General features: G+C 72.8%; 48 protein-coding genes and 3 pseudogenes (1 of these 51 cut by a window edge). 25 read left to right on the top strand and 26 right to left on the bottom strand.

Annotation, left to right across the window (positions count from 1 at the left end):
• A protein-coding gene (locus ABD832_RS39740; protein WP_344907284.1) for an ROK family transcriptional regulator crosses the window boundary here: on the top strand, nt 1-1,173 show its 3' portion. It extends 45 nt beyond the left edge of the window; 1,173 of the gene's 1,218 nt are visible here — the last part of the coding sequence; its start codon lies beyond the left edge, outside the window; the stop codon is at nt 1,171-1,173.
• Between the two features lie 135 nt (nt 1,174-1,308).
• Here ABD832_RS39740 and ABD832_RS39735 read toward each other — a convergent pair whose 3' ends face one another.
• A complete protein-coding gene (locus ABD832_RS39735) occupies nt 1,309-2,808 on the bottom strand; it encodes a cellulase family glycosylhydrolase (protein ID WP_344907281.1) in 1,500 nt (499 codons plus the stop codon).
• Between the two features lie 952 nt (nt 2,809-3,760).
• On the opposite strand from ABD832_RS39735, the gene ABD832_RS39730 reads away from it, so the two are divergent.
• Nucleotides 3,761-3,940 carry a glycosyl hydrolase 2 galactose-binding domain-containing protein gene (locus tag ABD832_RS39730; RefSeq protein WP_344907277.1) on the top strand — a complete coding sequence of 60 codons (180 nt, stop codon included), beginning with the start codon at nt 3,761-3,763 and terminating at the stop codon, nt 3,938-3,940.
• Nucleotides 3,941-4,071: 131 nt separating this feature from the next.
• Here the strand turns inward: ABD832_RS39730 and ABD832_RS39725 are convergent, their stop codons facing one another.
• A complete protein-coding gene (locus tag ABD832_RS39725) occupies nt 4,072-4,899 on the bottom strand; it encodes an NAD(P)H-binding protein (RefSeq protein WP_344907275.1) in 828 nt (275 codons plus the stop codon).
• 227 nt (nt 4,900-5,126) lie between these two features.
• Here ABD832_RS39725 and selA point away from each other — a divergent pair, with 227 nt between their 5' ends.
• The 6 genes and pseudogenes from selA to ABD832_RS39700 all read left to right on the top strand — a co-directional run bounded on the left by selA (nt 5,127) and on the right by ABD832_RS39700 (nt 10,067).
• Complete coding sequence (gene selA / locus ABD832_RS39720; RefSeq protein ID WP_344907273.1) at nt 5,127-6,416, top strand: L-seryl-tRNA(Sec) selenium transferase; 1,290 nt, start codon at nt 5,127-5,129, stop codon at nt 6,414-6,416.
• Nucleotides 6,416-6,844 (top strand): annotated as a pseudogene (locus ABD832_RS42565) (GTP-binding protein); the annotation flags it as partial. The gene selA and the pseudogene ABD832_RS42565, both read left to right, overlap by 1 nt.
• Before the next feature lie 406 nt (nt 6,845-7,250).
• Nucleotides 7,251-7,484, top strand: a pseudogene (locus ABD832_RS42560) (hypothetical protein); the annotation flags it as partial.
• A gap of 36 nt (nt 7,485-7,520) precedes the next feature.
• Nucleotides 7,521-8,264: a SelB domain-containing protein gene (locus ABD832_RS42555; protein WP_486389085.1), complete on the top strand. Its 744-nt coding sequence runs from the start codon at nt 7,521-7,523 to the stop codon at nt 8,262-8,264.
• 190 nt (nt 8,265-8,454) lie between these two features.
• Nucleotides 8,455-9,678 (top strand): formaldehyde dehydrogenase, glutathione-independent, encoded by a 1,224-nt coding sequence (gene fdhA / locus ABD832_RS39705; RefSeq protein ID WP_344907267.1) that lies wholly within the window; start codon nt 8,455-8,457, stop codon nt 9,676-9,678.
• Between the two features lie 119 nt (nt 9,679-9,797).
• A complete protein-coding gene (locus ABD832_RS39700; protein ID WP_344907264.1) occupies nt 9,798-10,067 on the top strand; it encodes a hypothetical protein in 270 nt (89 codons plus the stop codon).
• Nucleotides 10,068-10,173: 106 nt separating this feature from the next.
• On the opposite strand, the gene ABD832_RS39695 is transcribed toward ABD832_RS39700, so the two are convergent.
• From ABD832_RS39695 to ABD832_RS39685, 3 genes are all read right to left on the bottom strand, one after another.
• Nucleotides 10,174-10,680, bottom strand: coding sequence for a hypothetical protein (locus ABD832_RS39695; RefSeq protein ID WP_344907261.1), 507 nt, complete (start codon nt 10,678-10,680; stop codon nt 10,174-10,176).
• 52 nt (nt 10,681-10,732) lie between these two features.
• Nucleotides 10,733-12,937, bottom strand: a complete 2,205-nt coding sequence (locus ABD832_RS39690) for a cytochrome P450/oxidoreductase (RefSeq protein ID WP_344907258.1) — start codon at nt 12,935-12,937, stop codon at nt 10,733-10,735.
• Nucleotides 12,938-13,092: 155 nt separating this feature from the next.
• Nucleotides 13,093-14,175, bottom strand: a complete 1,083-nt coding sequence (locus tag ABD832_RS39685; protein WP_344907255.1) for an NAD(P)-dependent alcohol dehydrogenase — start codon at nt 14,173-14,175, stop codon at nt 13,093-13,095.
• A 74-nt stretch (nt 14,176-14,249) separates the two neighbouring features.
• On the opposite strand from ABD832_RS39685, the gene ABD832_RS39680 reads away from it, so the two are divergent.
• The 10 genes from ABD832_RS39680 to ABD832_RS39635 all read left to right on the top strand — a co-directional run bounded on the left by ABD832_RS39680 (nt 14,250) and on the right by ABD832_RS39635 (nt 25,209).
• A complete protein-coding gene (locus tag ABD832_RS39680) occupies nt 14,250-15,722 on the top strand; it encodes an aldehyde dehydrogenase family protein (protein ID WP_344907252.1) in 1,473 nt (490 codons plus the stop codon).
• 408 nt (nt 15,723-16,130) lie between these two features.
• Nucleotides 16,131-17,159, top strand: a complete 1,029-nt coding sequence (locus ABD832_RS39675; protein ID WP_344907250.1) for a zinc-binding dehydrogenase — start codon at nt 16,131-16,133, stop codon at nt 17,157-17,159.
• Nucleotides 17,156-18,724, top strand: coding sequence for an amidohydrolase family protein (locus ABD832_RS39670; RefSeq protein WP_344907247.1), 1,569 nt, complete (start codon nt 17,156-17,158; stop codon nt 18,722-18,724). Before ABD832_RS39675 ends, ABD832_RS39670 begins: the two co-directional genes overlap by 4 nt.
• On the top strand, nt 18,721-19,389 hold the full coding sequence (locus ABD832_RS39665) for a flavin reductase family protein (RefSeq protein WP_344907244.1): 669 nt from the start codon (nt 18,721-18,723) through the stop codon (nt 19,387-19,389). The genes ABD832_RS39670 and ABD832_RS39665 overlap by 4 nt, the downstream gene beginning before the upstream one ends.
• Nucleotides 19,390-19,507: 118 nt before the next feature.
• A complete protein-coding gene (locus ABD832_RS39660; protein ID WP_344907241.1) occupies nt 19,508-20,614 on the top strand; it encodes a BMP family ABC transporter substrate-binding protein in 1,107 nt (368 codons plus the stop codon).
• A 1-nt stretch (nt 20,615) separates the two neighbouring features.
• A complete protein-coding gene (locus ABD832_RS39655; RefSeq protein ID WP_344907237.1) occupies nt 20,616-22,202 on the top strand; it encodes an ABC transporter ATP-binding protein in 1,587 nt (528 codons plus the stop codon).
• Nucleotides 22,199-23,377, top strand: a complete 1,179-nt coding sequence (locus ABD832_RS39650) for an ABC transporter permease (protein WP_344907234.1) — start codon at nt 22,199-22,201, stop codon at nt 23,375-23,377. Before ABD832_RS39655 ends, ABD832_RS39650 begins: the two co-directional genes overlap by 4 nt.
• Nucleotides 23,374-24,288, top strand: coding sequence for an ABC transporter permease (locus ABD832_RS39645; RefSeq protein ID WP_344907232.1), 915 nt, complete (start codon nt 23,374-23,376; stop codon nt 24,286-24,288). The genes ABD832_RS39650 and ABD832_RS39645 overlap by 4 nt, the downstream gene beginning before the upstream one ends.
• Before the next feature lie 58 nt (nt 24,289-24,346).
• A complete protein-coding gene (locus tag ABD832_RS39640) occupies nt 24,347-24,799 on the top strand; it encodes a VOC family protein (RefSeq protein ID WP_344907229.1) in 453 nt (150 codons plus the stop codon).
• The gene (locus tag ABD832_RS39635; protein ID WP_344907226.1) at nt 24,781-25,209 is read left to right on the top strand and encodes an ester cyclase; all 429 of its coding nucleotides are present in this window, start codon (nt 24,781-24,783) and stop codon (nt 25,207-25,209) included. The genes ABD832_RS39640 and ABD832_RS39635 overlap by 19 nt, the downstream gene beginning before the upstream one ends.
• A gap of 177 nt (nt 25,210-25,386) precedes the next feature.
• Here the strand turns inward: ABD832_RS39635 and ABD832_RS39630 are convergent, their stop codons facing one another.
• The 3 genes from ABD832_RS39630 to ABD832_RS42475 form a co-directional block, all read right to left on the bottom strand.
• On the bottom strand, nt 25,387-26,463 hold the full coding sequence (locus ABD832_RS39630) for a TauD/TfdA family dioxygenase (RefSeq protein ID WP_344907223.1): 1,077 nt from the start codon (nt 26,461-26,463) through the stop codon (nt 25,387-25,389).
• A 129-nt stretch (nt 26,464-26,592) separates the two neighbouring features.
• Nucleotides 26,593-26,721: a hypothetical protein gene (locus tag ABD832_RS39625; protein ID WP_344907219.1), complete on the bottom strand. Its 129-nt coding sequence runs from the start codon at nt 26,719-26,721 to the stop codon at nt 26,593-26,595.
• An 84-nt stretch (nt 26,722-26,805) separates the two neighbouring features.
• A complete protein-coding gene (locus ABD832_RS42475; protein ID WP_413224405.1) occupies nt 26,806-27,309 on the bottom strand; it encodes an ArsR/SmtB family transcription factor in 504 nt (167 codons plus the stop codon).
• Between the two features lie 131 nt (nt 27,310-27,440).
• Here ABD832_RS42475 and ABD832_RS39615 point away from each other — a divergent pair, with 131 nt between their 5' ends.
• Nucleotides 27,441-28,418 (top strand): aldo/keto reductase, encoded by a 978-nt coding sequence (locus tag ABD832_RS39615; RefSeq protein ID WP_344907215.1) that lies wholly within the window; start codon nt 27,441-27,443, stop codon nt 28,416-28,418.
• Nucleotides 28,419-28,505: 87 nt separating this feature from the next.
• On the opposite strand, the gene ABD832_RS39610 is transcribed toward ABD832_RS39615, so the two are convergent.
• The 3 genes from ABD832_RS39610 to ABD832_RS39600 all read right to left on the bottom strand — a co-directional run bounded on the left by ABD832_RS39610 (nt 28,506) and on the right by ABD832_RS39600 (nt 32,161).
• Complete coding sequence (locus ABD832_RS39610; RefSeq protein WP_344907211.1) at nt 28,506-29,477, bottom strand: alpha/beta hydrolase; 972 nt, start codon at nt 29,475-29,477, stop codon at nt 28,506-28,508.
• An 84-nt stretch (nt 29,478-29,561) separates the two neighbouring features.
• Nucleotides 29,562-30,080, bottom strand: a complete 519-nt coding sequence (locus ABD832_RS39605; protein WP_344907207.1) for a YybH family protein — start codon at nt 30,078-30,080, stop codon at nt 29,562-29,564.
• Nucleotides 30,081-30,286: 206 nt separating this feature from the next.
• Nucleotides 30,287-32,161 (bottom strand): pentapeptide repeat-containing protein, encoded by a 1,875-nt coding sequence (locus tag ABD832_RS39600; RefSeq protein ID WP_344907204.1) that lies wholly within the window; start codon nt 32,159-32,161, stop codon nt 30,287-30,289.
• Between the two features lie 480 nt (nt 32,162-32,641).
• Here ABD832_RS39600 and ABD832_RS39595 point away from each other — a divergent pair, with 480 nt between their 5' ends.
• A complete protein-coding gene (locus ABD832_RS39595) occupies nt 32,642-33,595 on the top strand; it encodes a sulfite exporter TauE/SafE family protein (protein ID WP_344907201.1) in 954 nt (317 codons plus the stop codon).
• Between the two features lie 162 nt (nt 33,596-33,757).
• Here ABD832_RS39595 and ABD832_RS39590 read toward each other — a convergent pair whose 3' ends face one another.
• The 5 genes from ABD832_RS39590 to ABD832_RS39570 all read right to left on the bottom strand — a co-directional run bounded on the left by ABD832_RS39590 (nt 33,758) and on the right by ABD832_RS39570 (nt 40,410).
• Nucleotides 33,758-34,711: an anti-sigma factor RsbA family regulatory protein gene (locus ABD832_RS39590; RefSeq protein ID WP_344907198.1), complete on the bottom strand. Its 954-nt coding sequence runs from the start codon at nt 34,709-34,711 to the stop codon at nt 33,758-33,760.
• Nucleotides 34,708-35,601, bottom strand: coding sequence for an MEDS domain-containing protein (locus ABD832_RS39585; RefSeq protein WP_344907195.1), 894 nt, complete (start codon nt 35,599-35,601; stop codon nt 34,708-34,710). The genes ABD832_RS39590 and ABD832_RS39585 overlap by 4 nt, the downstream gene beginning before the upstream one ends.
• Before the next feature lie 105 nt (nt 35,602-35,706).
• On the bottom strand, nt 35,707-36,297 hold the full coding sequence (locus ABD832_RS39580) for a DUF305 domain-containing protein (RefSeq protein ID WP_344907192.1): 591 nt from the start codon (nt 36,295-36,297) through the stop codon (nt 35,707-35,709).
• Between the two features lie 235 nt (nt 36,298-36,532).
• On the bottom strand, nt 36,533-38,554 hold the full coding sequence (locus tag ABD832_RS39575; protein ID WP_344907189.1) for an ABC transporter ATP-binding protein: 2,022 nt from the start codon (nt 38,552-38,554) through the stop codon (nt 36,533-36,535).
• The gene (locus tag ABD832_RS39570; protein ID WP_344907186.1) at nt 38,551-40,410 is read right to left on the bottom strand and encodes an ABC transporter ATP-binding protein; all 1,860 of its coding nucleotides are present in this window, start codon (nt 40,408-40,410) and stop codon (nt 38,551-38,553) included. The genes ABD832_RS39575 and ABD832_RS39570 overlap by 4 nt, the downstream gene beginning before the upstream one ends.
• A 462-nt stretch (nt 40,411-40,872) precedes the next feature.
• Here ABD832_RS39570 and ABD832_RS39565 point away from each other — a divergent pair, with 462 nt between their 5' ends.
• Complete coding sequence (locus ABD832_RS39565; RefSeq protein WP_344907182.1) at nt 40,873-42,234, top strand: MFS transporter; 1,362 nt, start codon at nt 40,873-40,875, stop codon at nt 42,232-42,234.
• A 124-nt stretch (nt 42,235-42,358) separates the two neighbouring features.
• On the opposite strand, the gene ABD832_RS39560 is transcribed toward ABD832_RS39565, so the two are convergent.
• From ABD832_RS39560 to ABD832_RS39540, 5 genes are all read right to left on the bottom strand, one after another.
• A complete protein-coding gene (locus ABD832_RS39560; RefSeq protein WP_344907179.1) occupies nt 42,359-42,661 on the bottom strand; it encodes a hypothetical protein in 303 nt (100 codons plus the stop codon).
• A gap of 123 nt (nt 42,662-42,784) precedes the next feature.
• Nucleotides 42,785-44,155, bottom strand: a complete 1,371-nt coding sequence (locus tag ABD832_RS39555; protein WP_344907177.1) for a hypothetical protein — start codon at nt 44,153-44,155, stop codon at nt 42,785-42,787.
• A gap of 108 nt (nt 44,156-44,263) precedes the next feature.
• Complete coding sequence (locus ABD832_RS39550) at nt 44,264-44,920, bottom strand: response regulator (protein ID WP_344907174.1); 657 nt, start codon at nt 44,918-44,920, stop codon at nt 44,264-44,266.
• Nucleotides 44,917-45,987 (bottom strand): sensor histidine kinase, encoded by a 1,071-nt coding sequence (locus ABD832_RS39545; protein ID WP_344907172.1) that lies wholly within the window; start codon nt 45,985-45,987, stop codon nt 44,917-44,919. Before ABD832_RS39545 ends, ABD832_RS39550 begins: the two co-directional genes overlap by 4 nt.
• Nucleotides 45,984-47,459 carry a serine hydrolase domain-containing protein gene (locus ABD832_RS39540; RefSeq protein ID WP_344907169.1) on the bottom strand — a complete coding sequence of 492 codons (1,476 nt, stop codon included), beginning with the start codon at nt 47,457-47,459 and terminating at the stop codon, nt 45,984-45,986. The genes ABD832_RS39545 and ABD832_RS39540 overlap by 4 nt, the downstream gene beginning before the upstream one ends.
• A gap of 295 nt (nt 47,460-47,754) precedes the next feature.
• Here ABD832_RS39540 and ABD832_RS39535 point away from each other — a divergent pair, with 295 nt between their 5' ends.
• Both ABD832_RS39535 and ABD832_RS39530 read left to right on the top strand, forming a co-directional pair.
• Nucleotides 47,755-48,135 (top strand): hypothetical protein, encoded by a 381-nt coding sequence (locus ABD832_RS39535; protein WP_344907165.1) that lies wholly within the window; start codon nt 47,755-47,757, stop codon nt 48,133-48,135.
• Entirely contained in the window at nt 48,132-48,962 is an 831-nt protein-coding gene (locus ABD832_RS39530) for a hypothetical protein (protein WP_344907162.1), read from the top strand. The genes ABD832_RS39535 and ABD832_RS39530 overlap by 4 nt, the downstream gene beginning before the upstream one ends.
• 67 nt (nt 48,963-49,029) lie before the next feature.
• Here ABD832_RS39530 and ABD832_RS39525 read toward each other — a convergent pair whose 3' ends face one another.
• From ABD832_RS39525 to ABD832_RS39505, 5 genes and pseudogenes are all read right to left on the bottom strand, one after another.
• Complete coding sequence (locus tag ABD832_RS39525; RefSeq protein WP_344907159.1) at nt 49,030-49,989, bottom strand: endonuclease/exonuclease/phosphatase family protein; 960 nt, start codon at nt 49,987-49,989, stop codon at nt 49,030-49,032.
• Entirely contained in the window at nt 49,986-50,597 is a 612-nt protein-coding gene (locus ABD832_RS39520; protein WP_344907326.1) for an LLM class oxidoreductase, read from the bottom strand. Before ABD832_RS39520 ends, ABD832_RS39525 begins: the two co-directional genes overlap by 4 nt.
• A gap of 94 nt (nt 50,598-50,691) precedes the next feature.
• A pseudogene (locus ABD832_RS39515) lies at nt 50,692-51,150 on the bottom strand (MsnO8 family LLM class oxidoreductase); the annotation flags it as partial.
• Nucleotides 51,151-51,269: 119 nt separating this feature from the next.
• On the bottom strand, nt 51,270-51,914 hold the full coding sequence (locus ABD832_RS39510; RefSeq protein WP_344907156.1) for a class I SAM-dependent methyltransferase: 645 nt from the start codon (nt 51,912-51,914) through the stop codon (nt 51,270-51,272).
• A gap of 104 nt (nt 51,915-52,018) precedes the next feature.
• Nucleotides 52,019-53,485 (bottom strand): amino acid permease, encoded by a 1,467-nt coding sequence (locus ABD832_RS39505; protein WP_344907153.1) that lies wholly within the window; start codon nt 53,483-53,485, stop codon nt 52,019-52,021.
• A gap of 268 nt (nt 53,486-53,753) precedes the next feature.
• On the opposite strand from ABD832_RS39505, the gene ABD832_RS39500 reads away from it, so the two are divergent.
• The gene (locus ABD832_RS39500; RefSeq protein WP_344907150.1) at nt 53,754-54,362 is read left to right on the top strand and encodes a hypothetical protein; all 609 of its coding nucleotides are present in this window, start codon (nt 53,754-53,756) and stop codon (nt 54,360-54,362) included.
• A 391-nt stretch (nt 54,363-54,753) separates the two neighbouring features.
• Nucleotides 54,754-56,695: glutamate--cysteine ligase (locus tag ABD832_RS39495; protein ID WP_344907147.1), on the top strand; the 1,942-nt coding region annotated here is incomplete at its 3' end.

Genomic DNA, 56,695 nt, shown 5'->3' with positions numbered 1-56,695 from the left:
ATCGTGCTCAACAGCATCCGCAAGGCGCGCACCATCAGCCGGGTCGAGCTCGCCGCCAGTACCGGGGTCACGGCGGCGACCATCACCCAGGTCGTCCGTGAGCTCATGGACCTGGGGCTGGTCCTCGAGGTCGGGCGCGGCGCGTCGACCGGTGGTAAGCCTCCGACGCTGCTGCAGCTCAATCCACATGCGCGCTACGCCGTGGGCATCCTGTTCGAACGCAACATCTGCGTCATCGTCATCGTCGATCTGACGGGCCGGCAGGTGGCGAGAACCTCGTTTCCCGGTACGGCGTTACTACCTCCCGAGCAGGCCCTCTCACTGGTGGCCTCGCGAGTGGACGCCCTGCTCGACACCGCCGGAGTCGACCGGGGCAAGGTGCTCGGAGTGGGGCTGGCGACCTACGGACCTCAAGAGCCGGGAACGGGCGTGCTGCTCACTCACCAGCCGACCGCGGAATGGTTCGGATACCCGGTCGTGCCGCGCCTGTCGGAGATCCTGGGCCAGCCGGTGCTGCTCGACAACGACGCGGCGGCCGCGGCGATCGGAGAGCACTGGCTGGGCGCGCTGGAGCAGGACACCTTCGGATGCCTCTACATGGCCAGCGGACTCGGCGGGGGCGTGGTCGTCGACGGCGAGGTGTACCGCGGCATCTCCTCCAACGGTGTCGAGATCGGCCACATCACCATCGACATCAACGGAGCCCCCTGCGCCTGCGGCAACTACGGCTGCCTCGGGAACTACGCGGAGCCCGCCGCCGTGATCGGCCAGGCGCTGGAGGAGTCGAACCTCGGCCGGCAACTGGGGCTCAGTCCTGCCGCCACCGACGTCCTGACCGGATTCGCGCAGATCGCGACCGCCGCCATCGCCGGAGACCCGACGGCACGGAACCTCATCGAGCGCTCCGCCCGTCACCTCGGCACCGCCGCCGTCACCATGATGAGCCTGTTCGACCTTGATCTGATCGTGCTCGCCGGCCCCAGTTTCGCCACGGCCGGGCCGATCTACCAGTCGGTGATCGAAGAAGAGGTACAACGGCGCACCTTCGCCCGGCGGGCGCACCCGGTGCGGGTGGTCACCTCGGTCAGCGGATCGGACGCGGCCGCGATCGGCGGTGCCGTACTCGTCCTGCAAAGCGAGCTGGCCTCCCTGCGGCTGGACGTAAGGGCCTGACAGGCGAACTCGGTGACGACCGCGACGCCGTCGTCGTCGATGCGCGGGCTCCGTGACGGCCGTTCGCCGGACGGGCCCAGCCACCAGGGTCCGATGGCTGGGCCCGGCGCGATCATCCGCGGTCGGGACAGGTGGTCACGCGTACGGGTTCCGGGTGAGCAGGTGTGCCTTGTAGCCCGCACCGATGCCGGGCTCGGGTGTGCCGTTCCAGTCCTTGATGAGCACCGCGCCCTGGGTGCAGCCCCAGGGACTCCAGGTCCAGGCCAGGTACGACACGCCGTTCTTGTCGGCCCACTTGGTGAGCCGGTCCATGTAGTCGTAGCCGCAGTCGTCCGCGCCGAACTCACCGGTCACCACGGGGACCTTCGCGGCGAGCGGGGCGATCTGGCTGTCCCAGCAGGCTTCGTTGGAGCAGTAGTTGAAGCTGTAGGAGTGCCACGAGGCGGCCAGATTGCCGGTCGGGTCGTTCGGCCTGTACTGCAGCCACTGGCTCAGGTCGTTGGACCAGGCCAGGCCACCGACCATGACGATGTTGGTCGCCCCCGTCGCCCGGACGGCGTCGACCAGGCTCTGCATCCCCGCGACCTCGTAGGAGAAGCCGGGGCAGTTCCCGCCGTCGCGCAGGCACTTCCAGCCCGAGGTGGTGTCACCGGTGCCGTACTCCGGCCACGGCTCGTTGAACAGGTCGAAGACCACCGCGTCGTTGCCCTTGAAGGTCTTCGCGACACCGGTCCAGAACTGCGGGGCGTACGTGGCGTCGGGCATCGGCTTCTGGCAGGTCGCCGTGGTGTCGGTGCACGCCCAGGAGACGCCGGTGAACTGTCCCCAGTTCCAGTGCAGGTCGAGGATCGGCGTGATGCCGTTGGCGACCAGCAGGTTCACGTAGTCCTTGACGTCCTGCTGGTAGGCGGCACCGCTGGGCGAGCCGTTGGTGCCGAGCCAGCACTCCTCGTTGAGCGGGATGCGGACGGCGTGGATGTTCCAGCTTTTCATCGCATCGACCGAAGCCTGATCCACCGGGCCGTGGTCCCACGTCCCCTTGCCCTGGACGCAGGCGTACTCTCCACTGGAGCGGCTGACACCCAGCAGCCGGTACGGCTTGCCGCCGGCGGTGACGATCTTGTTGCCGGAGACGTGCAACTGCGGTGCCGGGCCCCCGGGATCAGGGCTGGGGGTGGGCGACGGGCTCGGGGTGGGGGTGGGCGACGGGCTGGGACTGGGGGACTGGCCGTCGCAGGTGACGCCGTTGACCTTGAAGACGGTGGGAACGGGGTTGTCGCCGCTCCACTTGCCGGTGAAGCCGACCGACACCGAGGCGCCGGTGGCCACATCGGAGTTCCAGCCGAGGCTCTTGGCGGTGACGTGCGCGCCGGACTGTGACCAGTCGGCGCTCCAGCCGTTGCTCACGCCCTGTCCGGAGTCGGGGAAGTCGAACTCCAGCGTCCAGCCGGTCAGCGGATCGCCCAGATTGGTGATTGAGACGTCCCCCTGGAAGCCGCCCTGCCACTGGCCGGCGACCTTGTACTTCACGGAGCAGCCGCTGTCGGCGGCGGAGGCGGGCGGGCTCAGGAGTGCGGCACCCACGGCCGCAAGGCCGACGGCCGTCGCCGCGGCCAACGCGATGCGATGTTTCATGGATTTCCCTTTTTCTCCCTTGTGGATCCGGAGATCTGCCGCCTCAGGACTGGATCCGGTGGTCGTAGGCGGGGGCCTCGCCGGCGGCCTCGACCGCCGCCGGGTCGATGTCGGAAGAACGGCCACGCGCCTTCGGATCGGGCGAGGCATGTCACCTGACGCAACGGTGGTACACGACCAGAGGCTCCGAGGACTCCGCCGGGCCACCGGCTCCGGACGACGCTCCGGCCGCCTGTCCCGGCGCGCCTCCGGACGAGGAGCGACCGGTGACCACTGTGAACGCGGCGAATCCAGCGGCTGCACGAGTGAACGTGCATGGCGTCTTCATGGGCATGGCGGATGGTGTCCTCTCGAACGATGTTGAGCATTGTTAATTCGTTGACTTAAATAAGTCAACGGTCGTGAAAGTTTCAGGGCGAATGGTCCGGCCGCGCGCGGCTCCGTTCGGCCGCCGCCGATTTCGCCGCGATCGGCCGGGCCGTCCACAAAGGCGATCCGGGGAATCAGCGCTGCTGGAGCGGTCGGTCCGCCATGTCACGGCGACGGCAGGCCGTGGCCCGGCCGGCATCATCGCCCCGACGTGCCTGCCGTGACCTGGCCTGGTTTCGCCATCGCGAGCGTGGTCTGCTTTCCCGCCGTCCAGCGGGAGCTCCGGCGGACGGCCTCCTCTCGTGCCCCGCACAGCAGGGACCACGGCTCTCCTGCTCGGCGGCCACCACCTCGGCCATCGGCGTGGCCGCTCCGGTGCCGGAGTCGGAATCGGTGCTCCTGAGCAGGCTGTTTGCCTGCCGGAGAGGTTCGACGCCGGCCCCGCCTCGCTTTTTCGGCCCCGCTTTCACCCAGGTGCCATCGCCGTCGGCGGTCCGCCCGGAAAGACGCTTGACTAACTTCGGAAAATTACCTAAGAAATAGCTCGGAGGTCATTGTGCCGGTATCCGGGAGAAGAGGGCGAATGATCCGCAAGATGGTGTACGAAGGGTGGCACCTGCGGGCGGCTGGAGAGGCCGTCCCGGATGCCTTTGCCGGACGCGACATCCCGGCGCGGGTGCCGGGCAGCTCGCACCTCGACCTCATGGCGGCAGGCCTCGTCCCAGACCCGTACCTGGACCGGAACGAAGCCGAACCGGCGTAGATGCGCCGCGCCGACCGGACGTACGCGACGACCTTCCGGCACAGGCCGCGCCCCTGGCGGCGGCCGGGACGGCCGGCCTGGTTTCGACAGTGGCCTACGCCGATACCGGGCGTCATGGCGACGCCCGCCGGTCAGCCGGTGCCGAAATCGGTCCGGGCGACGTACTCGGCGAAGTCGCGGGGCGGGCGGCCCAGCACCCGCAGGACCCCGTCGGTCGGTTCCCAGCCGCGCTCCAGGCGGACATGGCGCAGGACGGCGATCATCTCCTCGGCCACGGCGTCCGGGTAGCCCGCGGCGGCGAGCTCGGCGCGGTACGCGTCCTCGCTGACCGGGACGAAGCGCAGCGCCCGGCCCGACGCGCGGGCGATCTCGCCGACCGCCTCGGCGAAGCTGAAGGACCGCGGGCCGGACAGGACGTACGTGCGTCCCGCGTGCCCGTCCTCGGTCAGCGCCACCGCCGCCACCTCGGCGAGGTCCTCCAGGTCGATGAACGCCTCCCGGCCGTCGCCGGTGGGCAGCCGCAGCTCGCCCGTGTCGTTCAGCGGGGAGGCGATGAAGTCCAGCTCGGTGAAGTTCTGGGCGAACCAGGTCGGGCGCAGGATCGTCCACCGCACCCCCGGCTCCTTGACGGCCCGCTCGGTGGCGAGGAGGTCCCCGCCCATCTCCCCGAGGGTGCGCGAGGAGAGCAGGACCAGGCGCCGTACCCCGGCGCCGGCGGCGAGACCCGCGAACGCGCGGACCTCCTCCGGCGCGTCCGGCCCCTGGGAGTCGACCACGTACACGGCGTCGACGCCCTCCAGGGCCGGTCCCCACGTCGAGCGGTCGGCCCAGTCGAAGCGGACCGGGCCCCGGCGCGAGGCCACGGCGGGGTCGGCGCCGCGGCGGCGCAGCGCGGAGGCGACCCGGCTGCCGGTCTTGCCGGTCCCGCCCAGAACGAGAACACGCGAAGGATCGTTCATCACACGCCTGACCTTTCGACACCGGTCGCCACCGGTCGACATCGGGAACACCCATGAGGCCGAGGAGATACCTGGTCACGAGCGAACGAAACCCTGAAGATCGGCCCGGCCGGTCTCGGACCTCCCCGGGAGCGCCGGTCCCGGCGGTGTGTCCGAGGGGCCGGCCGGGCCGGATCCCGCGGCCCGGTGGTTTCGATTCCGGTCCGTCCCCGCTCTATTTTCGAGGGGTGGACTCACGAAGGCTCGTACCGCGCACCGACGCCGTCCTCGCCGACCCCCGGCTCGTCGCGGCGGTGGGGCGGCTCGGCCGTGCCGTCGTCAAGGAGGCCGTGACGACTGCCCAGCAGCGCGTACGGCAGGGCGGGCTCGACCCGCGGGAGGTGGCGGACGCGGCCGTGGCGGCACTGCCGCCGTATCCGGCGAGCCTGCGGACGGTGATCAACATGACCGGGGTGCTGGTGCACACCAACCTCGGCCGCGCACCCCTGTCGGAGGCCGCGCGGACGGCGGCCCTGGCCGCGGCCGGTCACACCGACGTGGAGTTCGACCTGGCCACCGGTGTCCGCGCCCGCCGGGGACGGGGCGCGCTGGACGCGCTCGCCCGGGCCGTGCCCGCCGCCGGGGACGCGCACGTGGTCAACAACAACGCCGCCGCGCTCGTCCTGGTGGCCACCGCGCTCGCCGCCGGACGGGAGATCGTGATCAGCAGGGGCGAGCTGGTGGAGATCGGCGACGGGTTCCGCATCCCCGACCTGCTCGTCTCCACCGGGGCCAGGCTGCGCGAGGTGGGCACCACCAACCGCACCTCCTACGCCGACTACCGCGCGGCCGTGGGCCCCGAGACCGGATTCGTCCTCAAGGTGCACCCGTCGAACTTCCGGATCGAGGGCTTCACCGGCTCGGCCGGGATCGCCGAGCTGTCCGGGCTCGGCGTGCCCGTGGTCGCCGACATCGGCTCCGGCCTGCTCGCGCGCGAGCCGCTGCTGCCCGCCGAACCCGACGCGGCGAGCGCCTTGGAGGCCGGGGCCGCACTGGTCACGGCCAGCGGCGACAAGCTGCTCGGCGGGCCGCAGGCCGGGCTGCTGCTGGGCCGCCGCGACCTGGTCGAGACGTGCAGGAGACACCCCCTCGCCCGCGCGCTGCGGGTGGACAAGCTGACGCTGGCCGCGCTGGAGGCCACCCTGCGCGGCCCCGAACCCCCGGTCGCCCAGGCGCTGCACGCCGATCCCGCGGTGCTGGGCGAGCGCGCCGCCGTACTCGCCGGCAGGCTGGCCGAGGCCGGGATCGACGCTCGCGCCGTGCCCAGCGAGGCCGCGGTGGGCGGCGGCGGGGCGCCCGGGGTGACGCTGCCGAGCGCCGCGGTCAGCCTGCCCGAGCGGTTCGCCGGGCCGCTGCGGACCGGGGACCCAGCGGTCGTGGGCCGGGTGGAGGGGCACCGCCTCCTTCTGGACCTGCGCGGCGTGCCCGCCGGGACCGACGGCGACGTGGTACGGGCGGTCCTGGGGGCGGACCTCTGATGCACGTCGTCGCCACCGCCGGCCACGTCGACCACGGCAAGTCCACGCTGGTACGGGCGCTGACCGGGATGGAACCCGACCGGCTGGAGGAGGAGCGGCGGCGGGGCCTGACCATCGAGCTCGGCCATGTCTGGACGACGCTGCCCTCGGGGGAGCGGCTGGCCTTCGTCGACGTGCCCGGCCACGAGCGCTTCCTGGCCACCATGCTGGCCGGGGCCGGTCCGGCCCCCGCGGTCATGTTCGTGGTCGCGGCGGACGGCGGGTGGATGCCGCAGTCGGAGGAGCACCTGGTGGCGCTGGAGGCGCTGGGCGTGCGGCACGGCCTGCTCGTGGTGACCCGCGCCGACCTCGCCGACCCCGCCCCCGCCGCCCGGACGGCACGGGACCGGCTGGCCGCGGGCGGCCTGGCCGGGGTGGAGACGCTGGCCGTGAGCGGCCGTACCGGGCAGGGCCTCGACGAGCTGCGCCGGGCGCTGGACCGGCTGGTGGCGGCCCTGCCCCCGGCCGACCCCGCCGCGCCGGTACGGCTCTGGATCGACCGCGCGTTCACCGTGCGCGGCAGCGGGACGGTGGTGACCGGCACCCTGCCCGCGGGCACCGTCACCGCGGGGGACGAGCTGCTCCTCGACGACACCCCCGCGCGCGTCCGGGCGCTGGAGTGCCTCAAGGAGCCGGTGACCTCGGTGAACGGCGTGGCCAGGGTCGCGCTCAACCTGCGCCTCCAGGGTCCCGCCGAGCGCGGCACGGCCCTGGTCACCCCGGGCGCGTGGACCCGCACCGACCTGGTCGACGTGCGGCTGAGCCCGGCCGGGCGCGCCGTACCCGCCGAGACGACTGAGACGACTGAGACGACGGGGTCGCCGGAACGTCCGGGAGAGGACACCTCGGCGGGCGGCGGCGAGGAGTGGGGGGGCCGCGGACCTTCCGGGACGGCTGACCGCGCATCTCGGCTCCGCCTCGGTAATCTGCACCGTACGGCCGCTCGGCGGGCGGATCGCCCGGCTCCGGCTGGCCCGGCCGCTGCCCCTGCACGCGGGCGACGTGCTGCTGCTGCGCGATCCCGGCCGCAGCCGCGGCGAGGTACGGGTGCTGGCCGGGGCCCGCGTGCTCGACCCCCGCCCGCCCGAGCTGCGCCGCCGGGGAGCGGCCAGGGAACGGGCGGCCGAACTGGCCGGGGCCGCCCCGGACGCGGCCTCGCTGCTCCGTACCCACCTGCTGCTGCGCGCCGGTGAGCTGCGCGCCTTGGGGCACGTCCCCCGCACCGGGCCGGTCTGCGCCGACTGGCACGCCGACCCGGAGTACTGGTCGGGGCTGGGGAAACGGCTGCCCGAGGTGGTGCGGCGGTACGCGGCCGGGCACCCGCTGGAGCCCGGGATGCCGGTGGAGGCGGCCCGCCACGAGCTCGGCCTGCCCGAACGCAGGCTGGTCGCGGCGCTGGTCCGGCCGCCGCTCTCCCTGGCCGAGGGCAGGATCGTGACCGGGCGGAGCGGGCTGCCCGCGCCGGTCGCCCGCGCCGTCGAACGGCTCGGCGCCGACCTGGCCGCCCGTCCCTTCCAGGCGCCGGAGGCGGACCGCCTGGCCGTGCTGGGGCTGGGCCCCCGCGAGGTGGCGGCGGCCGTACGGGCGGGGGCGCTGCTGCGGGTGGCCGAGGGGATCGTGCTGCTGCCCGGCGCGGACGCGCTGGCGGCCCGGGTGCTCGCCCGGCTGCCGCAGCCGTTCACGGTCAGCCAGGCCAGGCAGGCCCTCGGCACCAGCCGCAGGGTCGCGGTGCCGCTCCTGGAACACCTCGACCGGCGCGGGCTGACCGAGCGGATCGACGGCGTGCTCAGGCGGTGCCGGACCTCCTGAGAGCCGGACGGTCTCAGGAGAACCCCAGGTATAGGGTGGAAAAAGGAGAGAACGGGAAGAACCTGCGTGGAGCGTCACGCCTGGAGAACCGATCGTTCCGGCTCGAACACCCGGTCGTCACGACCCCCCTCACACCCCCGCAGGCAGCGACCGCGCGCGGAAGGGCACCACGAGGGAAAGGGAGGACGTCATGCCGAGCAACAGGGCCGTCTCGTACCAGGGGCCGGGCAAGGTGACGGTGGAGAACATCGACTACCCCGAGTTCGAGCTCAAGGACGGGCCAGGGGTGAACCCGGCCAACGTGGGACGCAAGGTCCCGCACGGCGCGATCGTCAAGACGGTCGCGACGAACATCTGCGGCAGCGACCAGCACATGGTCCGGGGCCGGACCACCGCGCCGCACGGGCTGATCCTCGGCCACGAGATCACCGGCGAGGTCGTCGAGGTCGGCCCGGGGGTGGAGTTCGTCTCGGTGGGCGATCTCGTCTCGGTGCCCTTCAACATCGCCTGCGGACGCTGCCGCAACTGCAAGGAGGGCAAGACCGGGATCTGCGAGAACGTCAACCCCGACCGGCCCGGCTCGGCGTACGGCTACGTCGACATGGGCGGCTGGGTCGGCGGGCAGGCCCAGTACGTCCTGGTGCCCTACGCCGACTGGAACCTGCTGAAGTTCCCCGACCGGGACCAGGCGATGGAGAAGATCCTCGACCTGACCATGCTCACCGACATCTTCCCGACCGGCTTCCACGGCTGTGTCACCGCCGGGGTGAGGCCGGGATCGACCGTCTACATCGCGGGTGCCGGCCCGGTCGGGCTGGCCGCGGCCGTCTCGGCGTTCCTGCTGGGGGCCGCCGCGGTGATCGTCGGCGACCTGAACAAGGAGCGCCTGGAGCAGGCCCGCAGCTTCGGCTGCGAGACCGTGGACGTGTCCAGGGGGGAGCCCCAGGACCAGATCGAGCAGATCCTCGGCGAGCCGGAGGTCGACTGCGCCGTCGACGCCGTCGGTTTCGAGGCGCGCGGTCACGGCGCCGACTCCGGGCAGGAGCAGCCCGCCGCCGTGCTCAACTCGCTCATGCAGGTCACCCGCGCGGGCGGGGCGCTCGGCATCCCCGGCCTGTACGTGACCGGTGACCCCGGGGCCCACGACGAGGCCTCCAAGCAGGGGTCGCTCTCCCTGCGGCTCGGCCTGGGCTGGGCCAAGTCGCTCTCCTTCACCACCGGCCAGACCCCGGTCATGCGCTACAACCGCTGGCTGATGCAGGCGATCCTGCACGACCGGGTGCAGATCGCCAAGGCGGTCAACGCCGTGCCGATCCCGCTGGAGCGGGCGCCCAAGGGGTACGAGGACTTCGACCAGGGCGTGGCGTCCAAGTTCGTCCTCGACCCGAACGGGATGCTCGGCACGGCCGCCTGACCGGCCCGCCGCGGAGACGCCTCGCCTGATTGAAGGTATATGTATCGCAAAAATGGTAAGAGCCTGTTCAAAAGCGGGTTGCGGTCATGGCCGTAATCGGGCGAGAACAGGGAGCGAGCATGAGTGAGGCGAGCAACGTCTGGCGGCTGGACGTCGATGGGCAGGAACGCGACATCGAGGTCGAGCACAGCACCATGACCGGCAAGATCGTGGTGAAGCTCGACGGCCAGGTCGTGGAGGAGAGTCGCCTGCTGATGAGCAAGAAGTCCCTGGAGTTCAAGGTGGGCGAGCACGTGGCGCTGGTGGGGGTCGAGTACTCCTACAGCGGCCTCGCCGTCCGGAGCACGCTCCACCTCGACGGCCGCTACGTCGAGCCACTGAACGACTGAACGACCCGCCGGGGCCGTCGTCCGCCTCCGTCCCCATGACGGACGCCGGACGACGGCCTCGCTCGTCTCCGGACGACGGCCTCGCTCGTCTCGCGGAGGCCCGGCCTCAGAGCGCCTCGACGAACAGCACGGCCTCGCGCTCGCCCATGCCGGTCTCGCCGCGTACCAGGTGGACCGCCTGCTCGGCGCGTCCGGCGGCCTTGAGCGCGCGCACCCGGCTCGCCAGGTCACCGGCCCCGTTCGCGCCGGCGACGGGCGTGATCATGGGGTTCGCCGGCCGGAACCGGGCCATCAGGGGGTGACCCCACATGTCGTGCCCCGCGTCGACCGCGTCGGCGACCGCCTTGGCCTCGGCCAGGCCGAGGGAGGTGTGCCGGCGCAGCTCCCTGATCGCCTCGATCTTCTTCCCCTGGCGGATCAGCCGGGTGACGAGCTCACGCAGATCCCCCGGCGCCGGTGCCGCCTTCACCGGTGCCCCCGGTGCCCCCGGTGCCCCGTAGGACGCCGCGGAGGACCTGCGGGAGGACCTCCTGACGGCCGTCACCACCAGCACAAGGGGGATCACTACGAGCAGAAGAATGATCAGTAACTCGGTCGGTCCAAGATTCGGCATGGCCGCATCGTATGGCGCCTCCCGGCGGCCGTACAGGACGCGGACCGGCCTCTCACAGGTCCAGGACCAGACGCGGTGAGCGGGAGCGGCCGACGCAGATCATCATCGTCCGCCCGGCCTCCCGCTCCTCGGCGGTGAGCAGCGAGTCGCGGTGCTCGGGGGTGCCCGCGAGCACCCGCGTCTCGCACGCCCCGCAGTACCCCTTCTCGCAGTCGTACGACAGGCCCGGGACGGCCTCGCGGACCGCCTCGATGAGCCGCTGGTCCGGCCGGACCCGTACGGTCCTGCCGGTCCTGGCCAGGTGCACGTCGAAGGCGGTGCCGGCCGCCGGGTCGAAGACCGTCTCCAGGTCGTCCCCGGCGCCGAAGCGCTCCACGTGCAGCCGGTCCGAGACGCTCAGCCGCTCGCAGGCCCGCTCGACCGCCTCGATCATCCCGGCCGGGCCGCAGCAGTAGATCGCGGTGGACGGGCCCGCCGAGGCCAGGAGGGCGTCCAGGTCGGGCAGGCCGAACTCGTCCTGGGGGACCAGCTCGGCGTTCCCGCCCGCGTACCCGGCCAGCTCGTCGCGGAAGGCCATGGTGGCGCGGGAGCGCCCGCCGTACAGGACGCGGAACGTTCCGCCCCGCCGGGCGACGGCCCGCGCCATGGCCAGGATCGGCGTGACGCCGATGCCCCCGGCGACGAACAGGTAGTCCTCTGCGGGCACCAGCGGGAAGTGGTTGCGCGGTCCCCGCACGCCGACGACGACGCCCTCGCGGGCGATCTCGTGCATCTCGGCGGAACCGCCCCGGCCGTTCTGCTCGCGCAGCACCGCCACCCGGTAGCGGTCCCGTTCGGCCGGGTCCCCGCACAGGGAGTACTGCCGGACGCGTCCCGAGGGCAGCCGGAACTCCAGGTGCGCGCCGGGCTCCCAGGCGGGCAGGTCCCCGCCGCCGGCCCTGGTCAGGGTCAGCGCCAGCACGCCGTCGGCGACCGGTTCGGCCCCGGCGACGACGACCTCGAAGGAGAGGGCCTGCCCGAAGGACGCGGACCGTGTGCCGGGGCCGAGCCGGGGCCCCGGCGGGAAGACGGCGGGGATGGCGTCCCAGCCGGACTGGTTGCCCCGGGTGGGATAGGCGACGAGCCCCTCCTCCAGGACCCGGAAGCCGGGCAGCCGGGTCAGCACCTGGGTGATCATCTCGCGGAACATGGCGCGCGCCAGGTGCGCCCCGGCGCAGCGGTGCGTGCCGATGCCGAAGCTCAGGTGCCGGGCGGCGTCCCGGTCCAGGCGCACCTCGGCCGGGTCGGGGAAGACGGCCGGGTCGTGGTTGGCGGCCACCCACGGGATCAGCACGCGCTCACCGGCCCGTACCGGGCAGCCGCCGATCTCGGTGTCGGCGCGCGCCGTGCGCGCCATGGACTGCGAGGGGGCGAACGCCCGCAGGAACTCCTCGGTCGCCGAGTCGAGCAGGTCGGGCGAGTCGATCAGGCGCCGCAGCTGGTCGGGGTGGCGGCTCAGGTGCACCAGCACCGAGCCGGTCAGCGAGGTGGTGGTGTCCACGCCGCCCGCGATGAGCAGCCCGATCACCGAGACCAGCTCGTCCTCGCCGTACGGGAGGCCGTCGGGGCCGGTCTGCGCGGCCAGGACGCTGGTCGCGTCCGAGGTGGGCTCGGCCCGGCGCTCCCGGATGATCTCGCGGATCCGCCGTTCCATGTAGGCCAGGCCCTCGGCGCCCCGGCGGGCCCGGTCGCTGTCGGCGGGCGCGGCGAAGATGTCGTGGATCGGGCCGGCCAGCCGGGCCCAGTCCTGTTCGGGGAAGCCCAGCCAGTCCAGGGTGACCGCCGCGGGCAGCGGGTTGGTCAGGTCGCGGACGAAATCGGCCGAGCCGTGCTCGATGAACGCGTCGACGACGCGCGTCGCGTGACGGGCGATCATCGGCCGGAGCGACTCGACGGCGTCCGGGGTGAGCAGCGGGTTGATCAGGTCGCGGTACCCGGTGGACTCCGGAGGGTCCAGCTCGATCGGGTACTGCTCCAGGCCGGGGCCGCTGGGAATGACGATCGCGACCCGGTCGACGCCCGAGGAGGCCCGGGAGGAGGAGAAGGTGTCGTCGTCGCGGGCGATCCTGGCCACGTCGGCGTAGCGGGTGGTGTAGACGAATCCGCCGTGGGCCTCGGTCCTGCCGACCGGGCACTGCTCGCGGAAGGACCGGTAGTAGTCGACCGGATCGGCGGTGCAGGCCGCGGAGTGGTGGTCGAACTCAGTCTGCTGGGTCATGGCGCACAGGCCCCATATCCATACGAACGATGCGCGGTGTTGCCCAGCCGCGCCACTGGGTGTCTGAGTCCCGGAAGTCTAACCCGGTGCGGATCACGAGACAATGTCTCGCATGTCGCGGCGGCATCACGCCCCCGCGAGGGAGGAAGGGGAGGTCAGAAGGTCAGGACGGCCTTGGCGGTCCTGCCGGCGCGCAGATCGTCGATCGCGTCGCCGATCCGCTCGAAGGGGTAGGGGGTCATCATCCGGTCGACCGGGAAGCGGCCCGCGGCGTACAGGTCCAGCAGCCGGGGCAGGAAGACCTGGGGCAGGCTGGAGCCGGCGATGATGCCGGTGACCGTGCGGCCGTTGAGGACGCTGCGCCAGTCGAGGCTGATGTCCTGGCTGGGGCCCACGCCGATCACGCCGCACCTGCCGAGCGGGGCCAGCGCCTCCACCGCGGTGCGCAGCACCTCCTGGCGGCCGGTGGTGTCGACGGTGAACCCGAACCCGTCGGGTGCGATCTCGCGCAGTGCCGTGGCCGGGTCGCCCGCGGAGGAGTCGATCGTGTGCGTGGCGCCGTAGGAACGGGCCGCCTCCAGCTTGGCCGGGTTGACGTCGACCGCCGCCACGACCGAGCAGCCGCTCAGGGACGCCGCGATGATCGCCGCCACGCCCACCGCGCCGGCCCCGAAGACGGCGATGGAGGATCCGGGCCCGGGGCGCAGCACGTTGAACACCCCGCCCGCGCCGGTCTGGACGCCGCAGCCGAACGGGCCGATACGGGTCAGGTCCAGGCTCGCGTCCACCGGCACGACGGCCCGCTCGGGCGCCACGACGTGGGTGGCGAAGGAGGACTGTCCCAGGAAGTGGCCGTTGACCGGGGTGCCGTCCAGGGACAGGGCCGAGGAGCCGTCGGCCCGGTGGCCGCCGAAGTTGAGGGCGTCGAAGTCGCGGCAGTAGGCCGGGGAGCCGGTCAGGCAGGCCGGGCAGGCCCCGCAGGAGGTGAAGCTCATCGCCACGTGGTCGCCGGGGGAGACCGACGTGACCCGTGAGCCGACCCGCTCGACGATCCCGGCGCCCTCGTGGCCCAGCACGGCCGGGGTGGGGAAGAAGCCGGCGAACTCCAGGTCGGTGCCGCAGATGCCGGTGGCGACCACGCGGACCAGCACCTCGTCGGCCCGGGGCTCTTCAAGATCGACGTCCCGGAGGACGAAGGGCCCCCCGGCGGTCTCCAGAACGGCGGCGGTGATGCGCACGGATCCCCCAACTGTTTTCATAAAATGAGATGGCATCTTGACATGCAGAACGGAAGGGGTCAAGGATTCCAACCATGGCCGAACTCTTCATCCCTCCCGCCCAGCAGCTGATCGACGGCGAGTGGACGGCGGCCCGGGACTCCGGGGAACTGCCCGTCGTCGACCCCGCCACCGGCCGGACCATCCAGACGGTGGCCCGCGCCGGCTCCGGCGACGTCGACGACGCCGTCGCGGCGGCCCGGCGGGCCTTCCCCGGCTGGGCGGCGACCTCGGCCTCCGAGCGCGGCAGGCTGCTGCGCCGCTGGTCGGAGCTGATCGGCGAGCACGTGGAGGAGCTGGCCCGGCTGGAGGCCCGGGACGTCGGCAAGCCCCTGTCGGGCGGCCGGACGAACGTCTTCATCGCGCAGGGCATCGTGGAGTACTTCGCCGGCGCCGCCGACAAGCTCACCGGTGTCACGCTGCCCACCCGGACCCCCGACTACCTCGGATACACCCTGCAGGAGCCGTACGGCGTCTGCGCGGTCATCATCCCCTGGAACGTTCCGGCGGTGCTCACCGCGGCCAACGTGGCGCCGGCCCTGGCCGCGGGCAACACGGTGGTGCTCAAGCCGTCGGAGGTGGCCCCGCTGGCGCCGTTCGCCCTCGCCGAGCTGGCCCGCAGGGCCGGGTTCCCTCCCGGCGTGCTCAACGTGCTCGCCGGGATCGGCGCCGACACCGGCGCCGCGCTCACCTCCCACCCCGGCGTGGACCACATCAGCTTCGTCGGCTCCACGACCACCGGCCGCGCGATCATGCGGGCCGCGGCCGAGAACCTCGTCCCGGTCAAGCTGGAGCTGGGCGGCAAGTCGCCCAACGTGCTGTTCGCCGACGCCGACCTCGACGTCGCGATCCCGGCGATCGTGGGCTCCATCACCGAGAACGCCGGGCAGAACTGCTACGCGGGCTCCAGGCTGCTGGTGGAGTCCTCCGTCGCCGGCGAGGTCGTGGAACGGGTGGCCGAGCTGATGAAGGCCGTCCGGATCGGTCCCTGGGACGCCGATCTCGACATGGGGCCCCTGGTCAACGAGGCGCAGTACCGCCGGGTGCTCGGTTTTCTGGAGAGCGCCCCGGCCGAGGGGGCCCGCCTGGTCACCGGGGGCGGCCCGGCCGCCGAGGGGGAGGGGGGCGGCTGGTTCGTCGAGCCCTCGCTCTTCGACGGCGTGGACCCGCGCTCCCGGCTGTCCCGGCAGGAGGTCTTCGGGCCGGTGCTGGCGGTCCAGGAGTTCTCCGGCGACCGGCAGGCGCTGGAGATGATGAACGACACCGACTTCGGGCTGCTGGCCTGCATCTGGACCGGCGACGTCTCCCGGGCGCTGCGCCTGGCCCAGGAGGTGCGCTCCGGCCAGGTGTCGGTCAACCAGTTCGCCGACGCCGGGGTCATCGGCTTCCCCTTCAACATGCAGCGGGACAGCGGGTTCAGCCGGGGCGGCGGGTACGCGGCGATGCGGGAGTACACCCAGGAGAAGGCGGTCGCCGTCCGCCTGCTCGACCGGACGCCCCCGCGGTGAGGTGCCCCTCCGGGGCGGGCGCTCGCATGACGAGGCGTCCTCCCCGGCCGGGCGCTCCCGTCGTGCGGTGCCCTTCCGGGACGGGCGCTCCCGTCGTGAGGCGTTTCTCCCGGCCGGACGTCCCCGCGGTGAGTGCCCCTCGGGGGCGGGCGCTCGCGTGGCGGAGCGCCCCCGGCCGGATTCCCCCGCGCCGAAGCACCCCCCTGACCCCCTCATCATGGGACGAGAACGTTCCAACCTGCGGATATTTAGTGTGAGCGACGCTCGTGTAACAAGCGTGTGACGCGCGGGGCTCTTGGCTCCGGAGGCATTGACAGGCCCCCGGAGCGGGGGCAGAGTACGACGCATTGCGACCCAGAATCACAATGCGAGACGCCATCGTGAATTACGATCGCTTGGAGGGGTAGCGTGCGAGCACTGGTCCAGACGGCCTTCGGCGGTCCGGAGGCGGTGAGCGTCCAGCGGGTCGCCGACCCCGAGGCCGGCCCGCTCGACGTGGTCGTCCAGGTCGGCGGCTGCGCCCTGAACCGGCTCGACATGCTCCAGCGCCGCGGCCCCGGAGTGCTGCCCGGCTTCAGCCTGCCGCACATCGCGGGCATGGACATCGCCGGAAGGGTGGCGGCGACCGGGAGCGCGGTCACCACCCTGCGGACCGGCGACCGGGTCGTGGTCGACCCCACGGTGGGCTGCGGCGCGTGCCCGCACTGCCTGGCCGGCGACAGCGGCCACTGCGCCTCGCTGCGGGTGATCGGCGGGAACGTCCCGGGCGGCTACGCCGAGTTCGTGGCGGTCCCGGCCCACCTGGCGCACCCGGTTCCCGGTCATGTCGACCTGGACGAGGCCGCCTGCCTGCCCACGCCGTGGAGCACCGCCTGGCACGCCGTGCACACCGTCGCCGAGGTGGGCGCCGGTGACCTCGTGGTCATCCAGGGGGCCGCGGGCTCGGTGAGCATCGCCGCCGTCCAGCTGGCCAGGCGGGCCGGTGCCCGGGTGGTGGCGGTGGCCGGCAGCGACGAGAAGCTCGCGGTGGCGGCCGGGCTCGGCGCCGAACTGCTGGTCCGCAACGACGAACCGCTGGCCGAGGCCGTCCGCGAGCACAGCGGAGGCCGGGGCGCCGACGTCGTCCTGGACCACGTGGGCGCCGCCACCTGGCGGCGCTCCCTGGACTGCCTGCGGATCGGCGGCCGGCTGGTGACGTTCGGCAACACCGGCGGCGACCAGGTCTCGCTCTCCCTGGCCGAGATGTACCACCGCGGGATCCGCCTGCTGGGCGCTGGCGCGTACACCCCCGCCGACTTCTCCGCCATGCTCGGCGCCTACTTCGCCGGTGGCCTGCGCACCGTGCGCGCCGCCGAGTGCGGCCTGGAGGAACTGTACGAGACCTTCGACCTGGAGCGCTCGCGCGACCTGGTCGGCAGGGTGCTGGTGCGGCCGTGACCGGGCCGCGCGCGTACCCGGGCCCCCGGCCGGACGGCCCCGGCACCCCGGACGCTTCCGACACCCCGGACGGCCCCGGCACCCCGCACGGCTCCGGCACTCAACGCGGCTCCGGCACCCCGCACGGCCCCGGCACGCCGGACGGCCCGGGAACCCCGGGCGGGACCGCCGCCGACCTGCTGATCGTCGGGGGGGACGTGGTGACGATGTCGCCGCGCCGCGAGGTGGTCACCGGCGCCACCGTCGCCGTCGCCGCGGGACGCATCGCCGCGATCGGCCCCCCCGCCGTGCTGCGGGAGGCGTTCCCCGGCACCCCCGAGCTGGACGCGACCGGCTGCGTCGTCATCCCCGGCCTGGTCAACGCCCACCAGCACGTCACCGCCGACCCGCTGGTCCGCAGCATGATCCCGGACGACATCGGCTCCCAGGAGTCCATCTTCGACTGGATCGTCCCGCTGCACGGCAAGGTCACCGGCGACGACGACGAGCTGTCGGCCACCCTGACCGCCGCCGAGTCGCTGCTGCTCGGGGTCACCACCCTGCTGGAGCCGGGCACGGTCGCCCACCCGCTGCGGGTCGCCGCGGGCCTGCGCTCGGCCGGCGTCCGCGCCCGGGTCGGCCGCTGGGGCTGGGACGTGCCCGGCGCCGTCCACGCGCTGCCCGCCGCCGAGACCCTGGCCCTGCAGGAGGAGACCGTACGGGCGCTGCCGCCCGGCGGGACCGTCACCGGCTGGGTCACCCTGGTCGGCCACGACCTGGCGAGCGACGAGCTGTTCGTCGGCGCCGCCGAGCTGGCCGCGCGGCTGGGGGTCGGCCTGACCTGGCACATCTCGCCGGGAGAGGCCGACGTCCACGCCTACGCCCGCCGCGCCGGAACCCGGCCGGTGCTGCACCTGCGCGACCTCGGGGTGCTGGGTCCCGGCCTGGTCCTCGGCCACGCCGTCTGGCTGGACGACGCCGAGCTCGACGCCCTCGTCGAGACGCGGACCGCGGTGGCCTCCTGCCCCGGGGCGTACCTGCGCCTGGGCCAGGGCTACGCCCGCGCCGGCCGGCACGCCGAGCTGGTCCACCGCGGCGGCAGGCTCGCCCTGGGGTGCGACTCGCACAACGCCGGGGACGCCCCCGACCTGCTGGGCGCCGCCCGGCTGCTGGCCGCGCTGGAGCGCGACCGCGACGCCCGGCCCGTCCTCGGCGCCGACCGGGCGTTCGCGCTGGCCACGATCGACGGGGCCGACGCGGTCGGGCTGGGGGACCTGGTCGGCTCGATCGAGGTCGGCAAGGCCGCCGACCTCGTGGTGATGGACACCCGCGACCCCGCCTGGATCCCCCGCGGGGACCTCGCCACCCACCTCGTCTGGGGCGCGCCCAGCCACACCGTCCGCGACGTCCTCGTCGACGGCCGGGTGGTCGTGCGCGACGGCCGGATCACCACCGTCGACCTCGACGACCTGGCCGGGCAGGCGCGGGAACGTTCCGCCGCGCTGCTCGCCCGGACCGGCATCGAGGTCCCGCACCGCTGGCAGACCGTGCCCGCGGAGGAACACGTCCAGGGAGTACGCGGATGATCATCGACCTCGCCGGCCGGACGCCGGCGCAGAAGCAGGGGCTGCTCTCCCAGCTCGTGGTACCGCGTCCGATCGCGATGATCACGACGCTGGACGCGCAGGGCGGCGTGAACGTCGCCCCGTTCAGCTACTACATGCCGATCTGCGGCGAGCCCCCGCTCGTCGCGGTCACCATCGGCACGGTCAGGGAGGCGACCGACGAGCCCAAGGACAGCTGGGTGAACCTCAGCGCCTCGGGCGAGTTCGTCATCAACGTCACCACCACGGCGCTGGCCGAGCACATCGAGACGGTGGCCAGGGAGTACCCGGCCGGCGTGGACGAGGCCGGTCTCGTCGGCTGGCGGACCGTGCCGTCACAGGTCGTGGCGCCGCCGTCGCTGGCCGACAGCCCCGCCCACCTGGAGTGCCGGGTGCGCGAGGTCATCGACCGCGGCGACCCCACCTCCTGCTTCTCGGGGGTGCACATCGTGCTCGCCGAGGTGGTCTGCATCACCGCGGACGAGTCGATCATGTCCTCCCCCGGCCGGATCGACCCGACCAGGGTGCACGCCGTCGGGCGGATGGGCTTCCCCTGGTTCGTCGCGGCGACCGAGGAGACGGTCTTCCACCAGGAGCGCGTCGCCTACGCCGACCTGCGCTCCGGCGATGAGGAGGTGCTCGCCTGATCCGCCTCGCGGGCGGGGGAGGGGCTCGGCAAAGCCCGGACCCCCGCCGGCGACCAAGATTCGTTCCCCCCTTGCGCGCCGTCGGGCGGCGCGCGTGCATCAGATCGAGAGGATCGTCATGGCCGCATACTATCGAAGGGGCCGGGCCACGGCCGCACTGACCGCCTGTCTCAGCGCGCTGGCGCTGGCCGGCTGCGCGAGCAACGACGCCACGGCACCGGCCCCGGCCGCCGCCCCGAGCGACGCGGGCGCCAAGACCGACGGCGGCACCGTGCTCGCGGGCCAGCCCGACGTCAACGGTGACGGCAAGGTCGTCATCGGGGTGCTGAGCCCCGGCGACATCAACGACAAGGGCTACTACCAGAGCTTCGTCGACACCGCGCAGGAGTTCGCCACCGCACAGGGCTGGACGATCATCAAGCGCGGCAGCGTCAACACCAGCGAGGCGCTCAACGCCGCGCGGGCGCTGTGCCAGCAGAAGGTCGACATGGTCGCGCTGGGAGCCTCGGAGCTGCGGGACGCGATCCCGGCCTCGGAGGAGCCGGTCTGCGCGAAGACCGCCTGGTACGTGCCCTCGTCCGACAACATCCCGCAGACCCCGAAGATCGTGCTCTCCACCGACGAGGCGGACCAGAGCATGCTCGCCGCCGGGTACGCGGCCGGCCTGATCATGAAGGACGCGGGCCACACCAAGGCCGGCTTCGTCACCGGCCCCGAGGCCGACTTCACCACCGGCGCGGCCGCCGCGTTCAAGGCGGGCATCAAGCTGGTGGTCCCGGACGGCACCGTGGTGACGACCTACACCGGCGACCTCAACGACTCGGCCAAGGCCAAGGAGGCCACCCAGGCCCAGATCAGCCAGGGCGTCAAGGTCATCTACCCCTACCTGGGCGGCGCCACCGACGCCTCGGCGGAGCTGGCCAACAGCAAGAAGGTGCTCACCCTCACCCCGGGCACCGACCGCTGCGCCTCCACCAAGCCGACCTTCGACATCTCGGTGCTGTTCAGCCCCGGCGACTACTTCAGGGCCGCCCTGGAGGACTTCTCCGAGGCCAAGCTGCAGATGGGCGTGGAGAAGGTCTGGACGCTCGGCGTCGACCCCTTCCCCACCGTGAAGATCTGCAAGCCCACCCCCGAGCAGAAGGAGAAGCTGGACACCTTCATCGCCGACGTGGGCAGCAAGAAGATCGACACCAAGGCGGAAGTGAAGAGGCTCGGTTCCTGAGATGACGGACGACGAACGGGCGAGGGGGCTCACCCCGCCATCGGCGCCCGCGCTGCGGCTGCGGGGAATCAGCAAGAGCTACGGCCCGGTCGTCGCCTGCGACGCCGTGGACCTCGCCGTGCACCAGGGCGAGATCCACGGCCTGCTCGGGGAGAACGGGGCCGGCAAGTCGACGCTCATGAAGATCCTGCTGGGCCTGGTCCACCGGGACGCCGGGAGCATCCTGCACCACGACGGGCCCGTGGACATCACCAGCCCGCAGGAGGCCGTGGCGCTCGGCATCGGCATGGTGCACCAGCACTTCAGCCTGATCGACCCGCTGACGGTCTGGGAGAACGTCATCCTGGGCGACACCGGGAAGATCGACAGGGCCGCCGCCTGCGAGCAGGTCCGGGAGGTCTCCGCCCGCTACGGCCTGCCGATCGACCCGACGGCCAGGGTCGCGCGGCTCTCGGCCGGGGAGCGGCAGCGGGTCGAGCTCATCAAGTGCCTGCGCCGCGACCCCTCGGTGCTCATCCTGGACGAGCCGACGTCGGTGCTCACCCAGGCGGAGTCGGCGGAGCTGTTCGGCGTGCTGCGCCGGGTGGTCCGCTCGGAGAACCGCGCGGTCATCCTGATCAGCCACAAGCTGGCGGAGATCACCGCGGCCACCGACCGGGTGACCGTGCTGCGCAGGGGCAGGGTCGTCTTCCACAGCGCCACCGCCGAGACCGGCCCGCAGGAGCTGGCCAGGCGGATGGTCGGCAGGGAGGTCTCCCTGGGCGCCGAGGCCGCGGCGCTGGGCCTGCTGCCGGTCGAGACCCCCGGGGACGTACGGCCGGAACCGGACGGGACCGGGGAGCGGGAGGCGCCCGCGCTGCGGCTGCGCGACCTGACCGTCACCCTCGACGGCGTGCGGGTGCTGTCGGACCTCAGCCTGGACGTGGCACCCGGTGAGATCGTCGGCCTGTACGGGGTCGAGGGCAACGGCCAGGCCACCCTGGGCGACCTGCTGTCGGGGCTGCTGCCCCCGGACTCGGGCTCGGTCGAGGTCTCCGGCGTCCGGGTCGACCTGAACCGTCCGGGCGCGCTGCACGCGGCCGGGCTGGGCATCGTGCCGGAGGACCGGCACAGCTCGGGCGTGGTGCTGGACATGAGCGTCGCCGACAACCTGGTCATGAAGTCCCTGGACGCGGTCAGCGGCCGGGGCTTCCTCAGCCGCAAAAAGGCGCACGCCGTCGCCCGCCGCCTGGTGGCCGAGTTCAACATCGTCACCCCGTCGGTGGACACGCCGGTGCGCAGCCTGTCGGGCGGCAACCAGCAGCGGGTCGTGCTGGCCCGCGAGCTGTCGGCCCACCCGGCCGTGCTGGTCGCGGCGCAGCCCACCCACGGGCTGGACGTGGGAGCCATCGAGGACATGTACGTGCGTCTGCGCGACGTCGCGTCGAAAGGGGTGGCCGTGCTGCTGATATCCACCGAGCTGGAGGAGGTCATGACCCTGGCCTCGCGGATCGCGGTCATCTCCTCGGGACGGATCACCGGGGTGCTCCCCACCGGGCAGGCCACGGCCGAGCGGCTCGGGATGCTGGTGGGCGGGGTGGCCGCGTGAACGAAGCCCGTACCCTCGTTCCGGACGCCTCCGGCCGCCGTCTGCTCACCCTTCTCACCCCCGGGCCGGTCGGCCGCCAGACCGCCCTGGCCACCGCCCTCGCCGTGGTCGTGGCGCTGGCCCTGTCCTCGCTGCTGATCGCCGCGACCGGCGGGTCCCCGCTCGCCTCGGTGCAGGCCCTCTTCCAGGGCAGCATGGCCGACTGGACGGCCTGGACCTCCACGCTGCTGTACGCGGCACCGCTGCTGCTCGTCGCCGTCGGCGCGTGCGTCAGCGCACGGTCGGGCGTGTTCAACATCGGCCAGGAGGGCCAGGTCCTCATCGGCGCCCTGTTCGGCGCCTGGGTGGGGCTGCGCCTGGCGCTCCCCGGCCCGCTGCTGCTGGTGGTCGTGCTGGTCACCGCCGCGCTGGCCGGAGGCGCCTGGGCCGCCCTCAGCGCGCTGATGTACCGCTTCCGCGGGGTCAACATCGTCGTCAGCACGCTGCTGATGATCTTCATCGCCCAGCAGCTCGTCGCGTTCTCGGTGAACACCTCCTGGCTGCTGCAGGAGTCGCGGATCGGCGACGCGGTCGTCTCCCCGCAGTCCAACCCACTGCCCGCGAACGCGCTGCTGAACTCCATGGGGGAGTACCCGAACCTCCAGCTCAACGGCGGGCTGCTGCTCGCGCTGGCCGGCGCCGTGGTGGTCGCGGTGGCGATCGCCCGCACCCGGTGGGGCTTCCGGCTCACCATGCTCGGCCTCAACCCGCTCACCGCCCGGCACGCCGGGGTGCGCGTCAACGCGCTGGGCGGGGTGGCGCTGGCCATCTCCGGCGCCTTCGCCGGCCTGGCCGGGGCCGTGCTGCTGGCCAGCCCGGTGGGCGTGCACCGGCTGCAGCCGGGCGTCGCGATGAACATCGGCTGGGACGGCCTGCTGGTCGCCCTGGTCGCGCGCAACCGCCCGCTGCTGACCATCCCCGTCGCCCTGCTGTTCGGCGTGCTGCGCTCCGGCGGCGGCTTCCTGGCCGCGACCGGCGTGCCCCCCTTCCTGGTGGACGTGGTCAAGGCCCTGCTCGTGCTGGCCTTCGTCGCCCCGCCCGTCGTCGTCGCCGCCCTCCGGCGCAGGCGGTCCGGACTCCGTACCGCGCGCGCCGAGCAGCGGCCCGCGCCCGTCGCAGAGGGGGCCGCCCTGTGATCGCCACAGAGGACATCTCCACCATCCTGTCCAGCGGGATCCGGCTCACCGTGCCGCTGGCGTTCGCGGCGTGCGGGGAGTACCTCGCCGAGCGGGCCGGTGCCATGAACATCTCCCTCGAGGCGATGATGCTGAGCGCCGCGTTCGGCTCGATCGCCGTGGCCAGCGCGACCGGCAGCGCCACCGCCGGGCTGGTGGCCGGCGTGGTGATCGGCCTGGGGATCGGCCTCGTGCACGGCAACCTCTCGCACCGGCTGGCGATCAACACCTTCGTGGTCGGCCTGGTGCTCAACGCCCTCGTGCTCGGGCTGACCAGCTACCTGATCACGATCAGCTCCTTCGACTCCCACCAGGTCGCGCAGGTCAGCATCCCCTGGCTGCGCGACATCCCGCTGATCGGGCAGCCTCTGTTCGTGGAGCGCTGGCCGGTGTACCTGCTGATCGTGATCATCCCGCTGACCTGGTGGCTGGTCGAGCGCAGCAGGTGGGGCCTGGAGCTGCGGGCGGTCGGGGAGCAGCCGCAGGCGGCCGACGTCACCGGCATCCGGGTGAACCTGCGCCGCCGCCAGGCGCTGCTGTGGTGCGGCGCGCTGGCCGGGCTCGGCGGCGCGTACCTGGCGGTGGGCGAGGTCGGCTCGTTCAACCAGAACATGACCGCGGGACGCGGGTACATCGTCATCGCCGCGGTGATCTTCGGTGCCTGGCGGCTGGGCCGGACCCTGCTCGGCTGCGCGCTGTTCGGCCTGGCCGACGCCATGCGCCTGGCACTGCCCGCGCTGGGCCTGACGCTCAACTCCCAGCTGCTGGTGGTGGCCCCCTACCTGCTCGCCCTGCTGGCGATGCTGATCTTCGCCAACCAGCACCGCGAACCCAGGGCACTGGGCCAGCCCTTCGAACGAGGTTCCACCTGACGGTACATATATGGACTTTCTCGGTCATACAGGTATGAATAGAACAAATGGAGGAACCATGAGTGATCTCACACAGGCTCGCTGGACGCACGTCGCGCTGCCCACCGGCGACCTCGACAAGGCCATCGCGTTCTACACCTCGCTGACCCCCCTGGTGGTGGTCGAGCGGTTCCGGGACGCCGACGGCGAGAGCGCCTGGCTCTCCAACGACAAGCAGGCCGAGACCCCGATGGTCCTGGTCCTGGTCTCGTTCAACAAGGACAAGGGCGGGCAGCTGGGGCTGCTGACGCCGTTCGCGCACCTGGGCATCGAGGTGCCCGAGCGCACCGACGTGGACGGCATCGCCGACCGGGCGCGCGAGCTCGGCTGCCTGCACTGGGAGCCGCGCGACATGCCCGACCCGGTCGGCTACATCTGCGCGCTCAAGGACCCCGACGGCAACGTCGTCGAGATCTCCCACAACCAGCAGGTCTTCAACACGGTCCGCAGGCTGTGGGCGACCCCCTCCTGAACGCCGGCCCCGACGCCGGCCTCACCCGGGCCGCGGTCCTCGGCTACGTCGAGGCGCTCAACGCGCACGACGCCGACGCGATCGCGGCCCGCGTGAGCGAGGACTTCGTCAACGAGCACACCTCGGCGATGGGACGCGACGTCACCGGCAGGGCGAACTACCGCGCCAACCTCACGGTCTTCCTGGCCGACTTCGCGGACCTGCGCTACGACGTCGAGGACCTCGTGGCCGAGGACGACCGGGCGGCCCTGGCGTACCTGATGTCGTTCCGGCCCGCCGTGCCGGGGGCCGGGACGGTGCGGGTGCGCGGGGTGTTCCGGTTCCGGGTCGGCCCCGACGGCCTGATCGCCCACCGCGTCGACTACTGGGACAGCGGCGAGGTACGGCGGCAGCTCGACCCCTCGGCCTGAGAGGGCCCGACGCCCACCGGCCGGCACGGAGACCGCCCGGTGGGCTTCCGGCCGCCGTGCGGGACCGTCGCCCCGCCGGACGACACGCCTGTCCACCGGACGACATGGGTGTTCACCGGACGACACGGGAACGGCCGGCGGGGGAGTCCCCGCCGGCCGTTCGTGTGCGCTTTCGGGTCAGTTGCCCCAGTCCATGTTGGGCACGACCGCCTCGGTGATCCTGAAGTTGCCGCCGGGCAGCGGCTGTGCCGCCTCCTCGCCGCGCTCCTTCACCACGTTCTTGCCGAACCCCTCCACCAGCGGGCGGCCCACGTCGCGCTTGAGCCAGAGCCGCAGCAGGTGCCTGCGGCGCTCGGGCTCGGGCCAGTCGACGTAACCGGTGCGCGAGTGCAGGGCGGCGTAGTTCAGCAGCCACTGGACGTCACCGGGCTGGAAGTCCATGTCCAGCGCGAGCCCCGGCTCCTGGGTGATCTCGTCGTACAGGTGCAGCAGCTCGACCTGGGCGTCGGTCAGCTGCGGCACACCGGGGTGCTTCTGCGCGGAGAAGATCATCGAGCTGCCCGCGTAGGTGCTGAAGGTCCCCTCGACGTAGCTGCAGATCGGGGAGACGTAGGTGTCGGCGGGGGCGTCGGGGTCCTGGCCCCGCCAGTCCCAGTGCCACGGCTCGAAGAGCAGGGGAGCCAGGTCGGGACGGCGGCGCAGGATCTCGTTGTAGATCGTCGTGCCGCTCACCAGGCTGCTGGAGCCGCCCTCCTTGGACGCGCGCAGGCACATCAGCGCGACCACGTCGGAGCTGTCGGAGTGGAAGGGCAGCCGGTCGCGCACCCGCGACGGCAGCGCGCCCGCGTCGTCGAGCGTCTTGTTGGAGGTGGCGATGACGTGGTCGAGCACGTCGCCGAGCTGGTTCTGCTCCATCGGCGTGCCCAGGTGCAGGCCCATCAGGAAGAAGATCGCGCCGGCCAGCGTGTCGCCGTACTCCTCGGTGCGCAGGCCCCGTACCAGCACGAAGCCGCGGCCGGAGTCCATCTGCCGCGCGCACTCGTCGATCATGGCGTGGGAGACCGAGAGCGGGTAGCTCCCGGCGGAGACGGTCCGCAGGTCGGGGTCGTCCTCGACGAACCGGCGGCCCACGGCCTCCAGCTCCTCACGCTCGGCGTCGCTGAGAACGTAGATCCACTCGGTGGATCCGGCCAGCTCGTCGCCGCGCCAGGCGGAGGGTCCGGTGATGGGGGACATGGAGATGTCTGTGGTCATGGTCGATGCGCTCCGAATGCTCGGGGTCGTCTCAGGAAGGGCCCGCCGGGGCGGTGCGTGATTCCGGCCGGAGACGGCGGGAGAGGTCGCGCGGACGTCCGCGCGGCGGCACCCGCCGCCGCGCCGGAGTCAGAACGGGGTCTGCGGATCCCCGGCGGCGGTACCTGGGCGCAGGCCCTTGCGCGGCGGGTCGACCCGCATCGAGTCCCCGCGGCCGGACAGGACGGACCCGGAGCCTGGCACGGCTTCCTGGGTCATGGCGTTCTCCTGCGGCTCGTGGTTGTCCCACCACGCTAGACCGCGCCCGACATTCCGTCAATAGAGACGCTGTCTCGCGCTACGTTACGACCGCGTGTCGCCGGGAGCCTCGCCCGCGGACGCCCGCGGGGCCGCGGCCTCGCCGGTGAGGGCATCGGAGGACGAGGACGTCCGGGAGGCCGGGGCGTCGCGGGCGTCGTCGCGTACCTCGTCGTGGATGCCGTCGTGGGCGTCGCCGGGGGGCGGGTCCGCGGCCTGGGCGGCGCGCCGTGCCCGCCGCCCGCGCGCGAGCTCGGTGCCCAGGGCGTCGAGGCTCTGGGTCCAGAAGTGCCGGTAGCGGTCGAGCCAGGCGTCCACCTCCCGAAGCGGGGCGGGATCGACGGCGTACAGGCGCCGGGTGCCCTGGGCGCGCACGGTGGTGAACCCGTTCTCGCGCAGGACGCGCAGGTGCTGCGAGACGCCGGGCTGGGAGATCCCGAACTCCTCCTGCACCACGGCGCTGATCTCACCTGCCGCCCGCTCACCGTCGGCGAGCAACTCCAGGATCCGGCGCCGGACCGGATCGCCGAGAACGTCGAGCGCGTGCATGGCCTCACTGCCTGAAGTGTCGGCTCGCGAGGGGAACTCCGAGCCGGGCGGATCCGACGCGATCGACCCTACTGCGGCCCCGGGCCGGGGCGGTGCCGTCCGGGACCGCCACGCGGACTACCATCACCGATGTGGACAAGCGTGAACTGGGCAGGACCGGAAGGCACATCGGCGTCGTCGGACTCGGCGCCTGGCAGCTGGGGGCCGACTGGGGTGAGGTCGGCGAGGACGAGGCGCTGGCCACCCTCGGCGCCGCGGTGGACGCGGGGGTGACCTTCGTCGACACCGCCGACGTGTACGGCGACGGGCGCAGCGAGCAGCTCGTCGCGCGGCTGATCAAGGACAGGCCCGGCCTGACCGTGGCCACCAAGATGGGCCGCCGCGTCGCCCAGGAGCCCTCGGCCTACACCCTGGACAACTTCCGGGCCTGGACCGACCGCTCCCGCGCCAACCTCGGCGTCGACACCCTCGACCTGGTGCAGCTGCACTGCCCCCCGACCCCGGTCTACTCCTCCGACGAGGTCTTCGACGCCCTCGACACACTGGTCCAGGAGGGCCGGGTGGCCTCCTACGGGGTGAGCGTGGAGACCTGCGCCGAGGCGCTGACCGCCATCGCCCGGCCGGGCGTGGCCACCGTGCAGATCATCCTCAACGCCTTCCGGCTCAAGCCGCTGGAGAAGGTGCTCACCGCAGCCGTGGAGGCCGGGGTCGGCATCATCGCCCGCGTCCCGCTGGCCAGCGGCCTGCTGTCGGGCAAGTACGACGAGTCCACCGTCTTCGCCGCCGACGACCACCGCACCTACAACCGGCACGGCGAGTCCTTCGACGTCGGCGAGACCTTCTCCGGGGTCGACTTCGCCACCGGCCTGGAGGCGGTACGCCGCCTGGCGCCCCTGGTGCCGCCCGGCATGACCATGGCGCAGTTCGCGCTGCGCTGGATCATCGACCAGCCCGGCGTTTCGGTGGTCATCCCCGGCGCCCGCAACCCGGAGCAGGCGCGCGCCAACGCGGCCGCCGCCGAGGCCGGCCCGCTGCCCGAGGCCACCCTCCGGGGCGTACGGGAGATCTACGACGAGCTGATCCGCCCGCAGGTCCACGACCGCTGGTGACCGCCGGACCGGGCGGCCCGCGCTGCGCGGACCGCCCGGCCATGCCCGTCGGCCGTGCCCGTTAGTCGCGTCCGTCGGCCGTGCCCGTCAGTCGAACAGGGCCCGGCGCAGCGCGACCACCCGCTCCGCGGCGGCCCGGCGGCTGATCTCCGCCTCCGGGACCAGCCCCTCGAAGCCGTGGAAGGCCCCCGGGTAGAGGTGGAACTCGGTGGAGACGCCCGCCTGCGCCAGCCGCAGGGCGTACTCGGCGCACTCGTCCCTGAACACCTCCAGCTCACCGACGTCGACGTAGGCCGGCGGCAGGCCCGACAGGTCGGTCGCCCTGGCCGGGGCCGCGTACACCGAGACGTCCTCGCCACCGGCCCGCTCGCCCAGCAGCGCCTTCCAGCCCAGCAGGTTCGCGGCCCGGTTCCACACGACGGCGTCGGCGAACTCCCTGCTGGACGGGGTGACGTTGCGGTCGTCCAGCATCGGGCAGATCAGCAGCTGGAACGCCACGGCCGGGCCGCCCCGGTCGCGGGCCAGCAGCACGGTCCCGGCGGCGAGGCCGCCCCCGGCGCTGATCCCCCCGACCGCGATGCGCGCCGGGTCGATACCGAGCTCGGCGGCGTTCTTGGCGGTCCACACCAGCCCGGCGTAGCAGTCCTCGACCGGTGCCGGGTCCGGATGCTCGGGGGCCAGACGGTAGTTCACCGAGACGACCGCGCACCCCAGCGCGACGACGTACCGGGTGAGGGCCGAGTCCTCCATCTCGACCTGGCCGAAGATCATGCCGCCGCCGTGGATCCAGTACAGGGCGGGGATCGTCCCGGTACGGGAGGCCGGGCGGTAGATCCGCAGCCGGACGTCGGGGTCGCCTTCGGGGCCGGGGACCGTCCGGTCCTCGATCGTCACCCGCTCGTCCTGCGGGAGCGGCTCCATGGCGGCGATCGCCTCGCTCATCTGCAGGCGCATTCCGGGCAGGTCCTCCACCCGCACCGAGCCGAGGTCGAGGACGGGCAGCCTGCCCTCCCGTACGGCGGCGGCGAGGCCGGGATCGAGGTTCCGGTGAAGTGTCATATCGCCTCTCTTCGTCGAGAACGGCGGGCCCGCTCACGATGGGTCTTCCTCAGATCATGGGCGAGCCGCCGTCCCGTCACAAATTCAGTTCCCGGTGCCCCCGTGGTTCGCGGTGATCCGGTCGTCCGCGGTGCCCCCGTCGTCCGCGGTGATCCGGTCGTCCGCGCCGGCCCTGCCGTCCGCGGTGTCCTCCGGGGCGGGGGCCGGTTCGACGAGGGGGAACGAGTGGTGCTCGTGGGCGACGACCCACCTGCCCTGCCGCCTGCGCAGGCCCAGCGTCAGCCGCAGGCGTGCCCGCGGTTCCTCGGCCAGCCGCTCCCTCTCGCCGCAGCGCACCAGGGCGTGGGCGAAGGCGACGTCGTCACCGGCGGTGACGTCCAGCGTCTCGATCTCGAACACGCCCGCCCGCGTCTGCCACTGCAGGAAGGACGGCCAGGTCTCGCGGTAGGCGTCGATGCCGCGCACGCCCTCGTAGGGGGGCGGCACGTCGAACATAACGATGTCGTCGTCGTGGTCGGCGAGGACGCCGTCGAGGTCGCCGTCGTCGACCGCCCCGGCCCATCGCAGGATCAGGGTGCGGATCTGCTCGTCATCGGTCGTCATCGGTCGGTACGGTCCTTCCGGGTCGCTGTCATCCGTCAGGACTACAACCCGGGCGGCTCCCGGAAATCATCGCGGACCACCGAACCGGGATCCACCGTGCCGCTCACGTGCCGCCCGCCCGTGCCGCTCGGCGGGTCTGCTCACCCGGTCGGCTCCACCGCCCGTTCACCCGCCCCCGTTCATCGGGTCCGTCCGCCCGGTTCGCCTCACTTCCTGGTCCGGCGATCGGGACGGGTCAGGGCGGTGTGACCCCGGGCCACGATGACGTCCACCTCCTTGAGGTCCCGGACGTCCTGCGCGGTCGCCAGCGCCTCCTTGGCGGCGTCGTAGCAGTCCAGGGCCCGGTTCCAGTCGATGGCGTCCCCGCCGCCCCCGTCGGCCAGGCGGTCGATCTCCTCGCCGAGCCGCGTCACGTTCTCCTCCTGGACCCTCCGGGTCTCCTCGAAGCGGACCGCCTGCTCGGCCATCTCGGCCTTGGTGAGCCTCACCCGGCGACGGCCGCGTGCGATGATCTTGAACACCACCCAGAGGACCACCAGTCCCGTCACGGACAGGAAGACCACCCAGCCGAACGCCATCCTGCTGGACGACCCCGACAGGTCGGCGCCCTCGGAGTACTCGGTGTCCAGGCCGGTGACCTCGGCGTCCACGAAGACCGCTCCCCGCAGCTCGGTGTGGCGCGCGTCGGCGCCGCCCATCCTCGCCCCCCGGAAGATCGCGCCGCGGAACTCACCGCTGCTCAGATCCGCGCGTTCCATCCTGGCGCCGGTGAAGTCGGCCCGGTCGGCCCTGGCGCTGCCGAACTCGCTGTCGCGCAGGTCGGCGCCGCCCAGCCGGGCCCCGGTCAGGTCGGCGCTGCCGAACGACGCCCCGGACAGCTCCGCCTTCGTGAGGTTCGCCCCGGCGAGCTTGGCGCTGCCGAACCGGGCCCCGGACATCCGGGCCCCGCTCAGGTCGGCGCCCATGAGCTCGGCGCTGCCGAGCTTGGCGTGCTCCAGCAGGGCGCCGCGCAGGTCGGCACCCTTGGCGTAGCGGATCGTGGCCCCGGTGGCCACGATGTCACGCAGGATCGCCCGGTCCAGCTTGACCGAGCCCAGGTCGACGCCCTCCAGCCTGGCGCCGGTCAGGTCGGCGCAGCTCAGGTCGCGGGGGAACTCGGCGACCTTGGTGAGGTCCCAGCCCGCGTACCGCTGCCCGCTGCCCGGCTCGCACGCCGGGTCGGGGGTCGGCAGGGCCTTGGGCATGCCCTTGCTGCCCTCCAGCCGCGCCCCCGTGACGTCGCTGAGGTCGGCCCCGCCGAGATCGGCCCCCTTGAACGTCGCGCCGTTCATCGCCGACTGGCGCAGTTGCGTGCCGCGCAGGTCGGCGTTCCGGAACACGGCCCGCAGCAGCGTGGCGCCGTACATGCGGGCCTTGGCCGCCTTGAGACCGGTGAGGTCGGCCCGGCGCATGTCCGCGCCGTAGACGTCGGCGTCGGTCAGGTCGACGCCCACCAGTTTCGCGTCGTCGAACTGGGCGCCGTAGGTCTTGGCGCGCACCATCGTGGCGCCGCTCAGGTCGGCGCCCTCGAAGTGGGATCCGTACGGCAGGGAGTCGTCCATGACCGCCCCGCGCAGGTCGGCGCCGCGCAGGTTCGCGTAGTACAGCTCGGCCTCGGTCAGGTCGGCCTTGCCCAGCCTGGCCCCGGCCATCTCGGCCTGCCCGAGCCGGGTGCCCTTGAGCGAGGCGCCCCGCAGGTCGGCCCGGGTCAGCACGCTGCGCACGACCGCCCCGTCCAGCCGGGCCCCTCGCAGGTCGGCGCAGGACAGGTCGGCCGGCAGCGCGGCCCGGGTGAGGTTCCTGCCGGCCAGCTTGAGGCCGCTTCCCGGCCTGCACGGCGCCCCGGCACCCGCGGACCGGCTGGCGGGCGCGCCCTGGGCGGCGAAGACGGCGGGGGCGGCGGCGGTGGCGGCGTGGACGGCGGTGTGAGCGACACGGACGGTACGGGCGGCGTCCGAGGTCCGCGGCGGGGACGCGGGCCCGGAGGGCAGGGCCGTGAACAGGATCATCGCACCGGCGAGCAGGGGGGCAGGGCTGGGCATGTCTCTCTCACTGTCTCCCCCCGGGACGGGCGTACCCGGCCGGCGGGGGAGAGGCGGCGCCGGGCGGGTGGTTCGCTGAGGGGTCGGTGGACGGCTTTCGCAGGGGATCGTCCGATGACCATACGGGAACGGGACCTTTTCTAGGGGGGTCCGGTTGCGGGCCGCTTGCGAACCGCCTGCCGATCACCTGACGGCCGCGCTCCGGAAGGACCGGTCGGCGGGTCACATCGGCGGTCGCCCGGGACCCGTGCGAAAGGGGGCCGCGGACCGGCATCCCCGGCCCCGCAGGGCCTTCGGCCGGATCCGTCCCGTCGTCGGCCGCCCCCGCCCCTCGCCCCCGCCCGTCGTCCCAGGCCGTCGCCGCCGAGACGGGATGTCCATGGGCTGAGACGTCTGCTTGAAACGTGACTTGACGGCGCCGTACCCTTCAATCACCATAATCCCTATCAGCACAGTAGGAAAAACAGGAAGGGGGGCGTCGTGCGTGCGCTCATCCTCTTAGGTCTTGTCGGCTTCGCCGCGCAGCTCGTCGACGGCAGCCTGGGCATGGCCTATGGTGTCACCTCGACGACGCTGCTCCTGGCCATCGGCACCAACCCCGCCGCCGCCTCGGCCACCGTTCACCTCGCCGAGATCGGCACCACTCTCGCCTCCGGTATCTCTCACTGGCGGTTCAACAACATCGACTGGAAGGTCGTCGCCAAGATCGGTATCCCCGGCGCGATCGGCGCGTTCGCGGGGGCCACCTTCCTGTCCGGCCTCTCCACCGAGGTCGCCGCCCCGGTCATGTCGATCATCCTGCTCGTGCTGGGTCTGTACGTCCTGATCCGCTTCACCGCGTTCGGGCTCCCGCGCGGCAACCTGGGCAAGCCGCTGCGCAAGCGCTTCCTCGCCCCCCTCGGCCTGGTGGGCGGGTTCGTCGACGCCACCGGCGGCGGCGGCTGGGGCCCGGTCGGCACCCCGGCGATCCTGGCCAGCGGCCGCCTGGCCCCGCGCAAGGTGATCGGTTCCATCGACGCCAGCGAGTTCCTGGTCGCCATCGCCGCCAGCGTCGGCTTCTTCTTCGGCATCGGCTCGGAGAACATCGACTTCGCCTGGGTGGCCGTGCTGCTGATCGGCGGCGTCATCGCGGCTCCCATCGCCGCCTGGCTGGTCCGGCACATCCCGCCGCGCATCCTGGGCTCCGCGGTCGGCGGCGTCATCATCCTGACCAACGTGCGCACCCTGCTGCGCAGCGACTGGATCGACGCCTCCGGGAGCATCCAGGCGATCGCGTACATCACCATCGCCGTCATCTGGGCCGCGGCCATCGCCTACTCGGTGCGCGAGTACCGCCGCGACCGCGACAACGAGACGGTCGAGGCGATCGAGGCCGAGGAGCGCCGCCGCGCCGCCGAGCAGGAGACCGCGGGCAGCGTGGGCACGATCGGCTGACAGCCCGGCCGGGGGAGATCCGTCACCCCGTCCGGAACGCCCCCTCGCCTCGGCGAGGGGGCGTTCGCGTGTCCGGGCGGCCTTGACGGGTGTCCGGCCGGATCGAGTACGGAGCTGGGACCGGGACCGGGAGGGCGTCCGGGGAGGGCAGAGGGGCCGGGCTCAGCCGCGGGTCAGGCGCAGGCGGACCTGGGTTCCCGGCCGGCCGGTACGGATCTCCAGCAGGTCGCAGACCTGGCGGACCACCCACAGACCGTGGCCCCGCTGCCCGGGAAGGGCGGGCGGGAGGTGGCCGGGGAAGGGCACGTCCATCGACCCGGAGTCGGTGACGTCACAGTGCACGGACCCGGCGTCGGCCCACAGCCGGAGCTCGCCGTTCCCGCCGCCGTGCTCGACCGCGTTGGTGGCGACCTCGTTGACCGCGAGGACCAGCCGCTCGGCCCGCTCGGCGGGAAGGTCCAGCGTCCTCGCCCAGGCGGCCACCCGCTCCCGCATCCGGGCCAGGTCGGCGTCGAACCGGACGGTCACCCCGGCCCCCGGGGGAGGGGGCGGCAGCGGGAGGCGGTCGGCGGCGTGGGTGAAGGACGCCGGATCCGTGTAGGCGTCGCTGCGGTGCGCGCCGGAGCCGTCCAGCAGCTCCGGGTGGGTGCGCCGGGCGTCCGCGACGACGCGGCCGGGCACCGTCCGCGTGTCGTAGGGGCACAGGATCCAGGCCGGGCTGCCGGCGAAGGCGACGTTGATCACCGACTCGTAGCGGGTCCACTCGGCCTCCTGCCGGCCGTCGCGGCCGTGCCAGACCGGCTCGCCGATGACGCGGATCCGCCGGTGGGCGGCGGAGTGGGTCTCGACGTAGTCGTTGTAGGCGGCCAGGGTCCGTCCCGGCGCGTCGTACCAGTCCCGCGCGACGGCGAACTCCACCTCGTCGGCCGCGTCGCCCAGGGCGGTGCGCAGGAGCCCGGCGTTGGCCTCGGTGGTCACGGCCAGGACCCGGTCGCCGCAGGCCAGGCCGTCCAGGCAGAAACCGGTGGTCGCCGCGAGGAACGCCCGGTCGTCGTCGTAGATCAGCGCCTGGTGGACGAGCCCGGGCGCGGTCGTGTCGGCGGTGAGGGTGCTCATGCGGGGACGGCCTCCAGGTCGAGGATCAGGCCGGGGGTCCGGTCCCAGCCCACCAGGCGGACCACCTCGCCCAGCATGGGGGCCAGGTTCAGCACCCGCAGGCGCCGTCCCGGGGGAAGCAGCGCGGCCGTGCTCGCCAGGTCGCGCAGCCCGGCCACGTCGATGAACTCCAGGCCCGCCATGTCCAGCCGTACGTCGTCGTCCGGGCCGTCGCGCAGGAGGGCCTCCAGGGCCGTGCGCAGGGCGGCGGTGTTGTCCTGGTCCACGATGCCGGCCACCCGCAGCAGCGGGGCGCCCGAGGGGTCGGAGCCCGGGGTGATGCGCAACCGGCCGTCGTGGAACAGCGCGTTCGCCTGCACGCCGCCGTGGTGGCAGCCGACCAGGGCGTCCAGGCGCCCGGAGGGGAACAGGCGGGTGTCGTACTGGCAGATCGCCGCGGACAGGCCCTCGTCGAACAGGGCGGTGACGCGGCGTTCGTAGGTGTCGAGCAGTTCGGTCCCCGGGGCGCCGCGCAGTGCCCAGCCCATCTCCCCGCTGACCCGGAACCCGGTGAACCCCGCGCCGAGGCAGGAGTCCACCTCCCGCCTCAGCATGGCGATCGTCGCGTCGACGTCGAAGCGGCCCGAGGGCAGGTAGCCGTCCTCCGAGGACCTCAGCGTGAGCCGGCCGGTCCGGGTGGCCGCGGCCGTGTCGATCCCGGCGCTCCCCAGCCATCGGCGCACCCGCTCGCCCGCCGGGTCGTCGGTGAGGCACAGCACCCGCTCCCCGGACTCCAGCCCGTCGCCGACGAAGGCCGTGACCACCTCGCGCTGCTCGTTCTCGTGCGAGAACGCCGCATAGAGATGATCACCGGGTCTCACGTCCCTGACCTGGCGCACCACTGCACCCATCACCGCCTCGCCGGGGGAACACGGGGTCCCTGAAGGGTCTCGTGGTTCTTCTCCCTCAGCCTATACCGGGCATTGGATGTCTGAAATATAAGGTTTGCCCGATGTTCAGCCGAGCTTCGCGCCGATCTCCTTGATCCGGGCACGCTGCTCGGTGACGAGTCTGCCGGCCATCCGCGCCGTGGGACGGTGCCTGCCCAGGGCGATGACCACCTGGGACATCCGGACGCCGCTGTCGAGGTGCCTGCCCAGCACGGTCAGCCACATCCTGTCGAAGCCGGCTCCCGAACGTCTCTCCAGGGACGAGAACTGCGCGGCCGACACCATGCCCGGCATGTCGTGGGCCCCGTGGTCGTCCGGGTCGCCCTCGGCGGGCACCTCGGCCTTCCACGACCGCAGCCAGCCGGTCATCAGCTCGATGTCGGCCGACTCGCCCCGGACGAGGGCGGCGGCCAGGTCGCGCACGTAGGGGTCGTCGGTCCTGTCCTTCACCAGGCCGGCGAGCCGGATCGTGCAGCGGTGGTGGGAGATCATCTCCTGGGAGAACCGCACGTCCGCGTCGCCCCGGTCCGATCCCACCCCCATCGCGTGGACGGGAGGCGGCGCCGCGGCCACCGACGAGCACCCGGCGGTCAGCATGGCGGAGACCAGCAGGGTGGCGGTCAGGGACCGTCGTCTGCGCGACCGCCGGGTGCTCATCGTGATCACTACCCCTTTCGTACGGGTGGGAAGGATCGTTCGTGCCGTTCCACCGTGAGATACGCGGCCTCCGGTGCGGTGGTTCAGGCTCCGCGGGAGATCGTGCCGCGAGATCTCCGGACGGTGCTCCGGGGACGCCCGGCCGCACCGGCCCGGCCCTGTATCGGCCCGGCCCGACCCTGTATGGGCCCGGCCGCACCGGTTCGGCCCTGTATCGGCCCGGCCGGTGAACGGATCAGCCGTGCTCGGAGATGCTCTCCAGCCAGGCGCGATGCAGGCCGGCGAAGCGGCCGGTACCGCCGATCAGCTCGGCGGGCGGGCCGTCCTCGACGATCCTGCCGCCGTCCATCACCAGCACCCGGTCGGCGATCTCGACGGTCGACAGGCGGTGCGCGATGATCAGAGCCGTCCGGTCCGTCAGGACGGTCTGCATGGCCCGCTGCACCAGCCGCTCGCTGGAGACGTCCAGGCTGGAGGTCGCCTCGTCGAGGATCAGCACCGCGGGATCGGCCAGGAACGCCCTGGCGAACGCCACGAGCTGCCGCTGCCCGGCCGACAGCCGGCCGCCGTGCTTGCCGACCTGGGTGTCGTACCCCTCGGGGAGCGCCGAGACGAACGTGTCCGCGCCGATCGCGCGGGCCGCGGCCACCACGTCGGCCATGCTCGCGTCCGGCCGCCCGAACCTGATGTTGTCCGCGACGGTGCCGCTGAACAGGAAGTTCTCCTGGGTCACCAGGACGATCGCGGCGTGCCGCGTCTCCTCGCCGAGGGCACGCAGGTCGACCCCGTCCAGCAGCACCCGCCCGGCCACCGGGTCGTAGAACCGGGAGACGAGCTTGGCCAGCGTGGTCTTGCCCGCCCCGGTGGTGCCGACCAGCGCCACCGTCTGCCCGGCCGGGACGACCAGGTTCAGCCGGGGCAGCACCGGGGTGCCGTCCAGGTAGGAGAACTCCACGTCGCGGAACTCGATCCTGCCGCGGGGATCGTCCAGCGTCACCGGGTCGGCCGGTTCGGCCACGTCCGGACGCTCCTCCAGCACGCCGGAGAGCTTCTCCAGCGCCGCCCCGGCCGACTGGAACGTGTTATAAAATTGCGAGATCTCCTGCATCGGCTCGTAGAACTGGCGCAGGTAGAGCAGGAACGCGGCCAGCACGCCGACGGTGACCTCGCCCTGGACGGCCAGCGTGCCGCCGTACAGCAGCACGGCCGCGATCGTCACGTTCCCGATGAGCTTGACGCCCGGCGAGAAGACGGCGATCAGCCGCATGCTCCGCATGTTGGCGTCCCGGTAGTCGGTGTTGAGCCGGGAGAAGATCGCCTGGTTGCGCGGCTCCCTGCGGAACGCCTGCACCGCGCGCATGCCGGTCATCGACTCCACGAAGTGCACGATCACCAGGGCCACCGTCTCCCTGGTCCTGCGGTAGACGATGCTCGACTGCCGCCGGAACCAGCGGGTGAACAGCGCGAGCACCGGCAGCGGCAGCAGCGCCACCAGGCCGAGGTGGACGTCCAGCGCCAGCAGCAGCACGGCCGTGCCCACCAGGGTCAGCACGGCGGTGACGAGGTCGTCGAACCCCGACTGGAGCATCTCGGAGATCGCGTCGATGTCCGAGGTGAGCCGGGAGACGACCCGGCCCGAGGTGTAGCCGTCGTGGAAGGAGAGCGAGAGCCGCTGGAAGTGGTCGAAGACGCGCCGCCGCAGCTCCAGCAGGATGCCCTGGCCGAGGCGCCCGGCCATCCTGAGGAACACCTGCCGGGTCACCAGCTGGACGGCCGCGGCCACCAGGATCGCCGCCACCACCGTCACCAGCGTCCCCGGCCCGGACCCCGCCAGCATCGGCGGGATGCCCGCGTCGATGCCCACCTTGACCAGGTAGGGGATGGAGAGCGAGGCGACGTTGCAGGTCACGATGATCGCGACGAGCACGATGATCTGCCTGCGGTACGGGCCCAGCAGGTCGCCGAGCAGCCGGCGGGACCTGTCGCGCAGCAGGAACGACACCTGCTCCGACAGCTCGTCCTGGTCCTCGGCGGCGACCCCGCGCCACTCCCGCGTCCCGTCGCCGTCCTCGTCCCCTTCCCCGCCTTGGTTCCCGTTCCCGTGCCCGTTGTTCGCGGTTCCGGGGCCGGGGACGGTCGCCGCCCCGTCCGCGGGCCCGGTCCCCCCGGGGCGGGCCGGTGCGGCGGGTTCGGTCGTCGTGGCCGCCTCCGGCTCCGTGCGGGTCCCGGTCCGCCCGGCCGGTTCGCTCCTGCTCATCGCAGCACCTCCTGCGCGTCCTGGTCGGCCGACAACAGCGCCCGGTACTCGGGCACGCTCGCCATCAGCTCGTGATGGCGGCCCACGTGCGCGATCGTGCCGTCCAGCAGCAGCGCCACCCGGTCGGCGAGCAGCACGGTGGAGGCCCGGTGGGCGACGACGATCCCGGTGGCCTCGCGCAGCACGTGCCGCAGCGCCTCCTCGACCAGGGCCTCGGTCTCGACGTCCAGCGCCGACAGGGTGTCGTCCAGCACCAGGATCCTGGGACGGCTGAGGACCGCGCGGGCCAGCGCGAGCCGCTGCCGCTGACCGCCGGACAGGGACATGCCCTGTTCGCCGATCCTGGTCTCCAGCCCCCACGGCAGCCGGTACACGAACCCCGCCTGGGCGACCCGGAGCGCCTCGGTGATCTCCTCCTCGCTCGCGTCGTGCCGTCCCAGCGTGAGGTTCTCCCTGACGCTCATCGAGAACAGTGTCGGCTCCTCGAAGGCGGTGGCGACCAGCGAGCGCAGCGTGGGCAGCGGCAGGTCGCGCACGTCCACGCCGTCGATGGTGATCCGCCCGGCGCTCACGTCGTACAGCCGGGGCACCAGGGAGACCAGGGTGGTCTTGCCCGAGCCCGTCGCGCCCACGACGGCCACCGTCTCACCCGGCCGCACCTCCAGCCGGACGTCGCGCAGCACCGGCTCGGCGGCACCGGGGAAGCGGAACTCCGCCCCCTCGAAGCGCAGGTGCCCGCGGGGACGCTCGATCGCGCGGTCCCCCCCGACGATCTCCGGCTCGGTGTCGAGGACCTCCATCACCCGGTCGGCCGCGGTCATCGCCTCCTGGCCCATCGTGAGGATGAAGCCGAGCGCCGAGATGGGCCAGACCAGCTGGAGCATCAGGGTGGCGAAGGCCACCAGCGTGCCCAGCGTGAGGGTGCCCGAGCCGACCGCGAGGGCGCCGAGCAGCAGGACGAGCGCGAGCGTGATGTTCGGGATCACCTCCAGGAAGGTGAAGAACCTGGCCGACAGGCCCACCTTCTCCATCGAGGTCCCGTACACCTTCCTGGCCCCCTCCTCGAAGATCCCGGAGACGTACCGCCCGCGGCCGAAGGACTTGATGGTCCGGATACCGGCCGCGGACTCCTCGACGACCGTGGCCAGGTCGCCCTGCTCGTCCTGGACCCGGCGGGAGATGGTGATGTACCGGCGCTCGAAGCGCAGCGAGGTCACCACGATGGGCACCGCCGAGACGACCACGAGCAGGCCGAGCGGCCAGTACATGTGCAGCAGCAACCCGGTCACCGTGACGATCTGGACGGCGATCAGGACCAGGAAGAGCAGGCCGAAGCCGAGGAAGCGGCGGATCGCCGACAGGTCGGTCGTGGCGCGGGAGAGCAGCTGGCCCGACTGCCAGGCGGCGTGGAAGCCCATCGGCAGCCGCTGCAGGTGGGCGTAGAGGTCGTCACGGATCCGGGTCTCCAGGCCCAGGACGGCCTCGGCGAGCATCCACCGCCTCAGGAAGACGAGCACCGCCTCGATCACGCCCAGGACCAGGGCCAGCAGGGCCAGGGGGAGCACACCCGTGCTGTCGCCGCGGGCGACGGGACCGTCGATGATCTCCCGGCCGATCAGCGGGATGACGATGCCGATCCCGACCGCGGCGAACGCCGGGACCCAGATGAGGACGAGACGGACGGCATAGGGGCGGAGATAGGACTTCAGCCTCCACAGGGAGGCGGCCCTGCCGCCGGGCCGGGCCGGTGGCCCAGGGGAGCGCGGGGTGCGAGACTCGGTGTCGGTGTCGGTGTCGGTGTCGGTGGTGTCGGCGTCGGCGTCGGTCGTTTCGGTGGCTCCGGTATCAGGGGGCATCGGCAGATGACACGCTCCTTACGGTGTTCACCGGGACGGTGACCGTTCAGGGCATGGCGGGCCGGACCCCGTGTTCTGTCGACCGGTTCTCGCCCGTGCCACCGCCGCCGGTGGCCGCCCCGCCGGATCACCGTCGCCCGTACGGCACGGGCGAACCTCCAGTCTCCGTTCCGCGCCGCGAGGGCGGCAACTGATTTGACGGTTCCCATCCCGTAACCACCAGGTCAGGCGACGTGATGACTCCGCCGGCGACCCCGGTTTTACCCGGGCCGCAGAATCTCCGCGGGGACGGCGGGCCGCCGCGAAAAAAAGGGAGGCGACGGCGAGCGAGGTGGTTGTAGGGTCGGCGACATGACCTGGCGACATTGATCCTGAACACGAGGTCGGTCCGGCACGCGCTGCCGCGGACCCCCGGAGATGCCGAGCATCCCGAGTCCGTACGGTTCCCGCGAGAAGGACCCCATGACCACTTTCTCTTCACGCACGTCCGGCGTGCCCGCCGGGCGCGCGAAGCGCCTGGCCGCGACGCTCTACGCCTACGCCTTCCTTGATGAGTTCGTCCTGCTGTACCCGTTCTACGCGCTGCTGTTCGTGGAGACGGGCCTGTCGACCGCCGAGATCTCCTCGCTGATGGCGATCTGGTCGATCACCTCCGTCGTGATGGAGGTCCCCTCGGGGGTGCTGGCCGACGCCGTCTCACGGCGCCTGCTGCTCGTCCTCGCGCCGCTGCCGGCCGCGGCCGGTTTCACCCTGCTGGCCGTCTCCTCCTCCTACTGGCCGTTCGCCGTCGGCTTCGTCCTGTGGGGCCTGTCCGGCGCCCTGCAGTCGGGGGCCCTCGAGGCGCTGGTCTACACCGAGCTGGACCGTCTGGGCGCCGCCGGTCGCTACGGCGCGGTGATGGGACGTGCCCGTGCGATCGGCACGGGCGCGGCCATGGCGTCCATGGCCGTGGCGGCCCCGGTGTTCGCGCTGGGCGGCTACCCCCTGGTCGCGATCGGCAGCGTCCTGGCCTGCCTGCTCGCGGCGGCGGTCGCGCTGACCTTCCCCGAGCACCGCGGACGGACCGCGCCGCGGGACGAGCCCGGCCGCGACGAGCCCGGCCACGGCGACGATGTCCCGCAATCCGCCCGGGGCGCCGATCAGGACGCCACCGAGGAGGAGGCGCCGGGCGGCTACGTCACGATCCTGCGCGAGGGGCTGCGGCTGGCGCGCACCGACCGGACGACGCGGCGGGCCCTGCTGCTGGTGCCTGCGGTGACCGCGCTCTGGGGCTCGCTGGAGGAGTACACCCCGCTGCTCGCGCTCGGCATCGGTGTGGCCACGCACGTCGTACCGCTCCTGGTGCTGCTGGTCGCCGTGGGCATCGCGGCCGGAGGTGTGCTCGTGACCTTCGCGCACGGTTCCGGGGACCGGGGACTCGCCGGGATCCTGGCGGCCGGGGCGCTGGCACTCGGGGCGGGGGCGGCGAGCGGGAGCGTGGCGGGCTTCGTCGCCGTCGCGGCGGCCTTCTGCGCCTTCCAGGTGGCGAGCGTGCTCGCCGACGTACGGCTCCAGGAGAGCATCACCGGCCCCGCCCGCGCCACCGTGACCTCGCTGGCCGGGCTGGGCACCGAGCTGGGCGCCGTCCTGGTCTACGGGGGCTACGCCGCGGCCTCGGCGTTCGCCGGCCATGACACGATCTTCATCGCCTCGGCGGTGCCGTACCTGGCCCTGGCCCTGATGCTCCTGGTCACCGGGACCCGCTCGCGCGGGGCCGCCCGGCCGGGCCCGGCCGCCACGGGACGGGGAGGCCGGCCCTCGGCCGCGGGACCGGGCGGTGACTGACGCCTGACCGACCGGACGTCCTCCTGACCCATTTTCCCGGCGCCCGCTTCCTCGGATCGGGCGCCGGAGCCGGCCGGGGAGGCGTCCGGCCACGGGCCGGTCAAGGCCGGCCACAGGCCCGGCTCTACAGGTGCCGCATCCACACGTTGGGTTCCACGTACTCCCCGAGATCGGCCTCCCGGTCGATGGTGACCGGGACGAGGGCACCGGGAACGACGTACGAACCGGAGTCCGGGAACTCCATGGACGCCCACCTCTGCCATTCGTCGACCGTGCCGGTCACCGTCATGGAGCGCTCCGCCGGGCAGAGGATCCGCGCCCCCATGCGGTGATGGGTGCGCAGCCATGGGTCGAAGGGGCTCCCGTCCCGCCTCACCCAGGTGACGAATCGCTCCATGGGGGTCAGCGGGTAGCGGGCCTTCGCCACGGCTCCGGCCGCCCGAACCGGTTCGCCGCCCGAGCGAACAGGCCATCCGGCCCCGCCACCCGCGCAGCGACATCATGGGCCGCAAGAACCGATGCCGGAGTACCGAGCCCGGGAGACCGGACGTCAGGGGGTTTCGCCGAACCGTGCCCGCCACGGTCCGGGCAGGTCCTGCCGTTCCCAGTCGTCGGTGTAGGCCGGGGGCCTGACGCCCCGGTAGGTCACGATGACGTCGTGGCCGCGTTCCCGGAATCCCTGGATGCGCCGGGGCATGGTGTCGCCGAACCGCTGGGCGATGGCCTGTGACTCGCAGCCCAGCAGGTAGCCGAGCTGGGCGCCGCCCTGCCCGTAGATCACGCACGGCCCCTTGATCCGGGGTCTGAGCTCCTCGGCGGCGGCGTTCATGACGTCGCGGTCGGCGCGGACACCCGACGACATGGCGACGGCGACGGTGCCCTGGAGGATCAGGTGAGCCGCCACACCGGCCAGGACCACCGGTACGGGGACCAGCCGTGCGGCGGTCGCGACGGGGAGGGCCAGCAGGGCGTACGCCGGGAGCAGGAAGCGAGGGGCGGCGTAGTCGACGTAGAAGAAGTACGGCAGCGCCATCGCCACGGCCGTCGCCGTCACCAGCGCGAGCGCGCGGAACCATTCGGTGTTCCGAGCCGCCCACAGGCCCGCGCCCGCGGCCAGCGGGATCGCGATCCACCAGATGAGCAGGACGGGGGACACGCCGCCGCACTCGACCCCGAAGCGGCACAACGCCGGCCCGTCGAGGGCGCGGGCCTGCTCGTCCAGGGTGACGGTCAGCCCGGTGTCGTTGTGTTCCCCGGCCGCCCCGAGGCGTTCGGTGACCCCGCCGAACCGGGCGATCGCCTCGGCCGTCCACTGGCCCCAGCCGATCGCCAGCCCCGCGGCCAGCGCCGCCGACTCCCGGAACCGCCGCTGCCACAGGGCGTAGGCGGCCAGCGGCACCGCCAGCACCAGCGCGTCGGTCGGCCGCATGAGCGAGACGAGCACCATGGAGGCGCCCAGGCCCAGTGGCGTCCCGGTCAGCAGGAAACCGGTGGCGGCGACCGCGCCCAGCGCGACGTAGAGGTTGGGCATCGCCTGGTTGCCGTAGAAGAGGGACAACCAGCATCCGGCCAGCAGCAGGGCGGCCAGCGGCACGACCCAGTGGTTCCTGACCCGCAACCAGACGGCGAAGGCGCCGAAGAGGGCGGCGGAGGAGACCAGGGTCAGCCAGATCCGCAGCACGACCACCTCGTCGGTGATCGCCACGATCGGCGCGACGAGGAGCGGCACCCCCTGGGCACGCGGGGCGGAGTAGACGGCGGGCGGCGCGTGGGCGGCGTACTGGGAGGCGTAGACGGCCTCGTCCCAGCCGATCCCCATGCCGAGGGTGGGGATGAGGAGCTGGGCGGTGAGGTAGAGCAGCGCCACCCCCGCGAGCAGGACCGCAGGGGTGGTGTCGACCTCTCGACGAACGATGATCATGGCGCCCTCCCGATACCCCGGAAAGGCTTCTCTAACCTGCGGGCGATCGGGCACACCTGACCGGCAGGAGAGTCTTCCCTGAGGGCGTTGGCCCCGGACCCTCGGACGTCAGGTGTCCGTGCCCACCAGGCCCGCCTCGTAGGCGATGATCGCCGCCTGGACGCGGTTGTTCACGCCGAGACGCTGCAGTATCGCGCTGACGTGGGCCTTGACGGTGCCCTCCGACAGGAACAGCGCGCGGCCGATGTCCTGGTTGGGCATGCCCCGGCCGACGAGCGCCAGCACCTCGCGCTCGCGCGGGGTCAGCGACTCCACCCGCCCGCGCGCGGTGCCCGCCCTGGCGAGCCTGCCGCCCAGCCGCGCGATGACCTTCCGCGCGATCCTCGGCGACAGGTACGCCCCGCCGTCGGCGACCGCCCGTACCCCGATGATCAGTTCGCGGGGGTCGGCCGCCTTCAGCAGGAACCCGCTCGCGCCCTCGTCGAGGGCCCTGGCGACGTACTCGTCCTCGTCGAACGTGGTCAGCATGACGACCGCGACCTCCGGCATGGTGGCACGCACCTCGGCCGCGGCGGACAGGCCGTCCAAGTGGGGCATCCGGATGTCCAGCAGCACGACGTCCGGCCGGTGGGCGCGCGTCAGCTCGACCGCCTCGCGCCCGTCGCGGGCCTCGGCGACCACCTCGACGCCCTCGTCGGTGGCCAGGATCGCCCTCACCCCCGCCCGGATCATGGCCTCGTCGTCGGCCAGCACCACCCTGATCATCGGTTCTCCCCGCCTCCTTCCCCCTCCTCCGGCGGATCCTCACCGGAGGAGGGGTCGCCACGGCCGTACGGAACCCCCGCCCGGTCGTACGGCAGCCGCGCCGTCACGGTGAACGCTCCGCCGCCCGGACCGGCCCGCAGCGTGCCACCGAGCAGCCGCACCCGCTCGCGCAGGCCCGCTATCCCGCTCCCGCCGCCCGGCGGCACGGCAGAGGACGCGGGCGCGGGGACGGGGTTGGACACGGGGACGGGGTTGGACACGGTGACGGTGACCGTGTCGCGGGTCCGCTCGACGCGGACGAGCACGTCCGTCCCGGGGGCGTGGCGGGCGGCGTTGGTCAGCGCCTCCCGCACCACCCGGTGAGCCGCCCTGTCCACCAGCGGCGGCAGGGGTGTCCGCTCGCCGGTGTGATGGAGGGCGACCGCCATCCCGGCGCCGCGCGCGCGGTCCACCAGTGCCTCGACGGACTCGTCCGGCGGCTCGGTCGAGGCCGTGCCGCTCTCGCGCAGCGCGCCGAGGGTGTGGCGGAGCTCGTCGGTCGCGGTGACCGCGGAGGCCCGCAGCCGGGCCGCGGCCTGCCGGTTCTCCTCGGTCATGTCCGCGGCCAGCTCCAGCGCGCCGGCCCGCAACGCGATCAGCGCCAGCTCGTGGCCCAGCGAGTCGTGCAGGTCCGCGGCGATGCGGGCGCGTTCGCGCAGCGCGACGCGTTCGGCGATGAACTCCCGCTCCCGGCCGAGCCGGGCGATCCGCTCCCGGCCCGCCTCCACCAGGTCGGCCTGCTGGCGCCGGAAGCGGCCCGCCAGCCACGGCAGCACCGTGAACAGCGCCAGCACCAGCAGGGCACCGGCCCCGACCGAGAGGTCCAGCGCGCCGGTGACGACCCCGGGCAGCGCGACGGCGGCCAGGATCTCCCGGTCGCGCCGTACCGGCAGGTGGCGTCCGTGCAGGTAGGCGGCCACGGCGAGCAGCAGGAGGAACAGCTGCCGCCACAGCGGGACGTGATCGAGGTACAGCCCGTTGAGCAGGGCCGATCCCGCGATCACCGCCAGGATCGCACCGTTTCTCACCTGCCCGACACTACCGATCGCAGCCTGAGCAGCCGTACCGCGGTGGTGACGGCCCCGGCCGCGGCCACGACCGCGAAGGTGATCGTCAGCGGTGCGGCGAAGTAGGTGAGCTGCTCCCAGGTGACCGTCCGGCCGTTCGTGAGGAAGGAGATCAGGTCCGGGTAGAGGGCGAACAGCTGCACCGGCAGCAGCACGGGCAGCAGCCGCGCCCCGATCCACCAGCGGGGGCTCCCGGCCCGGCCGCTCGCCCAGCGGCGGGCCCGCAGCACGCCCAGCACGCCCAGACCCGCCGCGGCCGGCGCGATCAGGCCCAGGACCAGCTCGAACGTCTGCCTTTCACCGCCCGGCACCTCGGGGGTCCGGCCCTCGCTCATCGCGACGAGACCGGCGAGCACGGTGTAGGTGTCGTCGTGGAGGGCGGCGCTGTTGGTCATGACCGCGAAGCCGTACCCCGTCTCCGGGGCGATCGCCTGCACCGCGGTGTAGGTGAACAGATTGCCCGGGTGCACGAGGAGCCTGGTGCCGTTCAGCCTCTCCTCGCCCCAGCCCATGCCGTAGTCGCCCACCGCCGAAGGCGCGTGCATGGTCTTCAGGCTCTCCGGCGTCACCGGCCCCCCGCCGCCGGTCTGGCCGATCAGCCACCGGCCCATGTCGGCCGCGGTGGTGACGAGGCCGCCACTGCCGCCGTCGCGGAAGGCGGGCAGCTCGGGGCGCGCCACCCAGGCGCCGTACAGGGAGTTGAACCCTTCGGACGGTGTGACGGCCCGGTCGCCGACGGCGCTGCCGGTCATGCCGAGCGGGCCGAGGACGCGTTCCCTCAGGTGGTCGCCGAAGCCGCGCCCACCGGCGACCTCGACCAGCCGGGCGGCCACGTCGTAGTTGACGTTGCAGTACTCCCAGCGCGTACCGGGGTCGGAGGCCAGGGTGCCGGTGGCCAGCGTGGACACGTAGGCGGCCAGGGATCCCGCCGCCTGTGCCGCGCCGATGTCGACGGTGGTGTCGGACAGGCCCGAGGTCTGGTTGAGCAGCTGGCGCACGGTGATGCGGGCGGCGCGGGGGTCGGCCATCCGGAACTCCGGCAGCCGCCGCGCGACCGGTTCGTCCAGGGAGATCCTGCCGTCCTCGACCAGCGTCATGACGGCCATGGCGGTGAAGGACTTGCTGACCGAGGCGACGCGCATCGGGGTCCGCTCGGTGACCGGCTCGCCCTTCGCGTCGCGCCCGTATCCGGCGGCGTGCACGACCCGGTCCCCGTGGGTCACGACGACGGACATCCCCGGCAGGCCGGTGGACTCCATGACCGCGCCGAGGTAGGCGTCGACGGCGGCCGGGGCCGGCTCGGCGGGCGATGCGGCGGCCGATGCGGCGGCCGGTGCGGTGAAGGGGGCGACGGCCCGCGCGGCGGGGGACACGGCGAGGGGGAGGACGACCGTGCCGATCGCCACCGCCAAGCCGATGAGCGTGCGTTTCATGACGAAGAACCTAGGAACCGGCGGCCTCGGCGGAATCCGACGATCGGCCACGACCACCCCTGACGAAAGTCGGGTCCCCTCCGGGCCCGGACGCGTCCTCGACGGCATCGCCGCGGGCCGGCCCTCCCGGGGCACCGGCCGCCCGGACGGCCCGCGGGAGTCTCCCGGGCCGTGTAATCGCCCTGCAATCCCCTGTCGATGACGGCGGTGGAGACTTCGGTCATCCCGGAGCCGTCCACCCGGAAAGACGCGCGGTGGAGCTCCACCCCTTCCGCACGAGAAGAGAAGGACTGCGATGTCCCATTCCGCCCCGGCCTCCACCGGTACCCAGGAGATGAAGGCCACCGTCGCCGCGATCAACGCGAGCGGCACGACACTGGACACCGCCGCCGCCAAGATCGTCGATGTCATCGGACTGCCGTCGTTCCAGCAGGCGCTGGCCGAGCGTCCCGAACTCCGCGCGCTGGAACCGCTGCGGGCGGTCGACCTGATCTCCTCCTCGCTGGCCGAGAGCCTCTTCGTCGGCGCGGCCGACGATCAGGACGTGCTCATCGAACTCGAGGGCGAGCTCGTGGCGGTGCCGGCCGGGCAGCGCGAGGTGCTGCGCTCGGCGGTCACCAGGGCGCTCGGCGCGAAGGTCACCGCGGTGGGCACGCTGCTGAAGGCCACGGCATGAGCATCCTGACGCTGCTGACGCCCTCTGCGCGGGTGATCGGCAGGGAGACGATCCGGCGGCACGCCACCCGCAGGATGATCACCGGGGTGACCCCTCAGAGGATCACCGTGCGCTCGTACGGGACCGGCGTACGCCCGCCGGGGTTCAGCCTGGCCGAACTGATCGGCAACACCGTCTCCTTCCTGAGCGAGTACCTGTCACCGGCCGCGCCCCCGCAGGCCACCACGCCCGCCACCCCGGCCCCGGCCCCGGTTCCCGTCACGGCTCCGGACGACCGGTCGCGCAAGGAGCCTGCGGACCCGTGGGCGGGCGAGGCGACGTGGACGGCCGTCGACAGGTACGGCATCCCGTGCGATCCCGGCCGCCTCGACAGGCTCTACCGCACGCACGGCGTGCCGCCCGAGGCGCTGTTCCGCGACGGCATGCCCGCCCCGGGCGACGACTTCGACCTGCGGAGGCACCAGGGACGCACCGTCGCACGGGAGAGGACGAACGACGCCTTCTACGGTGCCTGTCACGTCGCGGTCTGGGGGGACGACGAGGGGCCGGCGTTCGACACGACCGACCGGTACATGTCGGTGATCAAAGACGGCTACGGCTACGCCATGCCGAACCAGCTCGGGAACATCGACATCGCCGAGATGGAGACCGTCGTGCACATGGTCCCGCCGCACAAGATCGTGGCCGTGCTGGACAAGCACACCGGCGAGATCCACCTCAACCCGGCGAATCCGCAGGACCTCTCCGGCGAGCTCACCGAGCAGCTCAGGAAGATATGGGAGATCGGCCTCCGGAAGGGCATCTACCGGAAGCCCGAAGGTTCCTGACGCCATGACGAGGTGGCCGGGGGTCCGGTTCCCGGTCACCTCGTCGCGGTGGGGTCGCCGGGCCCGCTCAGCGGCCGGCGGGGCGGGGCAGGCCCAGCTCGGCGAAGACCGGGCGGTGGTCGGTGTTCGCCAGGGCGTGGACGCCGAAGGCCCGCACCGCCATGCGCGAGTCGGCGAGCACGTGGTCGATCGTCACACCGGGGACCGGTGACCAGCCCTGCTGCGGCCAGGTGGGCGTCAGGCCGTGCCCGGTGACGTCGGCCGCGTCCCGGTAGCCGCTGCCGAGCAGGTCGCGTACCTGCCGGTGGTCGAGGGTGGCGTTGAAGTCGCCGGCGAGCACCCGCAGCCGGCCGCCCGCCCGGGGCAGTGCCCGCAGCCCCGCGTCCCAGCACGGGACCCTGCGGCCGAACCGGGGCGCGCAGGGGTGCACCGAGACGACCTCGATCTCGTGGCCGCTCGGATGCCTGACCACCCCCCGCGCCTGCCGGAAGCCGCCCAGCTCGATCATGGGATTTTCGGTGATCGGGTGCCTGGAGTAGACGGCCGAGCCCCGCACCCCCTCGACCGCGCGGTCCACGACGTGCGGCATGCTCTCGCGCAGGCCGGCCTTCTCCAGGCGCCCGCGCGCCGCGGGGGTGACCTCCTGGAGGGCCAGCACGTCCGGGCCGAGGGAGCGTACGAGCCTCATCAGCGCGTCGGTGTCCCCCGCGCCGACGGCCAGGTTCGCGGCGAGCACCCGCAGCCGTCCGTCAGAGGCGGGGTGGGCGGTGTCACCGAAGTGGCGGGGGAGCACGGTGGCCGCCAGGACCACGCTCGCGACCAGGGCGAGGGCCGCGGCGGCCCGGCGGCGCAGCCCCAGCGCGATCAGCAGGGGCAGCACCGAGGCCGCCGCCACGTACGGCGTGAACGCCACCAGGGGGACCCACTGCCACACCGGGGTCCAGCCGCCGGCCCTCAGCACCGCCCACACCGCGCACGGCAGCACCGCCAGCCAGACCGGTACGCTCACCCATCTCGATCTGATCATGTATCGGGAGGATAACGACACCCCGTGCAGTTTCCGTGAAGATCATGACGTTTATCCGCGCAGACGCGGGCGGATCGGCCCTCCTGCGGGTCCGCCGTGGCGGTCAGCGCTCCCGGGTGAGGTCGTAGGCCTGGGCGACCAGCTCGTAGGAACGGATCCGGTCGGCGGGGGTCGTGGACCATCGTCGTGATCATCAGCTCGTCGGCCTCGGTCCGTTTGCGCAGGTCCTCCAGCCCGTGGCGCACCTCGCCGGCGTCCCCGAGCACCACCTTGGACAGGTAGTCGTCGAGGAAGTCCCTCTCGATCGGGCTGTAGGGGTGGTTCTCGGCCTCCTCGGGCGTGGGGACCGGCTGCGGGGCACCGCGGCGCAGCCGCAGCATCGACAGGCCGCCGGAACGGGCCAGGCGCAGCGCCCGCTCGGACGTGTCCGCGGCGACGGCCGAGACACCGATCATCGCGTACGGCCGGTCGAGGACGGCCGAGGGCTGGAACGAGGACCGGTAGAGCTCCAGGGCCGGGACGGTGTTGCCCGCGCTGAAGTGGTGCGCGAACGCGAACGGCAGGCCGAGCATGCCGGCCAGCCGCGCGCTGAAGCCGCTGGAGCCCAGCAGCCAGATCGGCGGGCGGCCCGACTCGGGGGAGCGGGGGGGTGGCGACGACCCGCTCCAGCGGGTGTCCCGCGGGGAAGCTCCCGTCCAGGAACGAGGTCAGCTCGGCCAGCTGCTCGGGGAAGTCGTCGGCGTCCAGGCCGTGCCGGCGAAGGGCCCGCGCGGTGGCGGGGTCGGTGCCCGGGGCCCGGCCCAGGCCGAGGTCGATGCGGCCGGGGTGCAGGGCGTGCAGGGTGCCGAACTGCTCGGCGACGATCAGCGGGGCGTGGTTGGGCAGCATGACGCCGCCGGAACCGAGCCGGATGGACGTGGTCGCCGCGGCCAGATGGGCGATCAGCACGGCCGGGGACGAGCTGGCCACCGAGGGCATCCCGTGATGCTCGGCCACCCAGATCCGGTGGTACCCCCACTCCTCCGCGCGCCTGGCCAGCTCGGTGCTCGCCCTCAGCGTCTCGGTGGGCGTGATCCCGGCGCCGACGACGGCCAGCTCCAGGATCGACAGGGGGACCTCACAGGAGCCGCGGGCCGTCCCGCGGATGTCGTCTAGAGCCATGAAGGCGGCAACCCGGCGGGCCGGGGGTTTATTTCGGCCGCCCGGTTCTCCGCCGTGACGATCCTGCGACGGTCCCGCGACGGTCCCGGGCCGGGAACCCCGGCCCGGGACCGGTGCCGCTACTCCGTAGCGCCGGACGGGTCCTCGGCCAGCAGGTCGGGTGACCGTACGCCGGTGTAGATCAGGGCGGGGGGAACGTTGCGCCACACCGGGCCGAGGGTGCCCACGGTCGCGAACGTGGAGTGCATCAGCCCGCGGAAGTTCCGGAAGCGCTGGAACGGCATCACGGTCAGCGTGGTGACCGTGCTGAACCTGCCACCGGGAGCCAGCGAGGACGCGATCTCCTCCAGGATCAGCTTCTGCTGCGCGTCGTCGAACAGGGTCCAGGGGAGGGAGGAGACGATCGCGTCGGCGTGCGAGAGACCGGCCTCCCTCAGGATCTTGCCAAGGTCACCGGCGTCACCGGTGATCACTTCCAGCCAGGGCCGGGTGCGCCGGAGATGACGCACCATGCCCTCGTTGATCTCCAGGGCCAGCTGCCGTCCGCCCGGGGGCATCCGGTCGCGGATGGCGTCACTGATCACTCCGCCTCCGGCACCGAGTTCGACGACGACGGCGCCGGGGCTGTCCGGGACGATTGACGCCGCGAGGCGGGCGATGGCCTTCGAGCTGGGCGCGATCGCTCCCAGCTGCTGGGGATTGCGCATGATCGCGCCGAGGAAGGTGAGCGTGTCACCACCGGCGGGACGAGTTTCAGACAGCATCGCCAGCTCATTCCCCCAGTTGAGAGGGTTATGCCACTTTAACGGGCTTTGATGGAGTGGTCTGGGCCACCCGCGTCCGGACCTGGGCGTCAGGGCCGCACGGATCACCGAACGTTCCGTGGAGCGTCGTCCTCAGGCGGTGCCGTGCCCCGGGACGACGACGATCCGGCGAGCGCGGAGTGCCGGTAGGAGTAGGCGAAGTACACGACCAGGCCGATCAGGAACCACGCCAGGAATCGTACCCAGGTCTGCCACTGCAGGAAGGTGATCAGCCAGATCGAGAAGAGGATCCCCACCGCGGGCACCACGGGCATCCCGGGGCAGCGGAAGGTCCGGGGCAGGTCGGGGCGCCGCCGCCTGAGCATGATCACCGCCGCGCACACGACCACGAAGGCGAGCAGGATGCCGATGTTGGTGAGCTCGGCCGCCTCCGCGATGGGCAGGAACCCGGCGATGATCGCGGAGATGATTCCGGCGATCCAGGTCACACGCGTCGGCACGTGCCGCGTCGGGTGCGTCTTGGCGAACCACTTCGGCAGCAGGCCGTCCCGGCTCATCGAGAACCACACCCGGGTCACACCGAGCATGAACGTGAACATGACGGTCAGGATGCCGATGATGGCCCCCACAGCGATCAGGTCCGCCAGCACCCTCAGGCCCACCGACTGGAACGCGGTGGAGAACCCGCTCTCCGGGTCGATCTCGGTGTACTTCTGCATGCCGGTCAGCACCAGGCAGGCCAGCACGTAGAGCACCATCGAGATGGCCAGGGAGTAGACGATCGCCCGGGGCATGTGGCGCCTCGCGTCCTTGGACTCCTCCGCGGCCGTGCTCATCGCGTCGTAGCCGAAGACCGCGAAGAAGACCGTGGCCGCTCCGGTGAAGGCGCCGCCGATGCCGTACGGGAAGAACGGCGTGTAGTTGGCGGACCTGACGTAGAAGGCGCCGACGGCGATGACCACCACCACGACGGCGACCTTGAGGATGACGACGGCCATCTCGAAACGGGCCGCGCTGCGCATGCCGAGGTTGAGCAGGCCGGCGATCAGCAGGCAGAGCACGGCGGCGAACAGGTCCACCCGGTGCCCGGCACCGGTGCCCGGCGCCCCCAGCATCCAGGCGGGCAGCTGCAGCCCCAGGTCGGTGAGGAGGAAGGAGAAGTAGCCGGAGATGCCGATGGCCACGACCGCGACGATCGCGGTGTACTCCAGCAGCAGGTCCCAGCCGATGAACCAGCCCACCAGCTCGCCCAGCACCGCGTACCCGTAGGTGTAGGCCGATCCGGCCTTGGGGATGAGGCCGGCGAACTCCGCGTAGGAGAGCGCCGCCGCGGCGCTCGCCACCCCGGCGATCAGGAACGACACCACGACGGCTGGCCCCGCCACCCCGTTGGCCACGGTCCCGGCCAGCGTGAAGATGCCCGCGCCGATGATGCCGCCCACCCCGATGGCGGTGAGCTGCCAGAGCCCCAGCACGCGGGTGAGCCGGCCGGCCTGGCCGCCCTCGCCCTCCTCGATGTCCTCGATCGGTTTCCGGCGGAACACCCCCGACCCGCCCCGGGTCACAGCCATGACGCATCCTCTCCCGACGACCGGCACGACGCCCGCACCCGCACGCCCGCACGCCCCGGCCACTCCGACCGCTCGAACCACCCGGACCACGCGACGACTCGCCCGACCATCCGCCCATACCCGTTCCGATACGCGATCTCCCCGTTCACCGAGGGTATCTTTCCGATCACCAAGAGTCGCGGAACCCGGATCGCGCCCGCCCCTGCCCGGCGGCGGCGAGGCGAGGTACCGTCGTCTTATCGGGTCCCGGTCATGAGGGGAAGCCGCCATGCCAGACGATTCCGATCACGTGCTCGACTCCATCGACGGTGCCGTCGACGAGTGGCTCGCCATGAGCGACGACTCGATGCGCTGGACGCCGCCGGAGACGGTGCGGTCCAAACCCGTGCGTTCCCTGCCGGTGCCGCCGTTCCCGCAGGTTCTGGAGAACCTCCTGCACGAGGTGGAGGCCCGTCTGGGCCCGCCCGCCCAGGCGGTGGTGGACGCCTTCCGTCCCCTGGGGGAGGGAGTGGTCGACGCCGTCTCCACCTTCCTGGACAGTCCGCCGGTACGTCACCTGCTGGACCCGCCGGAGGACCCCGGGGCCGCCGGTCCCGGAGAGACGACCGGTCCGGGGAGCGCGACCGTCTGGGCGGACGCCGTCGGCGCGCAGGACACGACCGGTGAGCGGGACGCGACCGGCACGCGGGACACGGCCGGCGCGCAGGACGCGACCGGCACGCGGGACACGGCCGGTGAGCGGGACGCGGCCGTCCTGGAAGAGGCGGCCGTCCTGGAGGACGCGGCCGGCACGCAGGAGACGACCGGCCCGGAAGGCGCGACCGGACGCGAAGAGGCGACCGGCACCGAAGGCCGGACGGCGCCGCCGTCGCCGTAGCGGCCCCGGCCCCTCACCTGCCGGACACCCACCGGACGGCACCGCCCCGGGCCCGGTCCGGTGCGAGCCGCCGTCCGAGCTCCGATCCCGGCCCCGGCCCGCGCCCGGCTCCCCCGGCTCCACCCGTCCCCGCCCCGATCCGCGCCTTGACCTGCCCCGATCCGGCCTCCAGGGACGAACCCACTCAAGATCGGATATCTGCCGACGCGTAGAGTTTTCTGGTGAGGGCAGGTGCCATGACCGCCCGAGCCGGAGAGGTGGACGCGTCCGACCACGCTGCGTGAGCCGATCGCCTCACTTCTCCCAGAAGTGGCCCGTGAAGTGCGGAACCTCTTTTTTCGGGCAAAGAACAAAAAATCCCGATGAACCGGCTTACTTCTGGAGTGATGAAATGGCGGGTCTGGCGGGGCCGATCGCAGTCGGCGTCGAAGAGGAGTTTCACGTCGTCGATGTGGAGACCCGGCACCTCGTTCCACGAGCCGGCGTACTGCTGGAGCAGTTACCGGCCGACCGGTTCACCCACGAACTGCAGCGCTCGGTGGTGGAGGCCAACAGCAGGCCGTTCGTGCGCCTGGAGGACCTCGGCCACGACCTGACCGCGCTGCGCCGCACCGTGATCCACGCGGCCGACGACCTCGGCCTGGGGATCGTGGCGGCCGGGAGCGTGCCGCTGGTCGACCTGGAGGCACTGAAGATCTCCCCCGACCCCCGCTACGAGCAGATGCTCGCCGACTACCAGCTGCTCACCCGCGAGCAGCTCATCTGCGGCACCCAGGTGCACGCCGACGTCGAGGACCGCGACCTGGCCGTCGCCGTCGCCCACCGGCTGGCCCCCTGGCTGCCCCCGCTGCTCGCGCTGAGCTCCAGCTCGCCGTACTGGCTGGGCTCCGACACCGGCTACGCCAGCTACCGCCCGCTGCTGTGGCAGCGCTGGCCCACGGCGGGCCCGGTCCCCCGCTTCGAGTCGGCCGCGGAGTACGACCGGGTGGTGCAGGACCTCATCGCCTCCGGCGTCATCACCGACCCGGGCATGATCTACTTCGACATCCGGCCCTCGGACCACCTGCCCACCATCGAGCTGCGGGTCTGCGACGCCTGCCCCCGGGTGGGCGACATCGTGCTGATCGCCGGGCTGTTCCGGGCACTGGTGGCCCGGGAGCTGGACGCCGTCCAGAACGGCCCGGAGCGTACGGTCCGGCTGGAGATGGTCCGCGCCGCGTCCTGGCGGGCGGCCCGCTCCGGGCTGGAGGGCGAGCTCGTCGACCCGATCGAGGGCACTCCCGCCCCCGCCTCCGAGGTGGTCCGGCGCATGATCAACGGCCTGCGCCCGCAGCTGGAGGAGTGCGGCGACTGGGAGCTCGTCACCTCCCTGGCCCGGGAGTCGCTGGCCAGGGGCAGCTCCGCGGCCCGCCAGCGCCAGGCGTTCGCCCGGAGCGGCAGGCTGGCCGACGTGGTCGACCTGGTCGTCGCGGAGACGCGCTCCGAGGAGTGGGAGACCGCCTTCGGCGGGCCGATGCCCAGGATGCACACCAGCCTCCTGGACGGCTACGAGGCCCCCGGCGACGAGGCGATCATCGAGGGCACCGTCCGCGAGTCCTACCAGCCGATCCTGACCGTCCTGGACCGGATGGGCGCCGGCGGCCTGCGCGAGACCGAGCGGCGCCGCGACGACCACCAGCGCACCCACGGCATGACCTTCCAGGTGGAGGGCGGCGGCGAGAGCCGGATCTTCCCCTTCGACCTGGTCCCCAGACTGGTGCCGGCCGACGAGTGGACCGAGGTCCAGCGGGCGCTGCCGCAGCGGATCCGGGCGCTGGAGGCGTTCCTGCACGACGCCTACGGCGAGCGCCGGATCATCCGGGACGGCGCGATCCCCGCCTGGGTGGTCGACGAGTCCCCCGGGTACCACAAGTCCGGCCGCAGGGTGCCGAACGGCACCGTGCGCTGCACCGTGGCCGGGCTGGACCTGGTCCGCGACAGCGTCGGCCGCTGGGCGGTGCTGGAGGACAACCTCCGGGTGCCCTCGGGCCTCGGGTACTCCGTGACCAACAGGCGGCTGATGGCCGAGGTGCTGCCGGAGCTCCTCCCCGGTGACGCCGCCTTCGACCCCGCCGAGGGCCTGCACACGCTCCGGAAGGCGCTGCTGGCCGCGGCCGGCGGCGACCCGGAGAGGCTGGCCGTGGTCACCGGCGGTCCCAGCGACTCCGCCCACTACGAGCACCGGATGCTCGCCGAGGAGATGGGCGTGCCCCTGGTGCTCCCGTCCGACCTGTCCTTCAGGAACGGCCACCTCGAGGTCGCCGGGCGCCGGATCACGGTGCTCTACCGGCGGA

The sequence above is a fragment of the Streptosporangium longisporum genome, from assembly GCF_039534895.1.
Classification (GTDB): Bacteria; Actinomycetota; Actinomycetes; order Streptosporangiales; family Streptosporangiaceae; genus Streptosporangium; species Streptosporangium longisporum.
Note: the sequence above shows the minus strand (reverse complement) of the source record. Positions and strands in the feature narration are given on the sequence as shown.

Coding starts and splice junctions, on each gene's coding strand:
- ABD832_RS39730 (WP_344907277.1), top strand. CDS start 3,761: ATGATCCGCAAGATGGTGTACGAAGGGTGGCACCTGCGGGCGGCTGGA.
- ABD832_RS39585 (WP_344907195.1), bottom strand. CDS start 35,601: ATGGGTGCAGTGGTGCGCCAGGTCAGGGACGTGAGACCCGGTGATCAT.
- ABD832_RS39695 (WP_344907261.1), bottom strand. CDS start 10,680: ATGCCGAATCTTGGACCGACCGAGTTACTGATCATTCTTCTGCTCGTA.
- ABD832_RS39500 (WP_344907150.1), top strand. CDS start 53,754: ATGCCAGACGATTCCGATCACGTGCTCGACTCCATCGACGGTGCCGTC.
- ABD832_RS39565 (WP_344907182.1), top strand. CDS start 40,873: ATGACCACTTTCTCTTCACGCACGTCCGGCGTGCCCGCCGGGCGCGCG.
- ABD832_RS39530 (WP_344907162.1), top strand. CDS start 48,132: ATGAGCATCCTGACGCTGCTGACGCCCTCTGCGCGGGTGATCGGCAGG.
- ABD832_RS39590 (WP_344907198.1), bottom strand. CDS start 34,711: ATGAGCACCCTCACCGCCGACACGACCGCGCCCGGGCTCGTCCACCAG.
- ABD832_RS39525 (WP_344907159.1), bottom strand. CDS start 49,989: ATGATCAGATCGAGATGGGTGAGCGTACCGGTCTGGCTGGCGGTGCTG.
- ABD832_RS39700 (WP_344907264.1), top strand. CDS start 9,798: ATGAGTGAGGCGAGCAACGTCTGGCGGCTGGACGTCGATGGGCAGGAA.
- ABD832_RS39555 (WP_344907177.1), bottom strand. CDS start 44,155: ATGATCATCGTTCGTCGAGAGGTCGACACCACCCCTGCGGTCCTGCTC.
- ABD832_RS42475 (WP_413224405.1), bottom strand. CDS start 27,309: ATGCACGCGCTCGACGTTCTCGGCGATCCGGTCCGGCGCCGGATCCTG.
- ABD832_RS39665 (WP_344907244.1), top strand. CDS start 18,721: ATGATCATCGACCTCGCCGGCCGGACGCCGGCGCAGAAGCAGGGGCTG.
- ABD832_RS39680 (WP_344907252.1), top strand. CDS start 14,250: ATGGCCGAACTCTTCATCCCTCCCGCCCAGCAGCTGATCGACGGCGAG.
- ABD832_RS39630 (WP_344907223.1), bottom strand. CDS start 26,463: ATGACCACAGACATCTCCATGTCCCCCATCACCGGACCCTCCGCCTGG.
- ABD832_RS39725 (WP_344907275.1), bottom strand. CDS start 4,899: ATGAACGATCCTTCGCGTGTTCTCGTTCTGGGCGGGACCGGCAAGACC.
- ABD832_RS39655 (WP_344907237.1), top strand. CDS start 20,616: ATGACGGACGACGAACGGGCGAGGGGGCTCACCCCGCCATCGGCGCCC.
- ABD832_RS39580 (WP_344907192.1), bottom strand. CDS start 36,297: ATGAGCACCCGGCGGTCGCGCAGACGACGGTCCCTGACCGCCACCCTG.
- ABD832_RS39660 (WP_344907241.1), top strand. CDS start 19,508: ATGGCCGCATACTATCGAAGGGGCCGGGCCACGGCCGCACTGACCGCC.
- ABD832_RS39625 (WP_344907219.1), bottom strand. CDS start 26,721: ATGACCCAGGAAGCCGTGCCAGGCTCCGGGTCCGTCCTGTCCGGCCGC.
- ABD832_RS39640 (WP_344907229.1), top strand. CDS start 24,347: ATGAGTGATCTCACACAGGCTCGCTGGACGCACGTCGCGCTGCCCACC.
- ABD832_RS39505 (WP_344907153.1), bottom strand. CDS start 53,485: ATGGCTGTGACCCGGGGCGGGTCGGGGGTGTTCCGCCGGAAACCGATC.
- ABD832_RS39605 (WP_344907207.1), bottom strand. CDS start 30,080: ATGACGACCGATGACGAGCAGATCCGCACCCTGATCCTGCGATGGGCC.
- fdhA (WP_344907267.1), top strand. CDS start 8,455: ATGCCGAGCAACAGGGCCGTCTCGTACCAGGGGCCGGGCAAGGTGACG.
- ABD832_RS39540 (WP_344907169.1), bottom strand. CDS start 47,459: ATGAAACGCACGCTCATCGGCTTGGCGGTGGCGATCGGCACGGTCGTC.
- ABD832_RS39610 (WP_344907211.1), bottom strand. CDS start 29,477: ATGACACTTCACCGGAACCTCGATCCCGGCCTCGCCGCCGCCGTACGG.
- ABD832_RS39535 (WP_344907165.1), top strand. CDS start 47,755: ATGTCCCATTCCGCCCCGGCCTCCACCGGTACCCAGGAGATGAAGGCC.
- ABD832_RS39575 (WP_344907189.1), bottom strand. CDS start 38,554: ATGAGCAGGAGCGAACCGGCCGGGCGGACCGGGACCCGCACGGAGCCG.
- ABD832_RS39570 (WP_344907186.1), bottom strand. CDS start 40,410: ATGCCCCCTGATACCGGAGCCACCGAAACGACCGACGCCGACGCCGAC.
- ABD832_RS39735 (WP_344907281.1), bottom strand. CDS start 2,808: ATGAAACATCGCATCGCGTTGGCCGCGGCGACGGCCGTCGGCCTTGCG.
- ABD832_RS39600 (WP_344907204.1), bottom strand. CDS start 32,161: ATGCCCAGCCCTGCCCCCCTGCTCGCCGGTGCGATGATCCTGTTCACG.
- ABD832_RS39510 (WP_344907156.1), bottom strand. CDS start 51,914: ATGCTGTCTGAAACTCGTCCCGCCGGTGGTGACACGCTCACCTTCCTC.
- ABD832_RS39690 (WP_344907258.1), bottom strand. CDS start 12,937: ATGACCCAGCAGACTGAGTTCGACCACCACTCCGCGGCCTGCACCGCC.
- ABD832_RS39550 (WP_344907174.1), bottom strand. CDS start 44,920: ATGATCAGGGTGGTGCTGGCCGACGACGAGGCCATGATCCGGGCGGGG.